This window comes from Mucilaginibacter sp. dw_454 (assembly GCF_018449775.1).
Lineage (GTDB): Bacteria > Bacteroidota > Bacteroidia > Sphingobacteriales > Sphingobacteriaceae > Mucilaginibacter.
In genome coordinates, this window is sequence record NZ_JAAVVB010000004.1 from 344,649 (window position 1) to 402,319 (window position 57,671).

At 42.9% G+C, this 57,671-nt stretch carries 44 protein-coding genes (2 of these 44 cut by a window edge); 20 read left to right on the forward strand and 24 right to left on the reverse strand.

Features of this window, described 5'->3' with window-relative positions; translation table 11 throughout:
* Together HB679_RS14895 and HB679_RS14900 are read right to left on the reverse strand one after the other, a co-directional pair.
* A protein-coding gene (locus HB679_RS14895; RefSeq protein WP_214072795.1) for a TonB-dependent receptor crosses the window boundary here: on the reverse strand, window positions 1-2,325 show its 5' portion. Its footprint begins 543 nt before the window's first position; the window shows 2,325 of its 2,868 coding nt (coding positions 1-2,325); its start codon is at window positions 2,323-2,325; the stop codon falls past the left edge of the window.
* Between the two features lie 61 nt (window positions 2,326-2,386).
* Window positions 2,387-3,712: a 6-bladed beta-propeller gene (locus tag HB679_RS14900; RefSeq protein WP_214072796.1), complete on the reverse strand. Its 1,326-nt coding sequence runs from the start codon at window positions 3,710-3,712 to the stop codon at window positions 2,387-2,389.
* A gap of 301 nt (window positions 3,713-4,013) precedes the next feature.
* On the opposite strand from HB679_RS14900, the gene ettA reads away from it, so the two are divergent.
* From ettA to hisS, 3 genes are all read left to right on the forward strand, one after another.
* Window positions 4,014-5,696 carry an energy-dependent translational throttle protein EttA gene (gene ettA, locus HB679_RS14905; protein WP_214072797.1) on the forward strand — a complete coding sequence of 561 codons (1,683 nt, stop codon included), beginning with the start codon at window positions 4,014-4,016 and terminating at the stop codon, window positions 5,694-5,696.
* 2 nt (window positions 5,697-5,698) lie between these two features.
* Entirely contained in the window at window positions 5,699-6,064 is a 366-nt protein-coding gene (locus HB679_RS14910; protein WP_214072798.1) for a VOC family protein, read from the forward strand.
* Between the two features lie 128 nt (window positions 6,065-6,192).
* Window positions 6,193-7,572, forward strand: a complete 1,380-nt coding sequence (hisS, locus tag HB679_RS14915; RefSeq protein ID WP_214072799.1) for a histidine--tRNA ligase — start codon at window positions 6,193-6,195, stop codon at window positions 7,570-7,572.
* Between the two features lie 266 nt (window positions 7,573-7,838).
* On the opposite strand, the gene pgl is transcribed toward hisS, so the two are convergent.
* From pgl to HB679_RS14960, 9 genes are all read right to left on the reverse strand, one after another.
* Window positions 7,839-8,576 carry a 6-phosphogluconolactonase gene (gene pgl, locus HB679_RS14920; RefSeq protein WP_214072800.1) on the reverse strand — a complete coding sequence of 246 codons (738 nt, stop codon included), beginning with the start codon at window positions 8,574-8,576 and terminating at the stop codon, window positions 7,839-7,841.
* Between the two features lie 114 nt (window positions 8,577-8,690).
* Window positions 8,691-10,205, reverse strand: a complete 1,515-nt coding sequence (zwf, locus tag HB679_RS14925; RefSeq protein ID WP_214072801.1) for a glucose-6-phosphate dehydrogenase — start codon at window positions 10,203-10,205, stop codon at window positions 8,691-8,693.
* 31 nt (window positions 10,206-10,236) lie between these two features.
* The gene (gene gndA, locus HB679_RS14930) at window positions 10,237-11,658 is read right to left on the reverse strand and encodes an NADP-dependent phosphogluconate dehydrogenase (protein WP_214072802.1); all 1,422 of its coding nucleotides are present in this window, start codon (window positions 11,656-11,658) and stop codon (window positions 10,237-10,239) included.
* A gap of 1 nt (window position 11,659) precedes the next feature.
* A complete protein-coding gene (locus HB679_RS14935) occupies window positions 11,660-12,283 on the reverse strand; it encodes an HAD-IA family hydrolase (protein ID WP_214072803.1) in 624 nt (207 codons plus the stop codon).
* A 12-nt stretch (window positions 12,284-12,295) separates the two neighbouring features.
* Complete coding sequence (gene tal, locus HB679_RS14940; protein ID WP_214072804.1) at window positions 12,296-13,387, reverse strand: transaldolase; 1,092 nt, start codon at window positions 13,385-13,387, stop codon at window positions 12,296-12,298.
* Between the two features lie 101 nt (window positions 13,388-13,488).
* Window positions 13,489-14,199 (reverse strand): ribose 5-phosphate isomerase A, encoded by a 711-nt coding sequence (gene rpiA, locus HB679_RS14945; RefSeq protein ID WP_214072805.1) that lies wholly within the window; start codon window positions 14,197-14,199, stop codon window positions 13,489-13,491.
* Window positions 14,200-14,219: 20 nt separating this feature from the next.
* Window positions 14,220-14,813 carry a DUF3828 domain-containing protein gene (locus HB679_RS14950; RefSeq protein ID WP_214072806.1) on the reverse strand — a complete coding sequence of 198 codons (594 nt, stop codon included), beginning with the start codon at window positions 14,811-14,813 and terminating at the stop codon, window positions 14,220-14,222.
* 80 nt (window positions 14,814-14,893) lie between these two features.
* Window positions 14,894-16,903: a transketolase gene (gene tkt / locus HB679_RS14955; protein WP_214072807.1), complete on the reverse strand. Its 2,010-nt coding sequence runs from the start codon at window positions 16,901-16,903 to the stop codon at window positions 14,894-14,896.
* A 32-nt stretch (window positions 16,904-16,935) separates the two neighbouring features.
* A complete protein-coding gene (locus HB679_RS14960; RefSeq protein WP_214072808.1) occupies window positions 16,936-17,691 on the reverse strand; it encodes an ROK family protein in 756 nt (251 codons plus the stop codon).
* Between the two features lie 534 nt (window positions 17,692-18,225).
* Between HB679_RS14960 and HB679_RS14965 the strand changes: the two genes are divergently transcribed.
* The 3 genes from HB679_RS14965 (at window position 18,226) to HB679_RS14975 (ending at window position 22,993) form a co-directional block, all read left to right on the forward strand.
* Entirely contained in the window at window positions 18,226-19,734 is a 1,509-nt protein-coding gene (locus tag HB679_RS14965) for a Gfo/Idh/MocA family oxidoreductase (protein WP_214072809.1), read from the forward strand.
* A gap of 212 nt (window positions 19,735-19,946) precedes the next feature.
* Window positions 19,947-22,502 carry a beta-galactosidase gene (locus HB679_RS14970; protein WP_214072810.1) on the forward strand — a complete coding sequence of 852 codons (2,556 nt, stop codon included), beginning with the start codon at window positions 19,947-19,949 and terminating at the stop codon, window positions 22,500-22,502.
* A gap of 80 nt (window positions 22,503-22,582) precedes the next feature.
* The gene (locus HB679_RS14975; RefSeq protein ID WP_214072811.1) at window positions 22,583-22,993 is read left to right on the forward strand and encodes a hypothetical protein; all 411 of its coding nucleotides are present in this window, start codon (window positions 22,583-22,585) and stop codon (window positions 22,991-22,993) included.
* 171 nt (window positions 22,994-23,164) lie between these two features.
* Here HB679_RS14975 and HB679_RS14980 read toward each other — a convergent pair whose 3' ends face one another.
* Window positions 23,165-24,064, reverse strand: a complete 900-nt coding sequence (locus HB679_RS14980; protein ID WP_214072812.1) for a TIM barrel protein — start codon at window positions 24,062-24,064, stop codon at window positions 23,165-23,167.
* A 106-nt stretch (window positions 24,065-24,170) separates the two neighbouring features.
* Here HB679_RS14980 and HB679_RS14985 point away from each other — a divergent pair, with 106 nt between their 5' ends.
* The gene (locus HB679_RS14985) at window positions 24,171-24,518 is read left to right on the forward strand and encodes a hypothetical protein (protein ID WP_214072813.1); all 348 of its coding nucleotides are present in this window, start codon (window positions 24,171-24,173) and stop codon (window positions 24,516-24,518) included.
* A 10-nt stretch (window positions 24,519-24,528) separates the two neighbouring features.
* On the opposite strand, the gene HB679_RS14990 is transcribed toward HB679_RS14985, so the two are convergent.
* The 3 genes from HB679_RS14990 to HB679_RS15000 form a co-directional block, all read right to left on the reverse strand.
* Window positions 24,529-25,260, reverse strand: a complete 732-nt coding sequence (locus tag HB679_RS14990; RefSeq protein WP_214072814.1) for an SIMPL domain-containing protein — start codon at window positions 25,258-25,260, stop codon at window positions 24,529-24,531.
* Between the two features lie 29 nt (window positions 25,261-25,289).
* Entirely contained in the window at window positions 25,290-26,162 is an 873-nt protein-coding gene (locus HB679_RS14995) for a glutamate--tRNA ligase family protein (protein ID WP_214072815.1), read from the reverse strand.
* Between the two features lie 82 nt (window positions 26,163-26,244).
* Window positions 26,245-27,090 carry a hypothetical protein gene (locus tag HB679_RS15000; protein ID WP_214072816.1) on the reverse strand — a complete coding sequence of 282 codons (846 nt, stop codon included), beginning with the start codon at window positions 27,088-27,090 and terminating at the stop codon, window positions 26,245-26,247.
* Between the two features lie 213 nt (window positions 27,091-27,303).
* Between HB679_RS15000 and HB679_RS15005 the strand changes: the two genes are divergently transcribed.
* A complete protein-coding gene (locus HB679_RS15005; RefSeq protein ID WP_214072817.1) occupies window positions 27,304-27,573 on the forward strand; it encodes a hypothetical protein in 270 nt (89 codons plus the stop codon).
* 17 nt (window positions 27,574-27,590) lie between these two features.
* On the opposite strand, the gene HB679_RS15010 is transcribed toward HB679_RS15005, so the two are convergent.
* Together HB679_RS15010 and HB679_RS15015 are read right to left on the reverse strand one after the other, a co-directional pair.
* The gene (locus HB679_RS15010; protein WP_214072818.1) at window positions 27,591-28,814 is read right to left on the reverse strand and encodes an aspartyl protease family protein; all 1,224 of its coding nucleotides are present in this window, start codon (window positions 28,812-28,814) and stop codon (window positions 27,591-27,593) included.
* A gap of 81 nt (window positions 28,815-28,895) precedes the next feature.
* Window positions 28,896-29,891, reverse strand: a complete 996-nt coding sequence (locus HB679_RS15015; RefSeq protein ID WP_214072819.1) for a YihY/virulence factor BrkB family protein — start codon at window positions 29,889-29,891, stop codon at window positions 28,896-28,898.
* Between the two features lie 54 nt (window positions 29,892-29,945).
* On the opposite strand from HB679_RS15015, the gene HB679_RS15020 reads away from it, so the two are divergent.
* A complete protein-coding gene (locus HB679_RS15020; protein ID WP_214072820.1) occupies window positions 29,946-30,557 on the forward strand; it encodes a hypothetical protein in 612 nt (203 codons plus the stop codon).
* Here HB679_RS15020 and HB679_RS15025 read toward each other — a convergent pair.
* The 4 genes from HB679_RS15025 to HB679_RS15040 form a co-directional block, all read right to left on the reverse strand.
* Complete coding sequence (locus HB679_RS15025; protein WP_214072821.1) at window positions 30,554-31,780, reverse strand: alanine dehydrogenase; 1,227 nt, start codon at window positions 31,778-31,780, stop codon at window positions 30,554-30,556. The genes HB679_RS15020 and HB679_RS15025 overlap by 4 nt on opposite strands.
* Before the next feature lie 38 nt (window positions 31,781-31,818).
* Complete coding sequence (tsaE, locus tag HB679_RS15030; protein ID WP_214072822.1) at window positions 31,819-32,235, reverse strand: tRNA (adenosine(37)-N6)-threonylcarbamoyltransferase complex ATPase subunit type 1 TsaE; 417 nt, start codon at window positions 32,233-32,235, stop codon at window positions 31,819-31,821.
* A 231-nt stretch (window positions 32,236-32,466) separates the two neighbouring features.
* Window positions 32,467-33,681: a PQQ-dependent sugar dehydrogenase gene (locus tag HB679_RS15035; RefSeq protein ID WP_255547622.1), complete on the reverse strand. Its 1,215-nt coding sequence runs from the start codon at window positions 33,679-33,681 to the stop codon at window positions 32,467-32,469.
* A gap of 146 nt (window positions 33,682-33,827) precedes the next feature.
* Window positions 33,828-37,127: a carboxypeptidase regulatory-like domain-containing protein gene (locus HB679_RS15040; protein ID WP_214072823.1), complete on the reverse strand. Its 3,300-nt coding sequence runs from the start codon at window positions 37,125-37,127 to the stop codon at window positions 33,828-33,830.
* An 894-nt stretch (window positions 37,128-38,021) separates the two neighbouring features.
* Between HB679_RS15040 and HB679_RS15045 the strand changes: the two genes are divergently transcribed.
* On the forward strand, window positions 38,022-39,422 hold the full coding sequence (locus HB679_RS15045) for a glycoside hydrolase family 76 protein (protein ID WP_214072824.1): 1,401 nt from the start codon (window positions 38,022-38,024) through the stop codon (window positions 39,420-39,422).
* Window positions 39,423-39,699: 277 nt separating this feature from the next.
* Here the strand turns inward: HB679_RS15045 and HB679_RS15050 are convergent, their stop codons facing one another.
* Complete coding sequence (locus HB679_RS15050; protein WP_214072825.1) at window positions 39,700-41,142, reverse strand: LamG domain-containing protein; 1,443 nt, start codon at window positions 41,140-41,142, stop codon at window positions 39,700-39,702.
* A gap of 1,036 nt (window positions 41,143-42,178) precedes the next feature.
* On the opposite strand from HB679_RS15050, the gene HB679_RS15055 reads away from it, so the two are divergent.
* From HB679_RS15055 to HB679_RS15070, 4 genes are all read left to right on the forward strand, one after another.
* Complete coding sequence (locus HB679_RS15055; protein ID WP_214072826.1) at window positions 42,179-43,498, forward strand: hypothetical protein; 1,320 nt, start codon at window positions 42,179-42,181, stop codon at window positions 43,496-43,498.
* 262 nt (window positions 43,499-43,760) lie between these two features.
* Window positions 43,761-46,580: a TonB-dependent receptor gene (locus HB679_RS15060; RefSeq protein ID WP_214072827.1), complete on the forward strand. Its 2,820-nt coding sequence runs from the start codon at window positions 43,761-43,763 to the stop codon at window positions 46,578-46,580.
* A gap of 5 nt (window positions 46,581-46,585) precedes the next feature.
* Window positions 46,586-47,986, forward strand: a complete 1,401-nt coding sequence (locus HB679_RS15065; RefSeq protein ID WP_214072828.1) for a hypothetical protein — start codon at window positions 46,586-46,588, stop codon at window positions 47,984-47,986.
* A gap of 81 nt (window positions 47,987-48,067) precedes the next feature.
* Window positions 48,068-49,396 (forward strand): histidine-type phosphatase, encoded by a 1,329-nt coding sequence (locus HB679_RS15070; RefSeq protein WP_214072829.1) that lies wholly within the window; start codon window positions 48,068-48,070, stop codon window positions 49,394-49,396.
* Window positions 49,397-49,464: 68 nt separating this feature from the next.
* Here the strand turns inward: HB679_RS15070 and HB679_RS15075 are convergent, their stop codons facing one another.
* Entirely contained in the window at window positions 49,465-49,704 is a 240-nt protein-coding gene (locus HB679_RS15075) for a helix-turn-helix transcriptional regulator (protein ID WP_214072830.1), read from the reverse strand.
* Window positions 49,705-49,921: 217 nt separating this feature from the next.
* On the opposite strand from HB679_RS15075, the gene HB679_RS15080 reads away from it, so the two are divergent.
* The 4 genes from HB679_RS15080 to HB679_RS15095 all read left to right on the forward strand — a co-directional run bounded on the left by HB679_RS15080 (window position 49,922) and on the right by HB679_RS15095 (window position 54,822).
* Window positions 49,922-52,129: a putative Ig domain-containing protein gene (locus tag HB679_RS15080; RefSeq protein ID WP_214072831.1), complete on the forward strand. Its 2,208-nt coding sequence runs from the start codon at window positions 49,922-49,924 to the stop codon at window positions 52,127-52,129.
* Between the two features lie 195 nt (window positions 52,130-52,324).
* Entirely contained in the window at window positions 52,325-53,761 is a 1,437-nt protein-coding gene (gene rlmD / locus HB679_RS15085) for a 23S rRNA (uracil(1939)-C(5))-methyltransferase RlmD (RefSeq protein ID WP_214072832.1), read from the forward strand.
* Window positions 53,762-53,825: 64 nt separating this feature from the next.
* Window positions 53,826-54,224 (forward strand): hypothetical protein, encoded by a 399-nt coding sequence (locus tag HB679_RS15090; RefSeq protein WP_214072833.1) that lies wholly within the window; start codon window positions 53,826-53,828, stop codon window positions 54,222-54,224.
* Between the two features lie 88 nt (window positions 54,225-54,312).
* Complete coding sequence (locus HB679_RS15095) at window positions 54,313-54,822, forward strand: phosphoribosyltransferase family protein (RefSeq protein WP_214072857.1); 510 nt, start codon at window positions 54,313-54,315, stop codon at window positions 54,820-54,822.
* 3 nt (window positions 54,823-54,825) lie between these two features.
* On the opposite strand, the gene HB679_RS15100 is transcribed toward HB679_RS15095, so the two are convergent.
* The gene (locus HB679_RS15100; RefSeq protein WP_214072834.1) at window positions 54,826-55,209 is read right to left on the reverse strand and encodes a VOC family protein; all 384 of its coding nucleotides are present in this window, start codon (window positions 55,207-55,209) and stop codon (window positions 54,826-54,828) included.
* A 79-nt stretch (window positions 55,210-55,288) separates the two neighbouring features.
* On the opposite strand from HB679_RS15100, the gene HB679_RS15105 reads away from it, so the two are divergent.
* Both HB679_RS15105 and polA read left to right on the forward strand, forming a co-directional pair.
* Complete coding sequence (locus HB679_RS15105; RefSeq protein WP_214072835.1) at window positions 55,289-55,837, forward strand: DNA-3-methyladenine glycosylase I; 549 nt, start codon at window positions 55,289-55,291, stop codon at window positions 55,835-55,837.
* Window positions 55,838-56,088: 251 nt separating this feature from the next.
* Window positions 56,089-57,671 carry the 5' portion of a DNA polymerase I gene (gene polA / locus HB679_RS15110; RefSeq protein WP_214072836.1) on the forward strand. It continues 1,234 nt past the right edge of the window, so 1,583 of the gene's 2,817 nt are visible here — the first part of the coding sequence; its start codon is at window positions 56,089-56,091; the stop codon falls past the right edge of the window.

Sequence of the window (57,671 nt, forward strand, 5' to 3'; positions counted from 1 at the left end):
GTCTTTAAAATTAAAGGCTTTGTTTAACCAGTTGTAATAGCTGGCTGTTCTGCTGGTACCCATGTTAACCGAGCGGTGTACCGAGCGGCCAAGCGCGTCATACATTACGCTATCGGCTATGTTATCTTTAATGAGGTTGGCAGATAACGAAACACCAAAATTCAATGGATTTTTCCTTTTCTGATCGTAGAAAGAAAAGTTGGCATATACATCATTTTTATAAGCAGGCTTTAAATGCATATTACCTAAGTAAACATTATAAACGTCGGCATTATCTGTCAACGGGGCTATCTGGTTAACCGATGGGTAAATTACAGAACTGTAGTAACCAAAGCTATAGTTTTTCGAATATTCGCCATATTGGTAATTGTACGATGTAAAGTCTATCGCCGGTATGAAATAGCTGTATGACTTGTCGATATTTTGAATGGTTTGCAAAGCATCATTTTTCTGATCAAATATCTGCCCCTGTGCATTTAAGGTAATACGCCATGATTTATTATAACGATTATCTAAATATTTCGAAAAACTTTTAACAAACTGCACAGACGGCTTTTCATCAACAGTGGTATAATGGCTAATGTTGGTCAAGCTGGTGTTGGGCGTGTAAGTTGTAGCGCCCACTGCTAAATCGCCAACATTATCATTTTCATTCTGATGATTCAGGCTGATGGTGTTGTCAATATCAATCTGTACAAATTTGTTCCCCCTATTGTGTCTAAACAGCTCCGTAATATCTTTTAAATTACTCACAAAGGTATGGGTACCGCCATCAAAACTCTTTAAATATTGACGATTATAGTGCTGATCTTGCGTAGGGTCTGAGGCGGTAAAGTCTGTAGTATTAATACTATTGTCGGTACCGCGATTAACATTGAAGGTGTATTTAAATTCGGTCTCTATAGATTTGTATCTGAATTTAACAAAGTCATAATATCTATTGGTGTTAAAGCCGACAGAGCCACTGGCGTTAGTTGAATTCCGATTACTGTTTGATTCTGCAATTTTTTGACTTTGATCTCCGGTCACGTCATTAACAGACTCGTCTTTCTGCGTAGACGACGAAGTATTTTGCGAGTTAGTAATATTATAATCTGCGGTGATATAATTATGCTCTGTTCTTTTTTCATAACTGCCATTTGAGCGCAGGCTAAAATCATTGCTATGGCCGGTATGAGCTGATGTTTGATTTAAATGCGAATCGTCGCTTAGCGAAACCACCGTTGTACTGTTGGTAAGGGTTTTATTATCCAGGTCATTACTGAATACCTCGCCTTTAAGTTGATTAGTTTTATAGTACGATTGCCGCGGATCTGAGTCTTTACTAAAGTCTTGCGAGAACGTGGCTCCGCCACCTCTAAAAACATTCACACCGGTTTTGGTAAAATCACTATGATAATCGTCATTAATGCCCTCGCCTTTAAATGAGTTAAAGCGCATCAGCGTATTTACATCATAAGCAGTTTTATTTACGTCATTAAAAGCACCCACCAGGCTCACCTGGGTTTTAGGCGAAAAATAGGTGAACATACCGTCGCCGGCATAATGCCCGTTGCTGCCATAACCGGCGCCAAATTTACCGAACATGCCGTCCTGCTTATCTTTTTTGGTTACAATGTTCATATCGGTTTTAGGGTTCACGGGGTCTTTATCGTCTTTATTTTGGTAAACCTGTATTTTTTGCACCGAATTTTTCGGCAGGTTATCCAGCGCAATTTTGTTATCGCCCCCAAAAAATTGCTTACCATTAACCAGTAACTGATTAATCTTTTTGCCATTTACGGTAATCACACCATCGGCCCAAACAGTTATGCCGGGTAGTTTGCGCAACAAATCGCCTACTACGGCATCGCTGTCCAGCTTAAAAGCGCTGGCGTTAAACTCCAGGGTATCGCCGCGCATTTGCATGGGGGCCTGCTCGCCTTTTATTACCACCTCTTTTAAAGACATATCTACACGTTCCATGTTTAAAGTCTTTAGGTCGATACTTTTTGTCTTGGGCGATATAATAAACTCCTTCCTGGTAGACTGGTAACCAACGTGTGTTGCCAATACATACAAAGGCGTACCTACCGGTACGTTTTTAAATTGATACCGCCCGAAATTATTGGTTAGCTGATAGCTCACCAACTCATTGTCTTTCTGTTTGTAAATAGCCATAGTGGCGGCGGCCATAACGTAATTATGTACACTATCGCGTACCAGTCCAATAACGGCACCCACATTTATGGTGTCTTTTTGAACGGCTTGAGTTTGAGCCTCGGCTTTGTTAAATAGCAACGTACAAATAAAGCAAGCTACGGCAAGTTTCAGGTATTTATTCACGTGGTGATGAGGGTTTGTGATAAGATTTAGGTGGATTAAGAATATGGTTTAGCGCGTACTGCTACAAGTCGTCTTTAAGTTTAAGCTGCATAATTACCGGGTTATCCCGGCGCGAACCTTTTTTGAAATAAGTTTCAAGCGCCGGTGGATATTTTGATTTCTTGGTTTCATTACCAAATGTCGGTGTGCTTTTTGTTATTGGGTCGCCATATTTTTCCTGGTAACTAAACATAGCCAAAGACGATGCTGATGTATACAAATATCCACCCTGGCAGGCCAGAATACCGCTCTGATCAAAAGAACCGCCGCCGTTCAAGTCGTCATACAGCGGCAAAAAATAAGATTTTTCGTCCTGTAGGATATGCTTGTAAGCAATCAGGGTCCCGGTCTTTAAATTGTATATCAGGTTATCTTCTTTATTGCCCCAACCCCAGGTTTGCGCTCTAAAAATCAGATTGTTATTGATCTGATAAAAATTAGTTATGTTAAAAATCTCTTTAGGGTGTTTGCTTACATATTCTACCTGTTTTTGCTTGTAGATGGGGTTTACCGCAAAATCGGCGGGGATGCTGGAGTAAAACGGGAAAATAAATTTGTAAGTGAGCTGAATAGCATTAGGTGTTATAGTATATATTTTACCGGAATATACTTTAGAATAAAAAAATGCAGTGTCTACACCAAAACTACTAAGCGGGCCAACACCGCCGCCAATATGTTGCATATCCGCTTCTCGTGGGTCAAATGGCAAGCCATGCGCGTATACTTTATTTTTATCATTGTAAAATACAATCAATGATTTTGAATAGGTCTTATAATATTTATCATTCGTGTCAAGTCGGTTTGCGTAGCTATAGGTTAATGCTTTGTCGGCCGAGAAATAGAATGAATTTGATCCGCTTACCTCATCCTTTGCTAAATCCGACTTGAGAAATTTTTCAGTTTTAATGGTTTTAGCATCATAATCTGCATAGATTATGGTTTTATAATTGTCCCTGCTATAAACTATTTGTTTGGCAAACCGGTTAAGCGTGAAACCCCAGATTGGCGTGGTTTCATTACTTTTAATTTTGGCATGAAACTTTCCGTTCTTGTTAAAGATCAGGATAGCGTGGGTATTATAATCAAATATAATAAAGTAGTCATCGGTTATCTCTAGTTTAGAGATGCTGCCAAATATGCATTCATCGGTAGTTTCAAGGGGTATGTAGTTAACCTCTGTAAAAAAGTCGGAAACATTACCTCCCATAGCGTTAGAAGGATCAATGCGCAGTGTTTGCATTTTGCTTGAATCAACAGGAATAACTCTTTGTGCCGACGTAGAAAAAGCAGCACCAAAAAGCAGGCAAGAGCAGGCAATTAGCTTTTTAACTATTGATGTGAGGTTCATTGTGTTGGTTTGGCCTAGATTGGGGTATCTGACATCAATAATAGATAAAAAATTGATAATTAATACCCCTGAGGGCGTTTTTTGCGTGTTAAAAAAAGTTAAATCGTATTTTATGGCTAAAATTATTTAACCGGGATGATGGCATGTAAAGTACCGCGTAACCTTGATTGAGCGTATGGCGCTACCAGCTAGAATTTGGTTTTTTAAGCTTGCACTTGGCTGGGCTAATGCTCATATTTGTGCCGATGTTTCTATCGTAGAAATTCATCCATTCAAAAATCACTCATTTACTCATTAATATATGGCAGACGAAAAAATAATTTTTTCAATGGCCGGGGTCAGTAAGGTATATCCCCCGCAAAAAACTGTATTAAAAAACATTTACCTGTCGTTTTTCTATGGCGCTAAAATTGGCGTTATCGGCTTAAATGGCTCTGGTAAATCATCGCTGTTAAAAATCATTGCAGGCATAGATAAAACCAACATTGGCGAGGTTGTATTTTCGCCGGGCTATACCGTAGGCTATTTAAGCCAGGAGCCCGAACTTGATCCTAACAAAACCGTACTTGAAATTGTGCAGGAGGGCGTTGCCGCAACTACCGCCCTGCTTAAAGAATACGAAGAGATTAACGAAAAATTTGGCCTGGAAGAATATTACAGCGATGCCGATAAAATGGATAAGCTGATGACCCGCCAGGGCGAATTGCAGGACCAGATAGACGCAACAAACGCCTGGGAGTTGGACACCAAACTGGAGCGCGCCATGGATGCCTTGCGTTGCCCGGAGCCTGATGCCAAGATCTCGGTATTATCGGGTGGCGAGCGCCGCCGGGTGGCGCTATGCCGCTTGTTATTGCAGGAGCCTGATGTTCTTTTACTGGATGAGCCTACCAACCACTTAGATGCCGAGTCGATCGACTGGCTGGAGCAACACCTTAAACAATATAAAGGAACCGTAATCGCCGTAACCCACGACCGTTATTTCCTTGACAACGTTGCCGGCTGGATTTTAGAACTTGACCGGGGCGAAGGTTTACCATGGAAAGGCAATTACTCTTCCTGGTTAGATCAAAAATCGAAACGTTTAGCGCAGGAAGACAAAACCGAGGGCAAGCGCCAAAAAGCTTTAGAGCGCGAGCTGGAGTGGGTACGCATGGGGGCTAAAGGCCGCCACACCAAATCGAAAGCGCGTTTATCAAACTATGAAAAATTGGCGTCCGAAGAAACTAAGGAACGCGAAGAAAAGCTGGAGCTGTTTATTCCGCCCGGGCCGCGTTTGGGTAATGTGGTTATCGAGGCTAATGGCGTAAGCAAAAGCTATGGCGATAAGTTATTGTTTGATAATCTGAGTTTCTCCTTACCGCCTGCAGGCATTGTAGGCATCATTGGCCCGAACGGTGCGGGTAAGACTACTTTGTTCCGTCTGATCACTGGTCAGGATCAGCCCGACGCCGGTACTTTCCGCGTAGGCGAAACCGTAGCTTTAGGCTATGTAGACCAGATGCATGATGACCTTGACCCCAACAAATCTGTTTGGGAAAACGTAACCGGCGGACTGGAAACTATTATGGTGGGTAATCGCCCGCTAAACTCGCGTGCTTATGTATCGCGCTTTAACTTTAACGGTGCCGATCAGCAAAAGAAAGTCGGCGTACTGTCGGGCGGCGAGCGTAATCGCGTACACTTGTCTATCACCCTAAAAAAAGGAAGTAACGTACTGCTACTGGATGAGCCTACCAACGATATTGACGTAAATACTTTACGCGCTTTAGAAGAAGCCTTAGAAAACTTTGGCGGCTGCGCGGTGATCATCAGTCACGACCGCTGGTTCCTTGACCGCGTTTGTACGCATATATTGGCGTTTGAAGGTAACTCGCAGGTTTATTTCTTCGAGGGTAACTATAGCGACTACGAAGAGAACCGCAAAAAACGTTTAGGCGATATCGGCCCGAAACGGATTAAGTATAAAAAACTAACTGTATAAGGTTGATCAACTTTAAACGTACCGACCACATTAATGTATGCGTAGCCACCGAAGATTTGGAGGCTGCGCGTGCTTTTTATACCAATGTGCTGGGCCTCAAATCCATCCAACGCCCCGATCATATTTTTGACACACCAGGCTATTGGTTTTTAATTGGCGATATTGAATTACATATCGGCGTTGAAACACCTGTGGGTTTTACTTTCAGGCATACTGCTTTTGAGGTTGATGATCTAGCCACTGTACGCAACCACCTGGAAGCTAGTGGCATAACCATTTGCGAAGAGCCGGTTATTGCAGGACGCGATCGGTTTACTTTTTTAGATCCGTTTGGGAATAGGATGGAGTTGTTGGAGTATAAAACCTAATGTCATCCTGAACTTGTTTCAGGATCTCCAGCGATAGGTCTACGCTTGCTTAGCATGTGGGATGCCGAAACAAGTTCGGCATGACATTGGGGTAAGGCAAATTCCTCGTTTTTTGTACCTTTGCCGCTATGGCCGCAATTAAACCATCTACACCAAAAGGCACGCGCGATTTTTCGCCTGCTGAAATGGTAAAACGCAATTTTATTTTTGATACCATTAAGGCCGTTTTTCGCAAATATGGCTATCAGCAGATAGAGACTCCCTCGATGGAAAACCTGTCGACGCTAATGGGCAAATATGGTGATGAAGGCGATAAACTGATCTTTAAAGTACTAAACAGCGGCGATTATTTGTCAAAAGTTAACCCAGAGAAATTGGTTACTTTAAACTCAAATGCAATCACTCCGGATATCTCCGAAAAAGCATTACGTTATGACCTAACGGTGCCTTTTGCCCGCTACGTGGTGATGCACCAAAATGAAATCACCTTCCCTTTTAAACGCTTCCAGGTGCAGCCGGTGTGGCGTGCTGATAGGCCACAAAAGGGCCGCTACCGCGAGTTCTTTCAGTGCGATGCTGATGTGGTTGGGTCTGATTCTTTATTAAACGAGGCTGAGTTTATTTTGATTTATGATGAAGCCTTGAGCGCTTTGGGCTTGAAAGATTTTACCATCAAGATCAACAACCGCAAGATCTTATCCGGCATTGCCGAAGTAATTGGCAAAGCCGATAGTATTATCGATCTAACTGTCGCCATTGATAAATTAGACAAGATCGGGTTGGATGGCGTAATCAAAGAATTATTAGAAAAAGGATTTACCGAGGCTGACATCGAAAAACTAAAACCGGTTATTTTACTGGAAGGTAGTAATGAAGATAAACTGGCCAGCCTGCGTTCGGCTTTAGAAAAGTCTGAAATTGGCTTGAAAGGTTGCGACGAGATTGAGACCGTTTTCAATTACATCAGTAAATTCAAAATACAACGCGCGACTGTGGAGTTGGATATCACCCTGGCTCGCGGACTAAATTACTATACCGGCGCTATCTTCGAGGTAAAAACTAATGAAGTAGCTATGGGCAGCATAGGCGGCGGTGGTCGTTATGACGACCTGACCGGCATGTTCGGCTTGAAAGGTCTAACAGGTGCCGGCATCTCTTTCGGTGCCGACAGGATCTACGACGTAATGGGAGAGCTAAACCTTTTCCCGGCGGATGCCAATCAAACTACCCGTGTCCTGATCTGCTGCTTTGATAAAGAAGGCGAGATCTACGCCTTACCACTGCTGCAAAAGCTGCGTGCAGAAAGCATCAACGCAGAGCTTTATCCGGCTGGTGCCAAAATCAAAAAGCAGATGGAGTATGCCAATAACAAGAACATTCCTTACACCGTACTTATCGGCAGCGAAGAAATGCAAAGCGGGCTGCTGGCCTTTAAAGACATGGCTTCCGGCGAGCAGGAAAAAATTAGCGCTGCGCAGATTGTTACCAGGTTAAAGGCTGGGGTTTAGCCTAGATCCTTCTCCTCCACGTCATCGTGAGCGAGGTACGAGCGTGACGATCTCTCTAACACCACGTCATTGCGAGGAACGAAGCAATCTCTACACTTGCTAATCAATGTGCAGGGTTTTGCTGGCTAACGCCAAATAAGCTTTGTGCTTTTGACTGTCTGTTATAGAGATTGCTTCGTTCCTCGCAATGACGTATTGGTTATAAACGCGAAAGGCTTTCCATTAGGAAAGCCTTTCGCGTTTATAAATCCTGAATAATCTTAAAATTATTCAATCGTGTCAATGTCTAAATTAGCGGCGGCGGCTTCGTCTAAAAACCAAACGGTTTCACCTGTTATGGAATCTATCAATTGCGAAGGATACATCTCAATATTTTCTTCATCCTCTAAACAATGATGTACGGCTTCGGCTTTACCCTCGCCATAAACCAGGAAGGCAATGTTTTTAGCATCATTGATCATAGGTGCGCTCATAGTAATGCGCCAGATCTGTTTTTCGGGCAGGAAGTTGGCTAATACCGTTGAGGTAACCTCATTCAGCGCTTCGGTATGCGGGAATAACGATGCAGTATGTGCGTCATCGCCAAGACCTAATAATACCAGGTCGAAGCTCATTTCGTCCTCATCAAAAAACTCGGCTATTTGCTCGGCATATTTTTGTGCGGCTTCATTTGGAGTAAGCGAAGTATCTACCGCAAAAATATTAGCAGCATCAATATAAAGCGGGATGAACAGCGCATTCTTAGCCATCAGGTAGTTACTTTCCGGGTCGGTTTGCGGCACATTGCGCTCATCGCCAAAAAAGAAATAAACTTTAGTCCAGTCTATACTATCTGCATACGTGGTGGAAGCCAGCAACTCATACAATTTTTTAGGCGAGCTGCCACCCGATAACGCTACCGAAAATTTACCACGGGCAGTTATTGCATTATTAGCTGTTTCAACAAAGTATTGAGCAATGGCGTCAATTACTTCGTCTGGGGTTTGGAAGATGTTTAGTGTCATGGGTAAACTTTATGAAACTGTCATTGCGAGGAACGAAGCAATCGCAAGGATGCAAATCAATATTACATATTCGCGATTGCTTCGTTCCTCGTAATGACAGGTTAAATGTTGTTTTTACTTCTTCGTATTCTTCAATGGCAACGAGAACCAGGTGAAACCGTCGCGGGCTATTAATGCCTCGGCGCTTTCAGGGCCCCATGAACCTGCAGAATAGTTAGGGAAGTTTAAGCTTTTCTTATTGGTCCACGTGCTTAGTATCGGCATGATCAATTCCCAGGCCGCCTCTATCTGGTCGCCACGCATAAATAACGTTTGGTCGCCCAGCATGGTGTCTAGCAATAGGGTTTCATAAGCCTCTGGTGCCTGGTTAGTGTAGGTACCTTTATAATCAAACACCATATCAACCGTGTTCAAGACCATATCCAGGCCCGGGCGTTTTGCCTGCACCTGTAAACGGATACTCATCTCAGGTTGTATGCTGATGATCAGTCTGTTTTGCGTCCAGCTTTCGGCAGCCTCAGAAGGGAAGATTTTATGCGGTACGTCTTTAAACTGTATGGTAATTACTGATGATGATTGGTGCAGCCTTTTACCGGTACGTACGTAAAAAGGAACCCCTTGCCAGCGCCAGTTGTCTACAAAGAATTTAATAGCCGCAAATGTCTCGGTATTTGAATTCGGATCAACCTTTGGTTCCTCGCGGTAGCCCGGTACTTCTTTGCCTTCCATCCAGCCTTTTGCATACTGGCCGCGTACCGCAGACATACGCACATCTTCCGGAGAGAAACGACGCATAGCATGCAATACGTCAACCTTACGGTTGCGCACTTCATCCGCAGTAAAATTAACCGGGGTTTCCATAGATATTAAGCAAAGTAATTGCAGCAGGTGATTCTGGATCATGTCGCGCATTGCGCCAGAACCATCGTAATAATCACCACGATCTTCAACACCTAACGACTCGGTAACCGAGATCTGTACGTGCTCAATATAATTACGGTTCCAGATTGGCTCAAACAATGAATTGGCAAAACGGAACGCCATGATATTTTGTACCGTTTCTTTACCCAAATAGTGGTCAATATGATAAATCTGTTTCTCAGCGAAAAGACCGGCCAATAATTTGTTCAGCTCTTTAGCTGATTCCAGATCATGACCAAATGGTTTTTCAATAACAATACGGGTGCGCTCTACATCAGTAGTCAATTTAGCTTTAGCCAGGTTTGCTGTGATAATAGGAAAAAATGTAGGTGATACCGCCAGGTAATAAATAACGTTGGCTTTGGTATTCCACTCCGCATTGTGTGCTTCTACGCGTTTACCAAACTCTTTATAGGTCTCCGCGTCTTTAGCGTCTGATACCTGGTAGAAAATATTTTTTTCAAACTCGGCCCATTTCTCTTTGTCGGCTTTGCCACTGCGCGAGAAGTTGTTGATGTCCTCGTTCAGATTTTTTCTGAATTGCTCGTCTGATAATTTGGTACGACCGGTACCAATAATAGAGAATTGTTTGGGCAGATATCCGTCCAAAAACAAATTGTATAACGCCGGCGCCAGTTTGCGCGCGTTCAAGTCACCGGTGCCACCGAAAATAATAAATACGGTAGGCTCTGATTTTATTGTTGCCATTTTTTTATGTGCTAACGTTCAGTTGTTGTGATTAATTTTTAGCTACCCATTGGGTGTGGAAGGTGCCTTCTTTACCAATCAGCTCGTAAGTATGTGCGCCAAAATAGTCGCGTTGTGCCTGGATTAAGTTTGATGGCATGCGCGCACTGCGGAACGCATCGAAATAACTTAATGCCGATGCATAGCATGGTGCAGCAATACCTTTGGCAGTAACTGTTGAAACCACTTTACGTGCGCCTGCAACAGAACCCTGTATTTCTTTTTGTACGCCTGCATCAAGCAACAGGTGCTCTAAGCCTGGGTTAGCCTGGTAAGCTTCGTAGATATTGTTCAGGAACAATGAGCGGATGATACAGCCACCTCTCCAGATCTTAGCGATCTCATCCAGTTTCAAATCGTATTTATACTCGGCAGATGCTCTTAACAGCATGTGCATACCTTGCGAGTAAGTAATGATCAGGTTAAAGTAGAAAGCCTGTTCTAAGGTTTTCAAAAACTCGTCTTTATCTACGTCTAAAGCCAGATCGCCTTCGTCATATAATTTTGATGCCTCAACACGCAGTTCTTTGTATTTCGACAAGTCGCGCATGGCTACTGACGAATCTACCGTAGGGATTGGAGCCTGAAGATCCATAGCCACTTGCGAGGTCCATTTACCGGTACCTTTTGCGCGGGCTTCGTCTTTAATATCGTCTAACAATAAATGATCTGTACCCGGCGCTTTGTATTGAAATACATCACGTGTAACTTCAACCAGGAATGATTTTAAACGGCCTTCGTTCCACTCGGTAAATACTTTACCAATGGCTTCGTTATCCATTTTTAAACCTTTTTTCATGATATCGTAGGTCTCTGCCAATAGTTGCATAATACCATACTCAATACCGTTATGCACCATTTTAACAAAGTGTCCAGAAGCACCAGGGCCAATGTAGGTAACGCAGGGAGCGCCATCAACCTTAGCGGCAATAGACTCCAGGATAGGTTTCATTACGGCGTAAGCTTCTTTGTCGCCACCCGGCATCATGCTTGGGCCACGGCGCGCACCTTCTTCGCCACCGGAAACACCCATGCCAAAGAAGTGAATGCCTTTACCTTCCAGGTAATCAACCCGGCGATTGGTATCGGCAAAGTAAGAGTTACCACCGTCAATGATCAGGTCGCCCTTATCAATTATCGGCAATAACTCTTCAATAACGTCATCAACAATTTTACCTGCAGGCACCAACATCATAATCGCTCTCGGCTTGTTCAGGCTCGATACAAATTCCTTTACATCGCTAAAGCCTTTCAGGTTACCATTTGTGCTCTCTTGCTCTAATAATGCGCCTTTGCTGGCGTCTTTATCAAATCCGGCACCTTTTACACCATGGTCGCCCATGTTTAGCAAAAGGTTGCGGCCCATGGTACCCAGGCCTATCATACCGAAATCATATTTGGTTGGTGTGCTCATATTATTTGTTGTGGTTTTCCTCTTTTAATTGTTGTAATATTTTTTTGGTCGATTCCAGGTCGGTATGCTGATAAGCACGGATACCCAGTTTCTGCGCGGCATTGACAAACATCATACGGTCGTCAAAATAAACGCACTGGTTGGGCTGCGCCTGCGCTATACCCATGGCTAGTTGCCAAATGCTTGGATCGGGTTTGCGTAATTTAACCTCGCATGATGATACAAACGCATCAAAAAACTCATGCAGCTTAAATTTCTTCACCCGGTAATCATTCAGCTCCTTACCCTCGTTATTGATGGAAATAATGCGGAAACCGCAATCTTTTTTCCACTCTTTTAACCACTTTAAAGTGGGTAGCTCGACCGACTGCTGGTAAACAAACTCTTTAAAATCCTCGCGGGTAAAATCGCGCGGATGATTAAAGATAACGGTATCCAGGTATTCGTCAAGCGTTACGCTGCCAATTTCATATACGTTAAATATGAAAGTGTGCAGGGCATTTACTTCGGCATAATCCAGCCCGAATTTCTCGGCGGCCAGTTTACGCGACTCATGCCCCCAGCCATTGCTGAGCAAAATACCGCCAATATCAAAGAAAAGGATCTTAAGATTACTTGCTTCCATGAATGGCCGAGATTATTTGCCTTTGTTTTCTTCGATTGACGCCAATAGTTTTTCAAAAGGTTGATTGAATTTCTCAATACCTTCGTCTTCTAACTGCTGGGTTAATTTATCGATATCGATACCGGCAGCTTTGATACGTTCTAATGCTTCAGTAGCTTTATCTAAGTCTAATTCTAAAGTATTGGCAGCAACACCATGATCGCGGAAAGCTACGATAGTTTCCAAAGGAACGGTATCAACAGTATCCGCACCTATTAAAGCCTCAACATATTTAGTGTCTTTAAATGCCGGATTTTTGCTGCTGGTACTTGCCCATAACAAACGTTGTGGTTTAGCGCCTTTGGCAGCTAATTTTTCCCAACGCTCGCCGCTGAATACACGTTTGTAAATTTCGTATGCTTTTTTGGCAGATGCGATAGCGATCTCGCCTTTCAAGTCTGATAAACCTTTTTCGTCCAAAATCGGATCGATCAACACATCAATACGGCTCAGGAAGAAACTAGCTACTGAAGAGATATGTGCAATTTCATGACCTGCAGCTAAGTGATCTTCCAAACCGGCAATGTAAGCCAAAGCAACTTCTTCGTAACGTGGCAAGCCGAACAATAAAGTAACATTGATATTGATACCTTGAGCGATTGATTTGCGGATAGCATCTAAACCGGGTTGTGTACCAGGGATTTTGATCATTACGTTTTCGCGGTCAACTTGTTTCCAAAGCAATTTTGCTTGTTCGAAAGTTTCTGCACCTTTTAATGCCAAAAATGGAGATACTTCTAAACTTACATAACCATCGCCTTTAGCGCTTTCGTTATATAAGCCTTTAAACAGATCGCAAGCATCCTGAATATCTTTAATAGCTAAACCAAAGAAAATCTCTTCGTTAGTCTTATCGCCCTTTGAAAGTGATTTGATGTCAGCATCATACATGTCGCTGCTGCTGATAGCTTTTTCAAAAATTGCTGGGTTTGAGGTAACACCTCTGATACCGTCATCGTCAATCAAAGCTTTAAGCCTGCCATCGCCAATAAACTTGCGATCAATAAAATCAAGCCAAATGCTCTGACCAAAGCTGTGTATCTGTTTTACTTTATTAGTTTCCATTATACTTTGTTTTTAATATCTATTTATTAATTGTGAGTGGTTGTCTTTCTTTCGTCAATAAGTGTACCATCAATAATCTATAATGTCATGCAACATTCCTATTAAGAATTATTTGACGCTACTAAAACTTCTATATTATAATTTATAAACAGGCCGCTTTCAATCACGCCTGTAATACTTTTAATTTTGCGTTCCATGTCCGTGTCGATCTCATCGAAATGGACATCAAGCAACAAGTTGTTATTTTCGGTAATTACCGGGCCATCTTTGCCACCGGCTAACCGTAATATGATATTGGTCGCACCTAAGGCTTTAAGCTCTTTTTCTACGTGCAATAGCGCCTGTGGAAAAACCTCAACCGGCACCGGAAATTTTGAACCCAGCTTATCTACAAGCTTAGTGTCGTCAACAATAATATAATTTACCGGGCTGCTGCTTATCAGTAATTTCTCTTTAAACAAAGCGCCACCGCGGCCTTTGATCAGGCTTTTGTTGGGGTCAACCTCGTCGGCGCCGTCAAAGCACCAATCGGGCTTATGCTCAAATAAACTGGTCAAAGGGATGCCCAGTTTGTCACAGAATAGCGAAATCTCTATCGAGGTAGGTATTGCTTTAATGTTCAGCTTTTCAGCTTTTATTTTTTCGGCTATAGCAAACAAGGTCAGATAAACGGTACTGCCAGAGCCAACACCAATTACATCACCATCCTTTATTTTACTGACGATCTGATCAGCCACCTTTTGCTTGCCGGCAATATTCGAGATAGCGCCTGCCCAGCTTAGATTTGTGATGATGTCGCTATTCCAGTTCATTTCGTGATAGATGTGAGCAATTAATGTTTTTTTGCAACTTCAGCCTTAACATCTTTATTGTAGGATGCGATCATACTTAAAAGATTACTTTTTTTATCGTACCAAAAATTAAGAAATTTCCATTGTCCGTTCACTTTTGCAAGTTCCACAACTATTGCCAATTGTCCTTTTAATACTTCTGATCTTGGCTTGTTTTCCAAGTCGCCATGAACATCTACAAAAAAGTCACCAGCTGATTGCGTTGTTTTCCCCGCCACGTATTGAAAACCATTGTCCTGAGCTGCTAAAAATGGGTCCATATCAATTCCCATAACATCTTCCGCTCCTTTAGGAGCGGGCTTATTATAATAGTCAAACAGAACGCTATAAAGCTTTGCGTCAAAACAATCTTTTTGTTTCACCAATGCGACTTTTTCCGATGGCACTTGGTTCCTTTTTCCGGGCACATATTGGTTGTAAAGCGGAACATACCAATCATAAAATTTCTGAACAAACGCTTTAGCCTCAGCTTTATCACTAGGTTGAGCCTGCGCCTTCAAACCCGAAAGCGTAACCATACCAAGTATGATCACGCTAAGGATTGGAAAGTATATGTTCTTAATTTTAAGATCCATTGATATAGGTTGTGATAAGAGGTTATTTTAAGATGTGAGACAGAAAAAAGTTCTCCAATCTCACATCTCAATACTCAAATCTATTTCAAAAGCGCTTTCGCTTTTTTAACTACGTTGTCAACCGTAAAGCCGAAGTATTTGTACAATTCTTCTGCCGGTGCCGATTCGCCAAATGTGGTCATACATAAAGTATCACCTTCGTCGGTAACATATTTATGCCAACCCAGCGGAGAAGCCATTTCAACAGCTAAACGTTTTTTAATTGCTTTAGGCAATACTTTCTCTTTGTAAGCTTCGTCTTGTTTTTCAAACAATTCCCAAGATGGCATACTTACCACACGTGCAGCAATACCTTCTTCTTTCAATTTAGCCTGGGCATCCATGATCAAAGCAACTTCAGACCCTGTCGCTATCAAGATAACTTCGGGAGTTTTGTCAGAGTCTGACAAAATGTAAGCGCCTTGCTCTAACTGGCTTGCTTTACCATATTTATCCTGATCAAGGATAGGTAAACCCTGACGGGTAAATATTAATACGGTTGGGCCACCTTTTTTCTCGATAGCTACGCGCCATGCATGTGCAGTTTCGTTTGCATCAGCCGGGCGGATAACGGTGATATTAGGGATAGAGCGTAAAGAAATTAATTGCTCAACCGGTTGGTGAGTTGTACCATCCTCGCCTAAACCAATACTATCGTGCGTATAAACAAAGATCGGGCTTATTTTCATAATCGCCGCCAAACGGATCGGCGGGCGCATGTATTCTGAGAACATCAGGAACGTTGCGCCAAAAGGTTTGATACCCTTTGTTAAAGCCATACCGTTTAAGGCAGAACCCATTGCATGCTCACGAATACCGAAGTGGAAGTTACGTCCATTACGGTTTTCTGAAGTAAATGAATCGTACTCTTTCAGGTTAGTTTCTGTTGATGGAGCCAAATCCGCAGCGCCGCCAATTAAATGTGGGAAGCTGCTTGCAATTGCGTTCAACACTTTACCAGATGCCTGGCGCGTTGCCATTTTAGGGTCAGAACCTTTAAAAGTTGGAATTTTATCTAACCAGCCTTTTGGTAATTCGTCTGCAACTGCAGCTTTATATTCGGCAGCCAGTTCAGGGAATTTCTCTGCGTATTGCGCAAATAGCTCATTCCATTTTTTCTCGTAGTCAATACCTCGTGCACCAATTTCATGGTAGTATTTCTCTACTTTTTCAGGGATATAGAATGATTTATCCTCATCAAAGCCAAAGAATTTTTTAACCAGTTTAATTTCATCAGCACCAAGTGGAGATCCGTGCGAACCTGCAGTACCTGATTTATTAGGGCTACCGTAAGCGATTAATGAACGCACACGGATCAACGATGGTTTTTGAGTTTCAGACTTAGCATTAACTAAAGCTTGATGTAAAGCATGGATATCGTTAGCATCGTCTACAGATTGCACGTGCCAGCCATAAGCTCTAAAACGCTCGTCAACATTCTCGTTGAAGGCTATATCAGTACTACCTTCAATAGAGATCTTGTTGTCATCATATACATAAATGATGTTGCCTAACTCCAGGTGACCCGCTAATGAAGCAGCCTCAGAAGTTACGCCTTCCATCATATCACCATCGCTACAAATAGCGTAGATGTGATAGTTAAATAAATCGAAACCTGGTTTATTATAATAACCGGCTAAGTGTTTTTGTGCAATGGCAAAACCAACACCATTAGCGAAACCCTGGCCCAGAGGACCAGTAGTAACATCAACACCCGGAGCCAAACCGTACTCAGGGTGACCTGCGGTTTTGCTGTGCAGCTGGCGAAAGTTTTTGATATCCTCTAAAGAAAGATCATAACCTAAAAGGTGTAAGAAACTGTATTGTAAAATACAAGCGTGACCTGCAGACAAGATAAATCTGTCGCGGTTAGCCCAGCTAGGGTTCTTTGGGTTAAAGTTGATAAAATCCTTCCAAAGCACGTGGCCTACCGGTGCAAGAGCCATAGCGGTACCCGGGTGGCCCGAGTTAGCTTTTTGTACAGCATCTGCCGACAAAATTCTTACCGTGTCAATTGCTAATTCTTCAATGTTTTTACTATTTGAATCCATTTTCCTCTTTTTTTATGAATGTTTAGATGATATTACTTTTTTATTGTTGATGACGGCATAACCGGAGTAGGTTCAAGCTCTGTAGACCATAGCCTTGCCCCACCTTTTATACCATCTTGATTAGTTACTATTTTTACGTTTTTATCCAGTTTAAAAGTCAGTTCGCGTGCGTTGCCGCCACCTATATACAAATAGTCGTAATTGAATAGTGTTTTTAAAACTTTCAAAACTTTCTCCATTCGTTCGTTCCATTTCTTTTTACCTTCCAGATCAAAGGCTTTATCACCAATATAAGCGTCGTAGCTATTATGGCGGGTAATTGGGCTTTGGCCAATCTCAAGATGTGGCAATAGTTTACCGTCTAATAATACGGCGGTTCCAAACCCGGTGCCTAAGGTAAGCACCAATTCAAGGCCCTTGCCGCTTACAACGCCCAGACCTTGCATGTCTGCGTCGTTTACCACACGTGCGGGGCAGCCTAATTCTTCTTCCAGTTTTTTACCCAGGTTAAAGTTGGCCCAGGCGGCATTATCTAAATTAGGCGCTGTTTTAACAATACTGTCGCGTACGTAACCCGGAAACCCAACAGAAATTTTGTTGTAGTCTTTAAGCCCTTTAACCAGTTTTTTTATAGCCTTAACTATGTTATCAGGGTTAGCGGGTTGTGGGGTCTCCACTTTGCTGTATTCTACTAATAGTGCGCCATCCTTATCCAGGATAGTAGCCTTGATGTGTGATCCGCCTATGTCGATAGAAAGAACTTTTAGCTGTGGAGTTGTATTGCTCATGATAGTTGTGGTGGGCAAAAGTAATATGTATTTTGAAATATATAACAATCTTTTGGTCAATATATAAGGCTATCAAACAGATAATCGGCAGAAATAGTAGAGTAAGCCATGTTTCTGCACTAAAATTGAGCCTTTTATAGTGTTAAACGGACACTAAAAACGTAAACATTTGTTTAAAACATGTTAAATCAGAGAGAAATTTACAAATATCTGCCAATTATAACTGAAATGTTAATAACCAGACAGGTGATCTCGCCGCCCCCAATAATGCAATCTATGACAGAATAGTTTCTTGTATATACCAGTTGCTATTTTCTATGATAAAATTGTTACGTTCTATTACTGTATTTTTTTTAGTTATTCGTATTTAATTTATAATTTCAACTTTTGTATGGTTGTTATTAATAAACACCGAACAAAAACCAAATTGAGCGCCGCAACCCATCTTAAATATTTTTCTTGAACAAAGCCCGGTTGCCTAAGATTTTGAACAACATTTAACAAACAATACATTCCAACATTAAAACTAATAACATGAAAGAAAAGGAAGAAAAGGGAAGCGGTACTTCACGTAGAGATTTCGTGAAACAAAGCTCTCTTGCTGCTGCCGGCTTTACTATTGTGCCTCGCTTTGTGCTGGGTAAAGGCTTCAGGGCACCGAGTGATACCTTGTATTACGCCAGCGTAGGTTTGGGCGGTAAAGGTACCAGCGATAATGATGCATTTGTAGCAAGCGGTAAAGCTAAACCTGCATTTTTATGCGACGTTGACCAGGATTATGCGGCACACGTATTTAATAAATATCCTGACGCTAAGAAATATGTGGATTGGAGAGAAATGTTTGACAAAGAACATAAAAACTTTGACGCAGTGCATTGCGCTACGCCGGATCATACCCACGCTGTAGTTGCTACAGCTGCCATGTCATTAAAAAAACACGTTTATGTACAAAAACCTATGGCTCACGACGTGTACGAAGCACGTATGATGGCTAACATGGGTAAAAAATATAAAGTACAAACCCAAATGGGTAACCAGGGTTCATCATCAGATGGTGTACGCCAGATGATGGAATGGTACGATGCAGGCCTGATTGGCGATGTTACTGAAGTTTGGTGCTGGACAGACCGCCCTGTATGGCCTCAAGGTGCCCATGGTGCTAACACACCGGGCGGCTTGCGTTGGCCAAAAGAAACAAGTACCCCGCCAAGCACCCTTAACTGGGATTTATGGCAAGGCACTGCTAAAGCCAGACCATATCCAATTGGAACAGACCAACCAGGTGGCGTAAAAGTACTGCCATTTAACTGGAGAGGCTGGTGGGATTTTGGTACTGGTGTATTGGGCGATATGGGTGCACACATTCTGCACGGCCCAATGAAAGTATTAGGTCTTAAATATGTTGAGAAAGTATCAACCAGTATTGGTCAGGGCGGATCATTAGAAACCGGCCCGGCTTCCAGCTTTACTACCATGACTTTCCCTAAAACTGACAAAACCAGTGGACCGGTTAAAGTACATTGGTTAGATGGCGGCATGATCCCTCCTCGTCCTGAAGAATTAGATCCGTCTGAGCATTGGGGTGAAGGTGACGGCGGTATGCTGTTTATTGGTACCAAAGGTAAAATGACTGCAGGTTGCTACGCATCGCGCGCTCGTTTATTACCGGTATCAAGAATGGACGATCTGAACGTTCCTGAGAAATTTGCCCGTGTTAAAAACGGCACCGAAGGTCACTACGCTCAGTGGGTTGAGTCTTGCTTGGCAGGTTACGGTAATATGCAAACCAGCTCTCCGTTTGAAGAAGCTGCTTTATTAACCGAAGCTATGTTAATGTGTAATTTAGCTATCAGAGGTGTAAACTTAACCACCAGCAAAGAAGTAACAGGCAGAGATGGCAACAAACACATGCGTAACTCAAACCCTGCGGCTTATATTGATCTGATTTACGATGCAGCTAACCTTAAAATTACTAACGTTGACGAGGTTAACCAATTTGTAAAACGCGATTACAGAGATCCATGGAAATTGAGCGGTATTTAATATAACCGTATAACCATATTAAAAGGAGGCGCCCTAAAGGTTGCCTCCTTTTTTGTTTTATACTAAATTGCGCCATGATACCAAGTACTAAAAAGACACTACTGTCATTGCGAGCGAAGCGCGGCAATCGCGAACTTTGCGTCCTTGCGATTGCTTCGTTGTCCCTCCTCGCAATGACAACAAAATCAAGACTTCAGTGTAGTTTGTTAATTATGTTTTTATTGGTAATGTACTCCGCTGTCTGCGCTCAACCAAACACCGGCACCCCAACCCGCAACGACCACCTGTTTCCATCAGCGCCAATTGCCAAACCATTTATTGACTATGACGCCCGCGGATTTTTGATCAATGGCAAACGCACCTTCATCGTCTCGGCAAGCATGGAATATTCGCGTGTGCCGCGTGCTTTATGGCATGACCGTCTGTTGCGCTTAAAACGCGCGGGCTTTAATGCTATTGAGATGTATACTTTCTGGAACTATCATGAACCCAAAGAGGGGCAGTTCAACTTTACCGGTGACCATGACCTGGACGCTTACTTAAAGCTAATCAAAAGCATGGGCATGTATGCTATTGTCCGCGTAGGACCATACTATTGCGGCGAATGGGATATGGGCGGTTACCCCATTTGGTTAAGATTTAAAAAAGACTTGCGCGTACGCGAGAATAATCCGCAATTTTTGACGGCTGTCGATCATTATTTTGAAAGGCTGATGCCGATCGTATCGCAAAACCAAATTAACCATGGCGGTGCGGTAATCATGGTGCAGTTAGAAAATGAACATCGCGCCGGCTGGGGCACCGTAATGCCCGATAACTACTTTAAACATTTAAGAGCAAAATCTTTATCGTTGGGTTTACAGGTGCCGTACTTTTTCAGCGGATTGCATTCCGGCAATGATCCTGCAAGCGACTATGCCAGCCTGGACGATCCTGATCGGCCCAATCCCTGGTTTAGTGCCGAATATTGGGGCGTGTGGTTCTTAAATTACGGCCCACAGGAGACAGATTCAACCCTGTACGACCGCCGCACCTGGAAGATCATTGCTCATGGTGGTAATGGGTACAATATTTACATGGCGCATGGCGGCTCAAACTTCGATTATAATAACGACCGTGATAATGCGGCCTCTTACGATTACGGCGCGGCCATTGGCCAAACCGGCGATCTGCGTCCTATTTACTATAGCTTTAAACGTGCCAACTGGTTTGCGCGCAGTTTTCAATCTGTTTTAGAGAATAGTTTAGATGAGCAACAAGACAAACCTACGGTGTCTGACACCATTATTAAAGTAACCGCCCGCAAAAGCCCGGCGGGGACAATTGCTTTTTTAGATAACCCGGATTCGGTTGCAGTAAAGTTTGAGGTAAGACCTCCGGCGAGTGTACCGGTAAAAACGTCAATTCAAATAAAACTGGCTGCAGGCGAGATCATGCCCTTGGTGCAGAATTACGTTATCGCCCCAAACATAAAACTGGTTTGGGCGCCTACCCGCATATATAGCGTTATCCCGCAAGGTAAAACTACCACCCTATTGGTTTATGGCGATGTGGGATCAAAGGCGCAACTGTATTTTACAGCTGATAAAGAGGAGGCTCTAACAGCCGATTCTGTAGCGTTTGGAATAGATAATGGCTTGATCGAATTTAATACAGTTATTGGTGCAAAGCCATCATCTTATAGCTTCATAGCAGGAAAACAAACCATAAAAATTATTACTGCAGACAATGATTTGGCTACCCATAGTTGGTTTGACGACGCAAATAGCAACATCATCATAGGACCGGATTACCTGGCAGATGCTACAGCCAGCAGCGTTACAATAGAACGCCCGTGGCAAATTAAAAAAGATTATCACCTGTGGATTTATAAGCCTGACGATCCGATAGTAGAGCTTTATCATTTTATAACAGATCCTCATCCGCAGCAATTAAAATCAGGGGCCTGGCAAGTAATGGATGCGTCATCGCCGGCATCGCCAAATTATAATGACAAAGCTTGGTTGCATACTACAAATCCGCAGCAAATGGGTGCAGATGGCGATGTCACAGCTTATGCATGGTATCGCACCAAAATAAAAGTAAATAGTACTGGACAGTATTTACTGCAATTAAAAAAAGCTCCCGAAGGCGGGGCGATATTTTTGGATGGTAAGCGGGTAGATACTTCGGCTTTTTTCCCGGACACAGTATACTTAACCATAAGCGCGGGAAAAATGCATACACTGGCAATTTTCACTTCGCATATTGGGCGTAATAAACTCATCTTTAAAATAGGTGAGATAGATACGCTGGATAGAAAAGGCATTTGGGGAAAGGTTACCTTGCAAAAAGCAGATGGCAAAACACCGCCTATAATAGTAAATAACTGGCGCATGAAGGGCGGCCCCTGTAACGACGCAAAAGGAGACGGCTGTATTATCGGCTTTGATAATGAAAAACAACAGTGGCCTAAATTACCCGCAACAACAAGCCGCAAACCTCAATTTTACCGGTCGACGTTAAACCTTACCGGGCAAAAATACTCAAATGCTATATGGCGCGTTAATACTACCAGCTTAAGTTCGGGTTCGGTATGGGTTAACGGGCATAACCTGGGGCGATACCCGGAAAAAATAAAAGTAAGCGGAATGTACCTGCCCAATTGCTGGTTAAAACCCGGAAAAAATACGGTAGTAATTTTTGATGAAAATGGCGTTCTCCCTAACAAAGTAGCCATTGAAGCAGAGGAAGCCGCCGGCAGGGATACACAAACGTTACAGTTTTAAACGAAACTGTTACAGTAGTTCTGCGTTATTTTAATAATATTTGTAACCGAATAACAACAATAAAAACTAAAATAAAAAAAATGAAAAAGGTATTATTAGCAGCCGTTGTGGTACTTACTGCAGTTACCGTATGTTTAGCAGCCAGTGTTGACGGTGTTTGGAAAGGCTTAGTTGAAGGACAGTATAATTTATCGTTAACTTTGAAAACTGATGGCACTGCATTAACAGGTGTTTTCAATTTAGTAGATAACAACCCAAAATCAGAAAATCCTGATGAAGCTGGTTACACACCGTTTGTTGCTGCCCAAATGGGTAAAAACACCATCACTGACGGTAAAGTTGACGGCGATAACATTCAATTTACTACAACTTTTAACGGTAAACCAATTGTTTACAAAGGCACCATTACTGAAGGTAAATTGGTTTTAACCACTACCTTTAACAATGCACCTGTTAAGTTGACTTTAAAGCAACCTGCTGTTGCTAAGTAATAAATCCTGATAACGGATATAAAGAAAAAGCCCTTCTGAATATTCAGAAGGGCTTTTTCTTTAATCTTATTTTGTCATCCTGAGCGGAGCGAAGGATCTTATCAAACTTTTAATTCAAGCGTATAAGATTCTTCACTATGCTCAGAATGACAAGCATGTTTTTATTTGTTCTTACACATCGCAAATCATCATTGATGCTTGCAGCGAGGCTATCATTTTATCCTGATCATTAGTTATTGGCAGGTACTCTTGCGCTACATAGCCTTTAAAGCCCAGGTCTTTGATGGCTTTGATGACAGCCGGATAGTATAGCTCCTGCGTATCATTTGGCTCATTACGGCCGGGTACACCTGCCACGTGGAAATGCGCCAGATAATGTTGGTTTGCTCTGATAGTAGCAATTACGTCGCCTTCATCAATTTGCATGTGGTATATATCGTACAGTAATTTAAAATTTTCTGATCCCAGAGCTTTACATAATTTCACGCCCCAGTCTGTACGGTCGCATTGGTAATCGTGGTGGTTAACCTTGCTGTTTAATAACTCCATGCAAAGTACCACACCATGTTTTTCGGCAAGTGGCAGGATCTTTTTAAGACCTTCTACGCAATTGTTTAGTCCGGTTACATCGTCTTTACCTTCTCGGTTTCCGCTAAAGCAAATCAGGTTTTTATAACCTGCAGCAGCAACTTTCACAATCAGGTCGCTGTAGTCTTTGATCAGCTTTTCGTGTTTTGCAGGGTCGTTCCAACCAAAAGTTATAGCCACGCCCGGTCCGTTGCACATTGATGAATATAAACCATGTTTTTGAGCTATCGGCCATTCCTCAGGACCTATCAGGTCAATGGCTTTCATACCCATCCCCTTGGCAGCGCCGCAAAGCGTGTCGAGGTCTATATTTTGAAAGCACCAGCGGCATACTGAGTGGTTGATATTACCTTTTAATTTAGCAGGTTCGTCCTTGGTCACAGGCGAGGTTTTAAATGCAGATAATGCACCGGCGGCAGCTATGGCCCCGGTTCCGGCAACAATGTTTTTAATGGCCGATCTGCGGTTTTGGGATGATCTCATAATAATTAAAATTACGCTTTTTTAAATTAGCTTGTATAAAAATTTAAATACATTAAACTGCAAACCTTTAAATTTGTCTATAATTACAAAAAGCATAAATAACGAGATGAAGAAGTACCTTTTTATATCATTACTGGCGGTGTTAATTGCTACCGCAGTTTGTTATGCCGAAGGCGCAGCAGGGAAATGGTCTGGTACTATTGCTTTACTGTATGATGTTACCGTAAACATGAAAGAAGACAAAGGCGTAGTTAACGGCACCGTTACCACCGAGATTGGCGACATCCCCCTAAAAAATGGCGTAATAACCGGTAACGATATTGTGTTTAAACCTTTTACTTATAATGGTTTTGCCGTGCAGTACGTGAAGGGTAAAATTGACGGCGATAAAATGAACGTTGTCATAGGCTTTCAAGGCACTACGTTTACAGGTGTGCTTAAACGGGTAAAATAAATCATCGGGCTTAATTAGCCTGAAACTCCATTTTTATAGTTATAGACCCGGTTTTTAGACGGCTTGAGGTATTGAAAGCGCCACCGTAGCTGTAATTTTCATTGCTGTTTTTTCCTGTAATCTGGAACACCCCCATAGTAGCTTTTTTGAGTTTCCCTAGTGAGCCGCCTGCGTTATTGGCAATAGTCTCGGCTCGGGCCTTTGCATCAGCACTAGCACGCCCCAGAAGGTCCATTTTTACTTCGGTTAGCTTGGTGTTATAAAATTGAGGTGGGGCTGAATTAAGCTCTACACCATTTTCAATAAGTTCTGTCGCTTCGCGTGATATCTTATCTATTTTATCAACTGCGTTTGACTGCACGGTAACAGTTTGCATCAAGTTATATCCCGAGAATTTCTGGCCAAAATTACGCCCATTGTCATCTGTTACAGGTTCAAATTCTTTATTGATTGTTACAGACGAAAATATAATTTCGGTACTGTTAACTCCTTTTTTTAGCAAATAATCGCGAATAGTATTTTCATCAGCCTTCAGTGACGTGTAGGCGCTCCTTAAATCAGCAGATTTGCGAGAATAAGTGCCATTCCAAACAATCAGATCACTATTGAAATCTTTTTCGGCAAGGCCGGTAACTACAATAGTTTCCATATCGGTTGATCTCGATCTGTAGGCATGGCCAATAACAGCAAAAGCAATAATAACAGATATGCCAATTATCGCGGCGGTGATATAAGGTTTCATGGCGGAACGTTTTAATAAATTTACAGCTTTTAAAGCAATTGTTCAAGTTCTTTAAAACTTCTAACCGGAGTTAATATGCCAAGCATCGAAACTATATTTTGATAAACCTCTGCCGCCGTTCTCCCCTGCTCTCTTAAATATTTGATTGAAGTGGAACCAGCAGATTTAGACAGCTTTTTATCATCATCTTCCATCAATAAAGGGTGATGATGAAAAGTTGTATTAGCAAAAGCTGTTACGCCCAATACATCCGCCAAAAAAAGCTGCGCGAGCGTTGAGGGGAAAAGATCCTCGCCGCGTATCACCAGGTCAACACCGAAATGCAGATCGTCAACTATTGAGGCTAACTGGTAAGCCGGAAAATTATCTTTCTTTTTTACCACAAAGTTTTTCATAGTTTCCGGCAGGCGGATTGTAGTAATGCCATCGGTTAAGGTTTTCAGATCGATGGGCCTGTCGTCGGTATAAAGTCGCCAGGCAGTTTCGGGCGTATCCAGAGGGAGGGATTTATTGATACAATTGCCCGGATAACTGTCACCTTGTAACTGGGAGCGCGAACATTTGCAGGCAAATACCCCACGTTGTTCTGCCAGTTGTTGCAGCGCATCATCATACATATCCATCCGGTGTAATTGCGACCACTCATCATGATATTCAATTACATTCCGTGGACCCTCATCCCAGGGTATCTCCAGGAAATTTAGGGTGTCAAAAATATCCTGAACGTATAAATGATTTACCCGCTGCTGATCGAGATCATCAATACGCAGCAAAATTTTCGCGCCGGTTTTGCGGGCTATGGCCGCAGTAAGCGCGAATGACAAAGCATTACCTAAATGCAGATAGCCGCTGGGCGTAGGGGCTATTCGGGTGCGGGTAAACTTTGTCTCGTTATTTAGCATGGGCGCCAAATTAGGTTAAATCAGCTTAAATAAAAAAGGGCCCTGAAATTATCAGGGCCCTTTGTACGTTATCTATGATTTTTTAGTTAATGCCTAAGGCGTGAGCCACCTGGTTATAGTTATTCAGGCTAATACCCGGATTATGCAGCATCATATTAGTTAGTGCTGTTCCCGGAATTACTACAACCCTGAAATCCAGACTTCCTGATGTAAAACTTGATTTAATATCCAGGAAACCAACACCAAAGTCTTGCAGACTTAAAGTATTTCCTGAATCAGAAAATGGCAACGGGTTCCATGTCGCTGATGTGCCGGTAGTACGGCAATACACCAATACAATACCTTTATCAACAACATCCTGCGTAATAGCAGGCACCGAAAGGCGGGTGGCACTTAACAAAGAGACGCTCTGATTGGTGAACAAATAGCTATTTATTTCTGCTGCGCCGGTTGCACCAGTAGCGCCCGTTGCACCATTTGCACCTGTGGCCCCGGTTGCGCCATTTGCGCCGGTAGCACCATTTGCGCCTGTCGCGCCATTAGCACCAGTTGCCCCGTTGGCGCCATTTGCACCTGTAGCGCCCGTTGCACCTTTAGCGCCTGTTGCTCCAACTGCACCATTTGCTCCGGTAGCGCCCGTTGCTCCATTTGCTCCCGCGCCTGTAGCACCCGTGGCACCTGTCGCACCGGTAGCGCCTGTAGTACCATTAACTCCGTTTGCGCCATTGCTGCCGTTTGCGCCGGTTACACCAGCCACCCCTTGCGGGCCGCCTGCACCAGCAGCTCCATCGGCACCGGTTGCTCCAGTGGCGCCGGTTGCACCTGTAGAGCCGGTTGCCCCCGTTGGGCCCGGGTTAGTGGTGCTTTTGCAAGCGCCCAGGCTAAGTATAGTTATTAACGATATTGATAGTAAATGTTTAATCTTCATAGTAATGAATGTAATTACGCTAAAATACAGGGTTTTTACGAAACATTATTCATTTTGGTTTCAATTATTTGTTAGGCGCGCAAATTAATTTCTTTTGATTATAGTTATTTAACACAGCTAATTTTACCAACGGTTAACATCTGTTTATAAAATAAAACGAATCAGTTAAAACTTATATTTTTTCTTTTCGTTAAAACACTAAATACTTAACCTATGAGTAACATACGCACCCTGCACGCAAAAGTGCACAAATGGATTGATTCCATCGGATTTAGGCTAAATGCCTCGCAAACTGACAAGAGAAATAAGGTAACTACCAACCATTATTTCTTTGAGACTTTTAATTTTATCGAAAGAAATAAGGATGGCGATATTGGTAATTCAAAATTTTTATGTTTTGATATGTACGGCGAAAAAATAAACGTGCGTTCACTACTTGATTTGCAAACTGCCTTTTTTGAGAATATCAGCCAGCTTAAGTAATTTGAGTATTACTGCTGTTAAACCCTGCGTTTTAGGGTTAAGTGCATGGGTATATACTTTTTATCCCTAAATACTAATAAAAAAAATGGTCGACCGTCTCTTGATTTAAAGAGATCATCGATCTCTTGCAATGACATATTTGATACCGAGTTGACGTTGATCATCTCAATCTCATCGCCTTTTTGTAAACCAGCTTCGCTACCCGCCGATCCGGGTTCAACCTTCTCAATTACTACATGTACATAATCGTCCTTAAATGTGTAGTAGGTTAAGCCCGTCATGTCGTGCTCATCATGCCTTTTAAACTCCGCTCCCGGCTTTAGATAAAGTGTGTTGTTAGGATAATCAAATATTACATTAAATTTTTTAAGCAGGCCAATACCCAGGTTGCCATCGCGCGATATTGCTTTCGGAATCTTATCATCATCAGGAAATGCTGCTATAACGTTCTTTACCTTATATTTATCCAGTTGCACTTCTTTAATACGACTTAACTCGCCGCTGATCAACCCATTAATCCCTACCCCTAAATTAGCATCAATAAACTTCTTTTGAAGCTTTTCTTTATCCTTCAAATTTTCCAATGAAATAAAATGGCCCGCGCCCAGATCAACAATCAGTTTAGTTTGTTTTTCAGTACCGTCGGCAAAGGTAACTTTCGAGGTTAGGTAAGGTTTACGATCTTCAATACTAATAGGGATTTTGGCCCCGCGTTTATAGTATCTCATATCCTCGGGGGCCGATACCACCAGCGTTGTATCTATAAAATCAATTTTTACAGCAAGCCGGTTAAAAAATTCATACCCTAATAAACCATGTATCGTTTCGCCTGCATAAGCCGAAAGGCCAAAATTATCCTGCTTGAAAATAGCCGCGCTTACGTTATTACTTACCACACCATGAATATCAATTTTAAGTGGATTGGTAATGTAGGCTTCAAAATCATTGCCCACGCCAAAGCCATGTATTTTAAATGTGCGTTTGCTTTCAACGCCTATAGAATCAATTAATGAGGGTTCTGTAATCAGCATATAACCCACGCCGGTGTCTAACACAAAATTATAGGGGCCGTGGTTATTGATCTTTAGTTTAACCACAATCAGGTTGCGTACCAATTGAAATGGAATAGTTTCTACCTGCCCCTTGTACTCCATGGAGAAAGACTGCGCATTAGCCGGTAACCAAAAGCAGCAGAGTGCAATTGCCAGAATAACAAATCGATAACGCTTTAAGTAAAACATTGCCCGAAACCGGATTTTCTAATTGGATATTAAAATTAACAAAATATTACATCATAACAGGGAATATTTGTTAACTAATATTCAACTACTTTTTGTCGACTCCTTGGGCGGGTCCTTCAGTTCTCCTTTTAATTCCGGGTTTTGCGCGGGGAGCGTTTTAACCTCATGCTCAACCTCGGTTTGTATTACTGCTACTGCGTACTCCGCAGGTTCAATTTTACAGCCGGTTGCTTCGGCATAAACCTGGGTAAACTCGGCGCCTATATAAAGTATGGCGGCGGTATAATAAATCCACAGTAAAATCAGGATGATAGAACCAGCGGCGCCATACGCCGAGCTTTGAGCAGAATACTGCAAGTAAATGCCGATAAGATACTGCCCCAGCATAAACAGCAGCGCTGTAAAAATAGCCCCCGAGCGTACATCCTTCCAGCGGATCTTAACATCAGGCAGTACCTTAAATATAATGCCGAATAACGTTGAGATAACAATTAAAGTAATACCCAGGTTAATGCCTTTGATAAGCAGATTAGTAACGTATGGCAGAAAGTGCTCCAGTTTTTTACTCAAGGCATCCATCAGGAAATTAACAATAAGCGAGGCCAATAATAAAAAACCAAGACTCACAATCAGTGAAAATGACAAGAAACGATTTTGAAGCAGTTTAAGCCAACCTTTTTTAGGCTTAGCCTTAACCCGCCATATCATATTTAAAGAATCCTGGATCTCTATAAAAATACTGCTGGCACCCAGCATCAAAGTAACTATGCCAATAACCACTGCGATACCGGTTTTGCCTGACAGCGCCAGGCTCTTTAACATATCTTGTATTTGCACTGCAGCTTTGGGGCCTACATACTGGGCAATTTCCGGGTATAGCCTGTTTGCTGCAGCATCATTACCCAAAAACAAACCTGCTAATGATATCACTAAAATTAAAAGTGGCGCCAAAGAAAACACCGTGTAGTAAGCCAATGAGGCACTTAGCTTGAGGCCGTTATCATTAATAAAACCGCTAAACGTAGCTACTAAAACTTTCCAGAGTTTTTTGAGGTGTATTTTGTTAAATAATCTCATTGTAAATCAAATATATTTGTGTTGCACGACGATTAAAATCTGTGCAGCATGGCCATGAAAAAAACAAATTCTTTTAACGGCTTTTTGATACTAACATTTATTTGCTGTAATCTAAGCAATTTTAATGCCTTTGCTCAAAAAACCAACATTTGGATAGTTAGAGTGGCCGAAACAAATCCGGTGGTACCAGGAGCTGCTAACGTATCACCGGGCCTGTCTGCCGATGGCCAGGAACGCGCAACCGCCCTGCTAAAAGCGCTAAAACACGAAAAACTGCAGGCTATTTACATACCTTCAGGCACCCCCGCCCAACAAACTGTTTATCCCTTATCAGCCAAAGTAAAACTGCTGCCCAGGGTTTATACGGATAGTGTTGGCGCATTTGTAAAAACCCTTAATCGCAATTTTCAAGGCACTAATGTATTGATTGCAGCACAGTTGAAAGATATTTTGCCGTTAATAAGCCAGCTTGGCGCAGAGCCGCCTTTTGATGCCTTAAATGATGAGGATTATGATCTGCTTTTTTCTATCACTATTGATAATAATGACAAAAAGGATATGATGGTTAGCTATTACGGTAAAGCCCACCATGTATCAGAGATCCCGCAGCAGTATCTGATAGAAAAATATTATCCATCATATATTGCGCCCATTAATAACCATTAATGCTGCGACACAATCAGTAAATCAAGATCCTTGCTTGGAATATTGAAACGCTCGGCAATATGTTTATTGGTTAAATGGCCCTGGTAAATATATACCGCTTCGCGGATACCTTGTTTTTGCCAGATCACATTCTTGATCCCCCCCTGTTCGCCAACCTCTAATAAAATAGGTGCGAAAATATTAGTTAAAGCGTAAGTAGCAGTACGTGCTACACGCGACGCTATATTAGGTACGCAATAATGAATTACATCATATTTACGGAATACCGGGTGGGTATGGTTAGTGATCTCTGACGTTTCAAAACAACCGCCCTGGTCAATACTTACATCAATAATCACCGAGTTAGGTTTCATCTTGCTAACCGTCGACTCGGACACGATGCAAGGGCTTCGGCCATCTTCGGCGCGCATAGCGCCAATAGCAACATCGCAGGTAGTGATGGCTTTCTCTAAAACTATAGGCTGTACCACCGATGTAAATACCCTTGCGCCAATGTTATTTTGCAGGCGGCGCAGCTTGTAAATTGACGGATCGAATACTTTTACCTCGGCCCCCAATGATATGGCTGTACGGGCAGCATATTCACCTACGGTGCCGGCACCTAAAATAACAATCTCTGTTGGTGGCACGCCGGTAATGCCGCCTAGCATAAGTCCCTTACCATCAAAAATATTGCTCAGATATTCGGCAGCTATTAAGATAGATGTAGCACCCACAATCTCGCTCATGGCACGTACTACGCTCAATGAGTTGCCTTCGTCGCGCAGGTGTTCAAAACATAACGCTGTCACCTGTTTTTTAAGCAAAGCCTTTAAAAGCTCTGGCTTAAGCGATGACAATTGCAGCGTTGATATCAGGATCTGGCCGGGTTTCATCATCGCTATCTCTTCCATGGTAGGCGGAGCTATTTTAATGATGATATCGGCTTCGTAAACTTTTTTGGTATCGAAAACTATTTGGGCGCCTTGTTCTGCATAATCTTTATCCAGAAACTTAGCGGCCTTGCCCGCGTTGCTTTCCAGCATAACCTCGTGGCCATTGTTTACCAATAAAGCTACAGAAAGCGGGGTAAGCGGGATACGGTTTTCCTGGAAGGAAATCTCTTTGGGTATGCCGATGTAAAGTTTGTTTTTTTTATTCTTGACCTCAAGCATCGATTCCTGGGGCTGCATCATGGCCTGCTTCGCGACGTCTGAAAAACCGCTGTATTTCCCTGAACTCATATTCTATATTTAGGAATGATGAAGATAATAAAAATCCGTCAGATTTTTTCAACAGATATTTGCCTGCTGCCGTTAGCTAAAGCCTGAATATTAACGCCGATATAATTGAGCGGCAACATATCCGGAATTTTCTCGGGCCACTCAATAAAGCAATAATCGCCAGAGTAAAAATACTCCTCTGCGCCCATATCCAAAGCTTCGGTTTGGGTTTTAAGCCGATAAAAATCAAAGTGATAGATTTTGTTGCCCGGCCCGTTATATTCATTTACAATAGCAAACGTAGGGCTGGTAACCGCTTCCGAAACTCCAAGTACTTCGCAAATAGTTTTAATAAACGTGGTTTTACCTGCGCCCATATCCCCCTGAAAAATAAATACCTTTTGATTGCCGGCAAACTCCATAAGCCGCTTAGCCGCGGCCGGTAGTTCTGAAATTGAAGAAGCAGTAATGATCATAGCTGAAGGCAAAAATAACCAAACGTCCGTTTCTTAGCGAACAAATCTTATGGGCTGATTAAATTTGGCTAAAGCCAAAGCAAATTTAATAATTACCCGTCCCATAAATGGGACGGCAATGAATATAAAACTTCATTAATTTATTTAATATTCATTGCCGCCGGCTTTAGCCGACGGAACTTAAATAAATTAAATTCTGGCTTTAGCCTAATCTTGCGAAGATGTTCTAAACTACTGTTTCGCAATCCTATAAAAATTACCATTATCGGTCAGTCCGTATAGGGCGCCATCTCTACCGGTAACCAACGCGCGCCAGCGTTCGTTCAACTCTTTAAACAAGCGTTCCTCGCCTACCACTTTGTTATTTTTAATTATCAGCCGCGCAATATGCGATCCGCTCAGGCCACCAACAAACAAATTATTCTTCCACTCCGGAATCATATCGCCGGTGTAAAAAGTGATGCCCGACGGCGAGATGCTCGGATCCCAATAATAAACGGGTTGCGTGATGCCATCTTTTTGCTGTATCCCATCGTAAACCTGTTTTCCACTGTATTCAATACCATAAGTTACATAGGGCCAGCCATAATTATTACCTGCACGAACAATGTTGATCTCGTCGCCGCCGCGCGGGCCAAACTCGTCCTCCCAAAGCTCACCGGTTACGGGGTTCCAGGCCATACCCTCCGGGTTTCTGAAACCGTAGGCATATATCTCGGGCCTGGCACCCGCAGTATGGGCAAACGGGCCATTAGGCACTGGTTGTCCGTCTTTGGTTATGTGTATTACTTTACCTATTGTAGCACCTAAATCCTGCGCTTTAACACGGATGTCATTGGCCCCCCGCTCACCGGTGCTCACAAATAGGTCGCCTTTTTTATCAAACAAAATGCGCGATCCGTATTGCAGATCGCCTTTGTAATTTGGTGTAGCACGATAAATCACCGTTACGTTTTCCAGTTTGGTTTCATCGGCAGATAATTTGCCTTTGGCTACAGCCAGCGTCGAGCCATCAGCACCCGGTTCGGCGTAGTCCCAATATACTATGCGGTTGTGGGCGTAATCGGGGTCTATATTTACATCCAACATACCGCCTTGTCCCTGTGCCAATACAGCCGGGAAACCGGTAATCTGCTTATCCAATGTACCATCTATTTTTAAGATCTGCATGGTGCCGGTTTTGCCGGTTATTAAAAACCGGCCGCCGGGTAACACATGTATCCCCCATGGGTTTTTTAAGCTGCTGTTAATTACTGTAGCTTTTACGGGCACACTGGTTTGAACACCATGTATGCGCGTTTGGCCAACAAATGCCGGCTTATAGTTACTGTTAGGCGCCTTTGTTTCTACATGGTTTGTAGTATCTGCTGTTTGACCCATAGCCACTGCCGATGCGCCGAGAAATATCGCACTTAAAGTAAATTTCTTGATTTGAATTGCTTTCATAGCTGTATGAATGTTTGCTTATTGCTTAGTTAATACAATATACGGGCAGATATGTTTAGGCGTTGGCTTGCATTAAACCTGTTACAAAGGCATAAAAAAAGCCCCGCTCCAAATGGAGCGGGGCTTTTGCTTTAGTTTATTTCAAATTAGTTGAAGATATATCTTAAACCAACTTGTGCTTGCCAACGAGAGAAGATACTCAAGTCGGTTTTGAATGAACTAGTTAACGGAACCTGGTTAGCATTGTCCAGGTAAGGGAAAGTATAGTTCAATTTACCATTAGCATCTTTGGTGCCCATGTATTTCAACACAGTTGAAGAACCGTTGTTGAAACCGGTAAATGAAGTATAGTATTGACCCCAATCTCTGTTTAACATGTTACCAAAGTTAATTATGTCAAAAGTAACTTCGATAGTGTTGCGTTTGCCATCACCTGATTTCACGAAGAAATCTTGAGCAAGGTGCAAGTCAACACGTTTAAAGTAAGGCAGGATCACGCCGTTACGTTGAGCATACTCGCCTTTGTGTTTGCTCAGGTATGGATCCTGGTTAATGAAGTTGTTTAATTGAGTCCAGATCTGATCTGGTGTACGTGGGTCGTTTGCATCAGCTTTAACCAAATTGATTTGACCTTTGTAAGAAGGGATAAACATCAGGTCGTTGGTTGCGCCGTCATTGTTAGGGTCGCCAGAGGTGATGTAAGATACAGCACCGCTGTTAGCGGCCTCAAACTCTAAACCGATAGTTGATGCATAGTTTTTAGCATACTCTTTTTTGTAAGCTAAAGTAGCAATAACACGGTTAGGCATTACAAATGAGCTATTTGACAAGTTATCTAAATTTGGATTACCTGCTACATAACGGGTGCTCCAGATTGTAGATGCTGTTGAACCACCATCGTTAACATCTTTTGATACGGTGTGCGTATAAGCTGCGCTGGCAAATAAACCATTGCTGAATGATTTTTGTAACTGCGCAGTTGTAAACCATGAGTAACCCTGGTTAGTATTACGCATGTAATATAAACCACTGATAGACGGGTTTGCTAAAGTTGCTGCAGAAGCGGCCGGCGTAGTGTTTTTTGACGTATAGATCAACTGGTGCTCATCACCAGGAGCTGTAGTAGTGGTGTTAGACAATACTAAGTTTTGGTGATAGATAGCGTTGATATCTTTGGTATAAGCACCCTCGATTGTACCAATAACGCCGCCAGGTAACTTTTGGTCAATAGCAACGTTGGTACGCCAGATTTTTGGATATTTTAAGTTCGGGTCTGCAACATCTAACTCATATGAAGTGTTAGCCGCTGCAACAGCCGGACGATTAGCATTTACGTTTGGATTGTAAATTAACTGCGCATTTTGAGCTGGTGTATTGCCGGCAGCACCTTTGGTGATGGTGTATGAACCAAACAATAAACCGTTGTTTGACGCCTGGTTAGAGATCCATACAAATGGAACCTGGCCGGTGAATAAACCTGAACCACCACGCACCTGGGTAGTTTGATCGCCATTAACATCCCAGTTGAAACCTACACGCGGAGAAATTTGCAAGCGGTTCTTTGGAAGTTTTGAAGGATCAACATGGGTACCACCCTGGAAAGTTAATGCAGGTACGTTTGCGTTATAACCTAATTGCGTAGGGAATACATTATAATCAGCTCTTACACCGTAAGTTAATCTGAATTGATCTGTCAAATGCACTTTATCTTCTGCATATACAGCATAAGTATTGGCTTTGATTTTTGCATAAGGGAACTGACCGCCAGGCAAAGCAGAGAAACGGGTAGTATAAGCAGTAGCTGCAGCACCCGAAGTAAAGTCGGCTGCCGAGTTAAAGGTATATAAACCGTTATAATCTGGCGCAAAACCATTCAGGTAGCTTTGACCTTGATCACTTGTACCAAAAGTAAACTCATGTTTACCGGCAAATATGGTAAAGTCATCATTAAACTGCCAGATATTGGTGTTTAACAAGTTACCTGCAGTATATAGTTCATAACCAACGCTGGTTTCAACTGCAGAAGCAGTAGTAGTAGCGCTACCGTTACCAATATCGGCCATCGGGATGGTTGCACCTAATGACGCACGGTAATCGCGCAGAGCCTGGTAACCAACAGTCAGTTTGTTTGACATGGTGTTGCTGATACGGCTATCCCACTCTACAATACCAATGTTAAAGTTGTTATTAATGCGGTAACCTGAACCGTAGAATGGCAAGGTAGTAGTACCCGGCGCACGTGTAGTGTTGCTGATACCTACGATACCAGAGTTACTTGCAGGCTGGTCTTTAAATGATTTTAAGTAGAAATATTTAGCACTGATGGTGTTGTTTTTATCAACGTTCCAGTCTAATTTAACAGTCATCTTATCACTTGAGGTTTTATAAGCATAACCCTGATAAGCACCTTCGTCATAACCTAAACCTTTTAAGTAAGTAGAGATAGCATCCAAATCAGAAGCTTTTGCTTGCGATACCTGCGAACCGCTAACGCCAGGAGCTGTAGCTACATAAGCTGTAGCCGGTGCGCTGATACGCTCTTGCTCGCCGGATACGAATAAGAATAATTTATTTTTGATGATAGGACCGCCAACACTTAAACCGGTTTGACGATAAGTGAACGGCGTTTTAGCAACACCCGCAGTACCGGTTTGGTAACCTTGCAGACCTTTGCTACGGATATAATCATAAACAGTTCCTTTAACTTCATTGGTACCAGATTTTACCGCGGTGTTAATACCTGCGCCGGTAAAGTTACCCTGACGTACGTCATAAGGAGCTAAGTCAACCTGGATCTGTTCGATAGCGTCCAAAGAGATAGGTTGTGAGCTTGTTTGACCACCCAAAGTACCAGACAAACCAAACGAGTTGTTAAATAAGGCACCGTCAACAGTTACGTTATTGTAAGTGCTGCTACGGCCACCAAAGTTCAAACCATTAGGCGTAGCTGATGGAGTAAGTTTGGTAAAATCTTGTAATGAACGGTTAATGGTTGGCAGGTTATCAATTTGCGTACGGCTGATGGTTTCGCGGGCACCGGTACGTGATGAATTGATTACTTTGTTGCCGGTGCCGGTAACGGTAACCTCATTTAAGGTAGCCGTGCTGGTTTCTAGTTTAACCTTAATGTTTTGATCCTGGCCAATAGTTAAGCTGATGCCTTCTACGGTAAAATCTTTATAACCTATAAAGCTTACTTTAAAAATGTAGGGGCCACCTACTCTTAAGTTATTCAAGTTAAATCTACCATCGGCACGGGTAGAGGTTGAGTAGACAGTACCGGTTGGTACGTGGGTAATGGTTACTGTTGCACCTGGAACGGTTTCCTTTTCGTCAGTTACTGTACCATTGATGCTGGCGGTGGTTACACCTTGGGCATTTACCTTGTTAGCGATGGTAAACAATGCACCCGTGACCAGCAGAATAAAAAGTAAAACTTTTTTCATACTTGTTTTTTAAGAGTTAATAGTGAAATCAATTAATTGCTACAAATATAGCCGGCTTACCAACCGCTAGTGTTAAATTATTATTAACAATTTGTGTATTAAATACTCACACATAACCAGACTTTTAGCCTTTATGTAAAATATCACAATAAATAATTAATATTTTCTTAGAAATTAAGCTACGAACCTAACATTACGAAAAACTGAGCGCCCAATTAACTCACAAATGTTGATATTTTACAACAACCGACAAGAAAATCACCAGTTAATAGAAATTCTTCAATATATAACCGAATTGGTTGCCAAAACTTAAACGTTAATTAATACTATTGTCTTGGATATGAATTTCTTAAATAGATACTAATTGACGTTGAAGGAAAAGCAAGAGCCGTTATTATGTATTTTTTGGTTTATAATATTATTTACACCTATCAGGAATAATATAAAATACAATCGATTTCATCAGGCAAAATACTTTCTCGGTTAATCTTAAATTAACATTGATTTACTGCTCTATTCAATCATACGGCAGGGTCGTTCCGACCTAAAAAACTGTTAAACAAACATTAAATTTTATTTCCTGTTAAATGTTTTATCCCTGCTTTATTGCACAGGCCAGGTTTATAAGTATTAGTTACAATATTTTAATTAATTAATATTTAGCTATAACCTTTTATTGTAAGCCCAACGTATAACAGAACAAATTATAACCTAGGTCTATCGCCCCTCGCAGACCCATACTAAATGTTGTTGAATAAGTTGTTTTAAGCAGGCTTTCGCTGTGCGCGATATTTTGCCTTGTGTTAGAATTACTTGTGGTAGTGGAACTACAATTTATTGTTTTTTAAAAAGCTTACAATTAATCAAAACAACAATAAACCACTAATTCCTACAATGATGAAGAGAACAATTATCCTGACGCTGGGCGCCTGCCTGGCCATGTTAAGCTGCACAAAAAGGGACGAAACAAAAGGGGCCATGTCCCTGGGTTCTGCACCGCCCATTAATTCTAAACAGGCTTTCAATTCCTGGGACCCGGTAGATGCGACCACTGCCTACACCGCTTTTAACAATGCCTGTTACAATCCAACAACCAAACTTTATTACAGTACCACATTAAAAGATGCCGATGCTGCCATCTGGACCAACGCTATATTTTGGGATATGGCCATGGACAATTACCTGCGCACCCGCACTTCGGCAGCGCTTACGCGCGTTACCGACATGTACACCGGCGGCTTTAATAAATACGATAGCTATAACTGGAACAACACCACCGTATGGTTTATTTATGACGATATGATGTGGTGGGTAATGGCCCTGGCCCGTGCCAACCAGATCACGGGTAACGCGGCTTATTTAACTAATGCCGAGGCTGGTTTCGACCATGTCTGGGCTGGCTCTTACGACCCTACCGGCGGTGGTATGTTCTGGGATTTTAACCATACGGGTAAAAACTCATGCATTAACTTTCCTACCGTTATTGCTGCCATGCGTTTATATACTATAACCGGCAACACCGCTTATCTAACCAAAGCGCAGACCATTTATACCTGGGCCAAAGCCAATTTAACCAACACCAGCACCGGCGAGGTTTACGATAATAAGATAGGCACCAATCCTCCGGGCGGCCAAGCCTACACTTATAACGCGGGTACGGCCATAGGCGCGGCTTATGCCTTATATAAACAAAGCGGTAACAGCGCTTACCTGTCAGACGCCCAGCGTTATGCCGACTATGTGAAAAACAACCTTTGTGATGTGAACGGCATCTTGCCTGCCGAAGGCGACTTTAACGAACAGGGTACCATGAAAGCTATTTTTGCCGATTACATTATGCAGTTGATCAACGACGGCGGCCAAACTCAATACTTAAGCTGGATTCAAACCAATATTGATACCGGCTGGGCCAACCGCGATCCGTCTCGAAACCTTACTTACCGTAATTATGCCGTGGCCTGCCCTACCGGTTACATTCAAACTTACGAGGCTTGCAGCCTGGTGGCGTTTATGCAGCTGTATCCCGGCGTAACATTTTACCAGGACACCATGTTTGGCGGCACCGTGACCGGCATTATCCCGAAAGGCACCTACACATTATCGCAACTAACGCCTTATGGTTTTGTGAACGATTGGGCCTCGTCGGCCAAGGTACCGGCCGGCTGGACCGTTACTATGTACAAAGATGATAACTTTACCGGCCAGGTGTGGACCCTGCCAAGCGGCGAAACCCCACACTTCCCTAACCTGACGCCAAACGCCAACGACGTGGTAACATCGGTTAAAATACAATAGATACTTTTACCCTAAACCTGCAAAAGCACAACGGCGTAAGCTGTTGTGCTTTTTTGTTAATTTTAAGCGATGGAGGAGCATTACTTCTCCGTCACGTCATTGCGAGGAACGAAGCAATCTCTACACTTGCTAATCAATATGCAGATTTTCCACAAGCGAGACGCTTGCGGCAGCGAGGGTTGAAAAATTCGGCAGTAAAAGCATCTGGCACTGAGGAGCGTCTCACAAAAAAGGCCACTCTTAATAAGCGGCCTTTTTATAAATTTCAATAACAATATTAGTTTAACGCATTGTATAAATTACTAACATCTGAAGCCTGGAACGCGAAGTTGTAGATTCGCAGATCGCTCATGGCGCCGTTAAAAAAGTAGGTGCCGGCCGGATTGTCTTGCCCTATATATAAACTGGCAAAAACCAGCGCGGCTGGAGCTGCAACATTAATAACAGAATTAGACAATACATTATCTATATAAACGCTCAAGCGGCGGCTAACAGCAGAATCGTACGTAATGGTAACCATGTGCCAGGCATTGGTAGATATTGCCGTCGAACTTGAGGTATTAGCTACGCCATTTGAAAAGTTTACCAGACCGGTTGAGGTAATGCCCCAGCTCCAGCCGCTATTACCAATTCCGAAATTTCTTTTACCCATAATAATGGAAGCCGAAGTACTAAGCGCGTGTAAATTTATCCAGGCATTTAGCGTAAATGAGCTGTTAGCCAGGCGAAGATCAGTGGCATCGGGCACAACAATAGAGCTGGTAGTACCATTGAATGCATAAGCGCCTACGGGGTTGCCAAAACGGTCTGTTGTTGTGGTAATCGCTGTAGCGGTGCCATTATTACCATTTCCCGAAAAATCATTGGTAGATTGAGTTAACGGCCAATAGGCTACCACGTCGTTTGTAGGTGGCGTGGTCGAAGCGTAAAGCGCAGAAACCTCAGTAGCACTTACGGTACGATTATACAAGCGCACATTGTCCAGAGCGCCATTCAGGAAAGATCCGCCCAAAGTAGGATCGTCTTTTCCCAGGTAAAATGTATTGGCATTAGTAGCAACCGGCGTATTCACACTGGGTGTGGTAGGGATATAATGAACGCCGTCTACATAGGTATCTGTTGTATGCGCCGTATTGCTATATACACTGGTTACCATGTGCCAGCCACCGGTATTTACATGGGTAAATCCTTCTCCGTAGGGCGTGGTGCCGGGGTTAAAGTTAACAAAACCCGAACCTCCCGGCGACGCAAGGGCTCCTGTTATACCAAAGCTCCAGCCGTCGTTAGGCGTGCTGCTGCGTTTACCGGCAATCACCGAACCAAAGCCTGCATTATAACTTGTTAAATTTACCCAGGCATTGATGGTGTAATCTGTTCCACTTAGCCGGAAAGGCACATTATCTGGCACAGACATAAAGCTGCTGGTGCCGTTAAAGCCCGATGCACCATTGGTGTGGCCCGAGTGGTCGACAGCCGGGCTGATAGTACTTAAGGTAGCGGTATGACCATTCCCCGAAAAATCGTAGCCGGTGTTACTTACACCGGGCCAATAAGCTAATAAACCATTTGAAAGCGTTGCCAGCGGCGCAAAGCTTGTCGATACAGTGTTAGGTGTTACGATACCTGACGCTGTACCCGGTGCGCTATTTTTTTTACAAGCGATGAAAGAAATTGAGGCAGCTGCAAATAAGGCAACGCCCATTACGGATTTTTTTTTCATGATGATAAAATTTAGAGTAAGCGTTATTGCTTATTATAAATCTATAGTTAAAATTTAACACACTCTGGTTGTGAATAAAATGAATAAAGGTTAATATTTTAACAATAGTTAATATTTTTGATGTCACTAACGCCTTTTCGGAAAACGTATTTATCGGCCTATATAGCGCTTAATTCCTGACATAACAGGGCTGCGTTCCTTACAGCTATAGCGTGGTGGCCAGCAAACGGGGTGGATCCAAACCCACTTAAAGTCAGAAAAAGTGATCCAATTATTAAAATAGTTTCAATGCAACTATTTCATTTTCAATTATTTGTATTTTCCAGGTGATCCAACTGATTCAATTGATCCACATTCTCGCGTGGATCAATTCGGCCTTGCACGGGGCGGAAAGAGGATAAGAATATCGAACACCGAATGTTAAATAGTGAATGATGAAGTACTTCTTAATTTGAAATTCAGAATTCACTATTCGATATTAAAATAGCGAAGCAAAGACCGGGTGCCCCGTCACTGGTCGAAGTTTTCAACTTCGAACCAAAATGCAGCAAGTTTTCAACTTGCTTTGCGAGATGATTGTTTAACTGTTTTTAAATGCTTCAATGAGCTTTTTTCTGCTCGATTACCGTTGTTTCGCAAGTGATAATTGCTTTTATAAGCTAATCTCTTAAACAACAGAATGAAACAAAAAAAGACTTAAAAGTCATAAATACTGTTTCATTTTGTTTCATTTTGTTTTCTCAATATATTCATTACCAGAGTTTTACATTAAAATAGTGTTTCACTTGTTTCACCTGACACATACACACGTGAAACAAAACAAACGTCGCTACTGGCGGGAGAGTCCCCCCGCGTTAGTGACAGCAGCGGATACCGGCCCCGCGCTAAGGCCTTGCGCAGTATGAGCGAATGGCGCGGTCCGCCCCAAGGCGGAAACGCCCAATCACACCATAACATTTTTACAATCTAAAATAAACCCGCCAGCTTTACCTAAACTGCTTTTCCTTATCTTTCGCACAGCCAAAAATCTACGTTTATGAAATTCATTAGCCTGTCTGCTGCCTTAGTTACAGCGTTCTGTTTATGCGCCAATAAACCCGACCCGATAAAACCTGTCGCGGCGGTTAGTACTGCTGACTTTTTAAATAGCATCGGCGTAAATTCGGCCATATCAACGCGCGGTGAGAAACTGGAGAAGACGATTGAGGCCATCAAATACACCGGCATCCGTTGGATCCGTGCTGGCTATGAGGGCGATGTGGCTTCGCCCGATCTTTTAGCCTTGCACCAGGCAACCGGCTTAAAATATAGTTATGGGCTGATGAGTGGCGGCACGGATATCCCGCGTTTATTAAGCGGTGCACGTGTGCTGGCTGATGCAGGTGCGCTGCTGGCTTTCGAAGGCAATAATGAACCTAACAACTGGGCCATTACTTACAATGGCCAAAAAAGTGGCAAGAACGAAAGTTGGATCGGCGTAGCCAAGCTGCAAAACGAACTATACAAAGCCGTAAAAGCCGATAAAGCACTAAAGAAATATCCCGTTTGGAGCCTCACCGAAAGCGGCGCGCAGAAAGATAATGCCGGCCTGCAATACCTAACCATCCCGGCTGGTGCTAACACTGTCATGCCCGCCGGTACTCAATATGCCGATTACGCTACTTGCCATAACTATTTCTCGCACCCAAGCCATCCTGGCGTATACGATAATCAAACCTGGAACGCTGCTGATCCGGGTCATTTGTGTAAAGTAGATGGATTGTATGGCAATTACGGTAAAACCTGGGCCAACAAATTCATGGGCTATACAGAAGAACAATTGGTTAATCTGCCCAAAGTGACTACCGAAACCGGCGTAACCATTCAAGGCGATTTTACCGAGGAAAAACAGGCTCGCCTATACCTTAATCTTTATCTGGCGCAGTTTAAACGCAAATGGAGCTATACTTCGGTTTATTTGCTGCGCGATCGATCTGACGAGGATGGCAACCAAACGTTCGGCTTTTATCAAAAGGATTATACGCCGCGTAAAGCTGCCGTCTACTTACATAACCTCACCACTATTTTGACGGATACGGGCCGGGCAAAGCAACCCGGCAAACTGGCTTATACTATTGCCAACCAACCCGAAACTGTGCATGACCTGCTTCTAAAAAACAGCAATGGCAAATTTCAACTGGTGATCTGGGATGAAAAAGCCAGCGGAACAGATAACCTGATCATAAACTTGAGTAAAAAATACAGCACTGTTAACGTTTATGATCCGACTATCAGTGAAATGGCACAAACCACTTTAAGAAATGCCAACAGTGTTGTATTAACTTTAAGTGACCACCCAATAGTGATTGAGCTTTAACCGTTAAATGAAACTTGTAAATACATCCAATTACAAAGTACTGCTTGTCATACTTTTATGACATATTAACTTTTAAGCTATTCTATTGCTCCTTAATGCAATCTTAACATTTAGTTTAAGTTTGGCTTATACTGTACGTGTTCTTTTGCGCAATATCTAAAGCGGATATTAGTGTAAAAAGTTCAGCTACTACAATTATTCCCCCTGACTCATTTTGCCGCTTTAGTTATCATTCAAATTCATTAATGGTAATTAAAAATTCATGAAGCAACTTTTACAATTTAAACGGCACCTGTTGTTGCTGTTATTATTTGCAGGAACTTATGTTACTGCTTCGGCACAAGGCATAAAAGGCACCGTGGCCGACAAAGCAACCGGCGAACCACTTATTGGCGCTACGGTTACTATTAAAAACAGCGCAGGCGCTAAACAATCTGTAAGCGTGGGCCTTGACGGCAGTTTCGTTTTCAGAAACGTTATGCCCGGTAAATATGAAGTAGAGGCCAAATACGTTTCTTATAAAGATGACGAGGCAAACGCAAACGTTCAGGATGGCGTAACCGAAAACGTAAAACTATTGTTAACCAGCAAGTCGACCGACTTGAATGAGGTAAAAATAGGCGGAACAGCAGATCGTACCAGCGACCAAAGCGCACGTATGCTGGAGCAGCGCTCAAGCCAGGTCCTTAATGCGGTATCTGCCCACGCTATCGAGATTTCGCCGGATATTACCGTAGCCAACATTACGCAACGTGTATCTGGTGTAACAATCCAACGTAGCAACAACGGCGAGGGCCAGTATGCCATTATCCGCGGTATGGAGAAGCGCTATACTTACACGCTGATCAACGGGTTTAAAATTCCAAGCCCTGATAACAAAAACCGTTATATCCCATTGGATATTTTCCCTGCGGATATTATTGACCGTCTGGAGGTTTATAAATCATTAACCCCGTCAATGGAAGGCGATGCGATAGCAGGTGGTATTAACCTCGTGCTGAAACAAGCACCAGATGATTTTACAGTTAGCGCTAACGTAGGTGTTGGTATGTCGCAAAGCGTTATGGATCATGGCTTCACTAACTTTGGCGCCAACAACCAAACGCTACGCTCGCCACGCATTACTAACGGAGCTGCCTACAATGCTACTATTTCAGATTTCACTAATGATGGGCAGCACTTCAGCAATTCGAAGTTGCCCGTGGGTACAATTGCTAACCTGAGTGTTGGCGGCCGTACTGCTGATAAAAGATTTGGCGCCCTGGTTTCATTAAGCTACCAGGATATCTCTAAAGACACTAAAGGGGTTTTCTTTGCGTCGGATGTTGACGTAAATAACCAACCGGTAGTTACAGATATCCAGGCCCGTACTTATAATATAGAGCAACAACGTGCCAGCGCTATCGGCCGTTTTGATTATAAATTCAACTCGCGTAACAAGTTAAATTTCGATGCTTCTTATATCAACCTGTCACAAAATCAATATCGTTTTGTATCTGATACCTCGCTTACATTAGCGCGCACCGGTGCCGGCCAGGGCCGTGTAACGCAAGACCCACGCAGCCAGCGAGACGTGCAAAAGGTATATGACTTTACCTTACATGGCGACAATCGCTTAGCCGATAATTTCAGCATTAACTATACCGGTAAATACTCAAAAGCTACCGCTAACGAAAACCGTTACGACCTGGCATTATTAACCAGCAGGACTTTGCAATCTGACGGATCTGTTACCCAGGCTCCGGTTAGCTTAGATGCTTTAAAGGGCCAGACACAAACTTTCTCTTACAACTCTGATCAAGATAAAAGCGGCTATCTGAATTTAGTTTATACACCAAAATTTGGCGACACCAAAGTAGAGTTTACAGTAGGCGGCATGTATCGTAACAAAACCCGTAACAGCACTTTTGACCAATATACACTGGGCCTGCCGTTAACCGCATCAACCCAAACTTACGATGGAAACATCGACCATAATAGCTTTGTGGTTTCTACCTTACAAGGCACCGCTTCTGACCCACTGAACTACCAGTTCACTGAGAATATTGGTGCAGGTTTTGGTCAGTTTAAATTTAATATCGACAAATTAGAATTATTAGGCGGCGCTCGCTATGAGCACACCGATCAAAGCTATTTTGACGCTCTGCCTGCCACGCAAGCCGGTAAAACCGGATCAATCAAATATTTTGATATATTGCCAAGCTTAAACTTAAAATATGCTTTAAGCGACAAAGAAAATCTGCGTGCCTCTTATTACTCTGCTATCAGCCGTCCAAACTTTTATGAGATTGTTCCGCATACCAGTGGCGACCCGGATGCAGATTACCAGGAAATTGGCAACCCCAACCTAAAACGCGCTACTGCCGATAACTACGATCTGCGTTACGAGTTTTTCCCTAAACCGTTAGACCAGTTATTGGTGGGTGTTTTCTACAAAAGAATAGTTAACCCAATTGAATACGCTTTAGTTAACTTACAGGCTGCCGGCTCAAGCGGCTATGCTTTGCAGGCCGCTAACTTTGGTACGGCCAACAACTATGGTTTTGAGGCAGATTATACCAAATACATTCGCAATTTTGGTTTCCGTGCCAACTACTCTTATACCAATTCACAGATCACTACTGCAAAGGCAGAGCGTTTCCGCGATGGCAGTGGCAACATTACCAGCCGCCAGGTTGAGCAAACCCGCCCGCTGCAGGGCCAGTCTAAAAACGTTGGTAATGCTTCATTCCTCTACAAAGACACCAAGAATGGTATAGACGCGCAGATCTCTGCAGTTTACACCGGCGAGCGTATTAACTCGGTATCTGATTTTTATGATAATGATGTTTGGCAAAAGGGTTTCGTAACGCTTGACGTATCTGCCGAGAAGAGATTATTCAAGAACCTGTACGTATATGCTAAAGCCACTAACTTAACCAACACGCCTTACGAGCTGTTTATCAAGTTACCTTACCCTCAAACCGGTTTACCTGGCGCTACCGGCCAACCCATTGAATACCAAAAAGCGGGCGAGAATACCTTTATCCGTAAAGACTCTTACCAGCAATACTACATCCTTGGCTTACATTATAAATTTTAATAACGATGAAAAAGATATTTAATCAATTACTGGTGATATTGGGCCTGTCGATGGCCCTAAGTGCCTGCCACAAAGCAGAGGACGCCAGGATATCGCCTGCATTAATTGTTACCGCCAATGGCATCAAATCTGATACGCTATCGGGCACAGTTAAAGGCACTATGTTAGCGGGTAAAACTTATTACTTTAACAAAGACATCACCGTAAATGATGGCGACACGCTGTTGATGCAAGCAGGTGTAAAACTACTTGCTATTGGTGACGGCTTGACTCCTGAAACATCACCGGAGATTTTTATGCACGGCACATTTATTAGCTTGGGTACCCCGGCCAACCCTAACTATATCACTGTACCAAACGCAGCCGATTTACATACCCAGGCTACCCAGCAAAAATACACCAACGTATTCCTGGGCTGGTGGGGTGGTATTACCTGCACACCTGCTGCCGCTACATCATCAAACCCAAGCCCTAAAGGCGGCGATTTGATTTTGAAATGGACACACGTTGAGTTTAGTGGTGGCCCTGCCGGCGCAAGCGACAACCAGGCTTTCTATACAACAGGCAGCCCGCGTTATAACGTTTATTTTGCCAACATTACCAAAAACATGATCATTGAAGATTGCTGGTTCTTTGGTTCAAAAGACGATAACATTCGCACAGATGGCGGCAAGATCAGCGTAATGCGTAATACCTTCGAGCTTTGCGGCGGTGTAGGCGGCGAGTTTCTGAACATGAAGAGCGGTACCGTGGGCGATGTTGCCTACAACATGTGTATTGGCTCTGCAACCAATTCATTAAAAGTGAGCGACGCGGGCAGCACCGGCACACAGGCTTATGTAAACCTGTATAACAATACTATGGTTAACGGTGGTTACCGTCAAACAAAAGCGGGCCGTGGCGGCGCCGTGGATTTTGAAAAACTAGGTAAAGGTAATTGCTATAACAACCTGTTTATTAACTGCCGTTTCAGCCTGCGCGTAACCAGTGATGCTGACGATCCGAACGTGAAGTATAATAACAATCTTTTCTATGGTCAAAACTCCAGCATAGTAGGCCAGTTTTACAGCACTGATAGCTATACCGGCATTAAACAAGGCGCTAACGATATTATATCAACAACTCCTAAATCTAATGCTCCATTATTTTACGGCTACGACATTGACCAGTTTACCTATGCTAATCCAACTGCCCCAATGACAGCCAGCTTACAGCCATATGCTGTTATTGCTATAGGTAACGGCAATTTTAAAATACAAGGCACATCGCCCGCTGTGGGTAAAGGCAAAGTTGATTTTTCACCTTTGGGTACCGTAACCTCTACCGGGGTATATGGAACCACCATCACACTACCAGGTAAGGACCTTGGTGCTTACCAAACAGATGGTACCGGTAACCAACACTAATAAAACATTTACAATAAAGGAAGATTTAGGGTCGGCTTTTGCCGATCCTTTCCTATTTTTAAACCAGATGACTTTGATGTAATGATAAAGAAGCTATTTTACCTGTTAACTTTGTTTGCAAGTGTACTGGCCGGCACGGTCCAGGCTCAGGAGTTCTTAGGAACCAAGTCGCTGTACCAGGCTCCTGCCCAAACACAAACACCTGTCCCGGCCGGATACAAAGCCGTATTTATTAATCATGTAGGCCGCCACGGGGCAAGGCATTTAACCAAAGAGGTTAATACTTCATATGCTTATAATTTATTGATTAAAGCCGATAGCGCCAAAGCGCTAACACCTAAAGGCGAAGCCTTGCTAAAAATGGTCAAAGCATTGGATGTAGTTGAGCGGGGAAAGGTCAAATCTATATCGGCCGAAGGTATACAGGAGCTTCAGGATATTGGCGAACGCATGTATATGCAAAACCCTACTGTGTTTGCCGGCGCACCTAAACTAAATATTACCGAAACCAAAGAGATCCGCACCAAACAAAGTGCCGATGCCTTCCTCACTGGCCTGAGGAAAGGCTTCACTGCCGAGCCTGTTATCAAAGAATATATAGATGATACCGACCTTCGTTTTTACGATTTCTCGCCAACATATACGCAGTATGAAGATGACGGCCCCTGGGTTAAATATCGCGAAGCCATCGCAAAACAAAACCATTTAACCGATGTGTATAACGCCACGACTCAGCGTTTTTTTAAGCCAAAATTTTTAAAAACTTTAAGCGCCGCTAATCGCGAAAAATTGGTGAGTGATGTTTATGGATTTTATGCTATCACCTTTTCACTAAAACACGAGATCTCAAAAATTGGTTTAAAACAGGCCGACGTGGCTTTCAATATGTTATTTATCCCTTCAGAGATGAAGGCACTTTCAAAAATTGAGGAAGCCGACGATTTTTATGCAAAAGGCCCGGGTATAGACCCTAATGGAATACAGGTGCGCATTGCCGCACCATTACTGGTTGATTTCATTAACACATCAGACGAATTTGTAAAAAACGGCACCTATAACGCCAATCTGCGTTTTGCGCATGCCGAGACGGTGTCGCCAATAGCTACTTTGATGGATATTGATATAGCCTCGCGCTATGCTTTTATAACGGATGTTCACGGGGTATGGCAGGCTGCCAATGTTATTCCGTTAAGTGCAAATATCCAATGGATATTTTATAAAAACAACGCAGGCAATTATTTGGTAAAAGTTTTATTGAATGAAAAAGAAGTGCACATTCTCAGCGTTAAAACCACTACCTACCCATACTACAACTGGGGCGATCTGCGTAAATTTTACACAGCCAAATTAAAAAGCCTGAATGTAGGATTGACAGACGATATGAGCGCCTATTTGAAAAATGTAAAATAGCTAAAGCGTAAACCGCAAAGCCTCAATGCCGGTAACGACGTTGGGGCTTTTGCTGTTTATAGAACAATCTAATTATTGTTGATTTTTTGTGCGAGCGGTTTTTGGGTATCAATCAAATCGCACACTTCAAACTCAAACACCTCGGCAATTTCAAAGATCCTTTGCAGGCTGATGCTTGATTGCCCAATCTCAATTTTGCTATAAGCATTTTGAGATATATTTAGCCGCAAACCCAAATATTCCTGCGAGTAGTTTCTATACAATCTGGCAGTTTTAATATTCGCAGCTATGACACTCTTATTATACATAACGTTTTCTTATAGTTTATTATAGATGTACAATAAGATACGAAGCTTACAGGCGCATAGTTTTTTTAAATTTAACATTGTGTTTATAGAATTTAAAAGGATGTGCCAGGCCCATTACTTAAATAAAAATTTATCCCTACATTTATTGCCGGGCGGGCTGCCCTTAAGCCATGTTCAAAACCGATTTGTATTAACCTTAGTAAAGCAATAAAATCTGATGAAGAAAAATTTGATTCTTTTACTGCTGCTTGTACCGTTTTTAAACGTAAACGCGCAGCGTATCTCTATTAAAAAAGGCTGGAAATTAATGATTGGCGATAACCCGGAATGGTCTGCACCCGGCTTTAATGATTCGGGCTGGCAAACTGCCGATCTGAACCGCCCCTGGGAACAACAAGGCCATCAAAACTACGATGGTTTTGGATGGTACCGCACGCATGTAGTTATACCCTCATCCTTAAAAGAAAAAGCTTTTTTAAAAGACAGCTTATTGTTAAACCTGGCCAGCGTTGATGACAATGATGAGGTTTTTTTAAACGGCACACTTATAGGTAAATATGGCGGCCACAGAGGCAACATTAAAGAAGGTCATTATGGACCCCGTTCTTATAAAATTGCAAGCAACAACCCTGCACTTTTGTGGGATAAAGACAACGTAATAGCCGTTCGTATTTATGATACCGGTGGCGACGGCGGTATTTACGGTGAAAAATTCGAGATCCACATGGCCGACATTATGGAAGGCGTGGAATATAACACCAGCGCCGATTTTAGTTATGGCGACAAAAACATGCTGGGCAAAACCATCAAGTTAGAAACTAAAAATGTTTACAAATATGCGGGCACACTTTCACTAAAAGTAACAGATCCAGAAACCGGTGCGGTGATATTAAGCAAAACAACAGACAATGCTAATTTCACTAAAGGCAGCCCGTTTTCATGGTGGTTTACCTTTAACACATCGCAAAAAAAATCATATAATATCATTTATACCTTTCACGATAAAAAAACAGGTACAGAGATCTCAGAAACCGAAACTACTCCTTATATCCTTACGCCTGCTGTTGGCTTAGCGCCACGCATCAACGGAGCGTCGACATTTGGTGTGCGCCCCGGCCACGAGGTATTGTTTTTGATACCGGCCACTGGTTTAACACCGCTAACTTATAAAGTAGCAGGTTTACCTGCCGGTTTAAAGGTTGATAAATCAAAAGGGATCATTACCGGTGTGGTTAATAAAGCCGGCAATTATCCGTTGACTTTTACAGTAACTAACCGTAAAGGTACTGCCACCAAAAAGTTCGTTTTAGCTATTGGCGACAAAATTGGCTTAACCCCTGCATTGGGATGGAACAGCTGGAACGCCTGGGGCCTTAGTGTGAACGACGAAAAAGTACGCACCGCTGCGCGCGAAATGTCTGAACGCTTAGCTTCGCACGGCTGGTCATACATCAACATTGACGATGGCTGGGAAGCAGACAGCCGTGATGCCAATGGCAAGATCGTTACTAACAACAAATTCCCTGATATGAAGGGTTTGACCGATTATGTGCACAGCCTTGGCTTGCGTATGGGTATCTACTCGTCGCCCGGCCCGCGCACTTGCGGTGGGTACCTAGGCAGCTATCAGCATGATGATGATGATGCCATAACTTATGGCGATTGGGGTATTGACTATTTGAAATACGACTGGTGCTCGTATGGCGAAATTGCGCCAAACCATCCTGATTTGGATGATATGAAAAAGCCTTACCTGGTAATGCGTAAATCATTAGATAAAGCTAGCCGTGATATATTATTTAGCTATTGCCAATATGGTATGGGCGATGTTTGGAAGTGGGGCGCAGAAGCCGGCGGTAACAGCTGGAGAACTACAGGCGATATCACCGATACCTGGAGCAGCATGTCTGGCATTGGTTTTAACCAGGACAAAGCCGCACCTTATGCAGGCCCGGGCCATTTTAATGACCCTGATATGCTGGTAGTTGGTAAAGTAGGCTGGGGACCAACCATACACAATACCCGCCTTACTTTTGACGAGCAATACACCCACATCAGTTTGTGGAGTCTGTTGGCATCGCCATTATTAATTGGCTGCGATATGGGCCACGTAGATAGGTTTACACTAAACCTGTTAACTAATGACGAGGTGATTGCCATTAGCCAGGATGCTTTGGGTAAAGAAGCCCGCCAATACGTTAAAAAAGACGACTACCAGATCTGGGTTAAACAACTGAGCAATGGCCGCAAAGCAATTGGCTTGTTTAATACTTCTGACAAATATCAAACCATCAGCCTGCCAAAAAGCGATGCTGCTTTGAAAGGTTTCACCAAATACAGAGACGCATGGCGTCAGCAAAACTTAACTGCGGTTAGTGGTAAAGTTGCGCCGCATGGCGTATTGCTGGTTACGGTGTCTAAGTAGAGGAGTTAGTTATTAATTAAGCCGGCATCAGGCAACAGTAATGTTATTTGATGCCGGCTTTGTCTTTTACAGATCTGTCATTGCGAGCGAAGCGTGGCAATCGCAAGGATGCAATGTTCGCGATTGCCGCGCTTCGCTCGCAATGACAGATATCTTGTATTCAACCAATCACTAAAAGCCTTACCTTTGCGCGCAATGAGCAGAAAAGGACCCAAGAACCAGGTTTTCGAGAACGTAAGCATAATTGACATTGCCGAAGAAGGCAAAGGTGTAGGCAAGGCAGATGATTTTGTATTATTTGTAGAAAAAGCCATACCCGGCGATGTGGTGGATGTGATGGTATATCGCGCCAAAAAGAATTTCGGCGAAGCCAGGATCGTCGATCTGAAAAAAGCCAGCGAACATCGCGTTAAACCATTCTGCGAACATTTTGGCACCTGCGGCGGCTGCAAATGGCAGCACATGACTTATGATGCGCAGCTGCAGTTTAAACAGAAATCTGTATCAGACGCATTAAGCCGTTTGGCTAAAATAGAAGTTGGCGACATGTTGCCTATCATAGCCTCGCCTGCCGACAGGTACTACCGCAATAAACTTGAATTTACCTTCAGCAATAAACGCTGGCTATACGACGGCGAAAATCGTGAAGACGAAACCTTGAATATGAACGCACTTGGTTTTCATATCCCCGGTCGTTTTGATAAAATATTGGATGTACATCATTGCTATTTACAGGCAGAGCCAAGTAACGACATTCGTAACAAGATAGATGAATTTGCCAAGCAAAACGGTTATACCTATTACGATTTGCGCAGCCATGAGGGCAACTTGCGTAATCTGATCATCCGCACCTCATCAACCGGCGAGCTGATGGTGATAGTTGTTTTTGCTTACGCGGATGAAGAAGCGGTAAACAAACTGATGAACTTTGTTGAGGCTGAATTCCCGGAGATCACTTCACTATTATACATCCTCAACGAAAAGAAAAACGACACGATATTTGACCAGGATGTTGTAGCCTGGAAAGGCCCGGAATATATCCATGAAGAAATGCTGGGCATTCAGTTCCGTATTGGCCCGAAATCATTTTACCAAACCAACAGCATACAGGCTTTACGTTTGTACGAAATAACCCGCGACTTTGCCGGCTTTAAGGGTGATGAGTTGGTTTATGATCTATATACCGGCGCGGGCACTATCGCCAACTTTGTGGCAGGAAATGTTAAAGAAGTGGTTGGTGTTGAATATGTGCCAAGTGCTATTGAAGACGCCAAAATTAACAGCGCAATTAATAATATTACCAACACTAAGTTTTACGCTGGTGATATGAAAGATGTCCTGTCGGCCGAGTTTGTAGTTGAGCATGGCAAACCCCATGTGATCATTACCGACCCGCCGCGTGCCGGCATGCACCCCGATGTGGTGGCACGTTTAATGGAGATTGAAGCAGAAAAGATTGTGTACGTAAGTTGTAACGCTGCTACGCAGGCCCGTGACCTGCTGGTGCTGAAAGAAAAATACGACACGGTTAAAATACAGCCGGTAGATATGTTCCCGCATACACAACATGTGGAGAACGTGGTTTTATTGAAATTACGACCTCTCCCAGCCTCTCCAAAGGAGAAGAGCTAAAGAGGATTAAAAACTATTTAACAAAAAAGTCTCTCCTTTGGGGAGATTTAGAGGGGTGAGACTTATGAATCCTGAAGAATTATTTAATGAAGGCCGGGGTCAGCAGCAACAGCAGCCCGCGGCTGATAGTCCGTTAGTTGGCTTACAGCGCGAGCTGAAAATGTTTAGCGAATCTATACGCGAGGTAGCTGTAGAGATTATGGTGGAGGGCCTATCCAAATACCCCATTTTTGTAGCGCATCAGCATGAATTGAAACTCGGCGAGGTGATACTAGATCGTAACGATTTGAACACCGACTGGAGCATCCACGCCTCTACATTGGAGGAATTTGTAGAAAGAGGTGTGATCAAAAAAGAATTGAAGGATCGCTTCATCTCCAGCTATAAAAATCCTAACGACTTTATGTGTGTATTTGTAGTGGTTCCTGAAGGGGCAAACTTTGTGTTTGTACCTTATCAGTAACGCACAAAACGTCTTGTCATCTCGAAATGGCATAATTCTTTCTTAGAAATATTTAACTTTACTCCGGATGACGAACATCGGCGAAGCCATGGAAGACAAAAAAATACTCGTACTAAACAAACAGCAGATACAGCAAAAAATTGACAGGATTGCCTACCAGATACTGGAAGACAATTTTGAAGAGAAAGAGCTGATCATTGCCGGCATGTTGCCGCGTGGCGGTTTCCTGGCTGCCCGATTGAAAAAAGTATTGGATGAAATTGCTCCTTTTACCAGCACGCTATTAACTATAGATCTGGACCGTTTTAGCACCAGCCTAAACGCCAAAGTTGATTTTGACATTGAAATCTGCAACAACAAGGTAGTTATCCTGGTAGATGATGTGCTAAATAGCGGCAAGTCATTAGCCTACGGCTTTGGCATTTTCCTTGATGTACCGCTAAAGAAATTGCGTACTGTGGTATTGGTTGATCGTAATCACAAAAACTTTCCCATTAATACCGATTATTCGGGCATCGCGCTATCCACCATCATCAAAGAACATATTGATGTGGTTTTAAGCGAAACCGGCCAGGAAGATGCAGTTTATCTGAGATAAAAATTAGGCTTGCGCGTGCTCGGCGAAAGTTAATACGTAGCCGTTATTATCTTTTATCGAAAATTCGGTAGCGCCATAAAAAGTCTTTTCCAAACCTTTTAATACGGTAACTTTATCTTTAATACGCTCATAAAAGGCTTTGATGTTTTTAACGTCGATATAAAGCAATAAAGAGCCTCCATTGGTTCTTGATATTTCCGGCAGGTCATCCGCCAGGCTTTCAAAAGATTGAAGCATCATGGTTACGGCGCCGTTAACCATCATTGCCCAAACAAGGTCATCACCCTCTTCGGGTACAGACATCGTAACTTTAAAACCAAGCAGCTCATAAAAAGCTACCGTTGCTTTCATATCATAAGTAAAAATATTGGGTGATATTGCTTCCATTTTGTGAGGTTTGTTGCGGTTTAATGACCAGATAAAGATATCGAATTTCATAACTTTACCCAAGTAAAATCATATCACAATGACCAAAGAACTCACCCGCTGCGCCTGGTGCGGCAACGATGCGCTATACATGGAATACCACGACAAAGAGTGGGGCAAAACAACGCATGATGATAAGGTACTATTCGAATTTCTGATTCTGGAAGCAGCACAAGCCGGGTTGAGTTGGATAACCATCCTACGTCGCCGTGAAAACTATAAAAAGGCTTTTGCTGATTTTGATGTACATAAAGTGGCGGCTTTTGATAATGAGGACGTGGAACGATTGATGCAGGATGCAGGCATTATCCGCAATCGTTTAAAGATCATCTCGGCAATCAAAAATGCACAGTTGTTTTTGGAGCTGCAAAAGGAGTTTGGCTCGTTTGATCAATACCTGTATAGCTTTATGCCCGATGGTAAAACTATCGTCAATACATCTTCTTTGATTACATCGTCCGAATCGGACGCGATTAGCAAGGATATGAAAAAGCGTGGCTTTAAGTTTTTTGGCAGTACGATTTGCTACGCTTATATGCAGGCGGTTGGCATGGTGAATGATCATATACCGAGCTGTTCGTTTAAATAGCAAGCAGGGACTCACCCGACCATCGCTTCGCTTGGTCACCCTCTCTTCCGCAAGCGGGAAAGAGGGTTGTTAATTGTTAAAGCAGTTTCATGAACCCTCTTTCCACCGAAGGTGAAGAGAGGGTGGTCGAGCGAAGCAAAGACCGGGTGAGTCCCCCGTAATCCTCAAACAATCTATTCGCTTAACCAACATAAATTGTATTTTTGAGAAATCGGTGAAATCATAAATCAATCGGTGAAATCATAAAAACAATGAAGAAGCTTTTCCTTTTAGATGGTATGGCCCTGATATACCGGGCTCATTTTGCTTTGAGTAAAACCCCGCGCTTTACTTCGGGCGGTTTAAATACCTCGGCGGTGATGGGTTTTACCAATACCCTGTTGGATGTACTAAAAAAGGAAAAACCAACCCACATGGCCGTGGTGTTTGACACCGAAGCGCCAACCGAACGCCATACCGATTTTGCTGCGTACAAAGCACATCGCGAGCAAATGCCCGAAGATCTTTCTTCGGCATTACCCTATATTGTTAAGTTGATTTTAGGTTTCAATATCCCGGTAATTACCGCAGATGGTTATGAAGCCGATGACATTATTGGCACCCTGGCAAAAAAAGCGGAGAAAAAAGGCTACAAAGTTTATTGCATGACGCCTGATAAGGATTTCGCGCAGCTGGTGTCAGAGAATATCTTTATGTACAAACCCGCACGTATGGGTAATGACATGGAGATCTTGGGCGTGCCCGAGGTGTTAGCCAAATGGGAAATTGAACGCCCCGAGCAGGTAATTGATATTTTAGGTTTATGGGGCGACGCTGTCGACGGCATTCCCGGCATTCCGGGTGTGGGTGAAAAGACCGCCAAAGCCCTGATCAAACAATACGACTCGGTCGAAGGCATCATTGCACACAGCCATGAACTAAAAGGAAAGTTAAAAGAAAACGTAGAGGCTTTTGCCGAGCAAGGCCTGATGTCCAAGAAACTGGCGACCATCAACCTGAGCTCGCCCGTTGAACTGGATGAAGCTGGACTGGAAATGTGCGATCCTAGCAGAGAGTTGTTAGAACCTTTGTTTGCTGAACTGGAATTCAGAACACTGGGCCGCCGTGTTTTTGGTGACGACTTTAGCATAACTGAAATAAAAGCAGTATCGGCAGGCACACAAATAGATATGTTTGGCGCCCCTGTTGCCGAGGGCCGTACAACTTTAACAGTAGATATCCAGGATATTAAAGAACCTGCTTTTGAAACCGCCGCTAAAAATATCAATAACGTAGCACATACGTATTACCTGGCAGATACCAAAGAGAAACGCGTCGAATTGATCGGTATCCTGAAACAACAAAAAAGCTTTTGCTTTGATACGGAGACCACGGGTACCGACGCAAATAACTGCGAGCTGGTTGGCCTTTCATTCTCCATTAAAGCTACCGAGGGTTGGTACGTACCTGTACCTGTCGATCAGCAGGAAGTACAAGCCATTGTGGATGAATTTAAAAGCGTAATGGAAGATCCTGCAATCGGCAAGATCGGCCAAAATCTAAAGTTCGACATCCTGATGCTGAAATGGTACAACGTTGCCATTTGTGGCGATTTGTTTGATACCATGATGGCACATTATATCATCGACCCTGACACCCGCCACGGCATGGATGTTTTGAGTGAAAACTATTTAGGCTATAAACCGGTGTCAATCACTGAACTTATCGGACCAAAAGGCAAAAATCAAGGCAGCATGCGCGATGTAGAGATCGAAAAGATCAAAGAATACGCCGCCGAGGATGCCGACATCACCCTGCAATTAAAAGAAGTTTTCGAGCCAAAAATTAAACAGGT

Excerpts from the sequence above, each read along its gene's own strand:
- HB679_RS14990 (WP_214072814.1), bottom strand. The coding sequence starts at position 25,260 with ATGAAACCTTATATCACCGCCGCGATAATTGGCATATCTGTTATTATT.
- rlmD (WP_214072832.1), top strand. The coding sequence starts at position 52,325 with ATGAGCAGAAAAGGACCCAAGAACCAGGTTTTCGAGAACGTAAGCATA.
- HB679_RS14935 (WP_214072803.1), bottom strand. The coding sequence starts at position 12,283 with ATGGAAGCAAGTAATCTTAAGATCCTTTTCTTTGATATTGGCGGTATT.
- HB679_RS14950 (WP_214072806.1), bottom strand. The coding sequence starts at position 14,813 with ATGGATCTTAAAATTAAGAACATATACTTTCCAATCCTTAGCGTGATC.
- HB679_RS15055 (WP_214072826.1), top strand. The coding sequence starts at position 42,179 with ATGAAATTCATTAGCCTGTCTGCTGCCTTAGTTACAGCGTTCTGTTTA.
- HB679_RS14995 (WP_214072815.1), bottom strand. The coding sequence starts at position 26,162 with ATGCTAAATAACGAGACAAAGTTTACCCGCACCCGAATAGCCCCTACG.
- tsaE (WP_214072822.1), bottom strand. The coding sequence starts at position 32,235 with ATGATCATTACTGCTTCTTCAATTTCAGAACTACCGGCCGCGGCTAAG.
- HB679_RS15045 (WP_214072824.1), top strand. The coding sequence starts at position 38,022 with ATGATGAAGAGAACAATTATCCTGACGCTGGGCGCCTGCCTGGCCATG.
- HB679_RS15070 (WP_214072829.1), top strand. The coding sequence starts at position 48,068 with ATGATAAAGAAGCTATTTTACCTGTTAACTTTGTTTGCAAGTGTACTG.
- HB679_RS15050 (WP_214072825.1), bottom strand. The coding sequence starts at position 41,142 with ATGAAAAAAAAATCCGTAATGGGCGTTGCCTTATTTGCAGCTGCCTCA.
- gndA (WP_214072802.1), bottom strand. The coding sequence starts at position 11,658 with ATGAGCACACCAACCAAATATGATTTCGGTATGATAGGCCTGGGTACC.
- HB679_RS14970 (WP_214072810.1), top strand. The coding sequence starts at position 19,947 with ATGTTTTTATTGGTAATGTACTCCGCTGTCTGCGCTCAACCAAACACC.
- HB679_RS15005 (WP_214072817.1), top strand. The coding sequence starts at position 27,304 with ATGAGTAACATACGCACCCTGCACGCAAAAGTGCACAAATGGATTGAT.
- HB679_RS14900 (WP_214072796.1), bottom strand. The coding sequence starts at position 3,712 with ATGAACCTCACATCAATAGTTAAAAAGCTAATTGCCTGCTCTTGCCTG.
- tkt (WP_214072807.1), bottom strand. The coding sequence starts at position 16,903 with ATGGATTCAAATAGTAAAAACATTGAAGAATTAGCAATTGACACGGTA.
- HB679_RS15100 (WP_214072834.1), bottom strand. The coding sequence starts at position 55,209 with ATGGAAGCAATATCACCCAATATTTTTACTTATGATATGAAAGCAACG.
- HB679_RS15035 (WP_255547622.1), bottom strand. The coding sequence starts at position 33,681 with ATGAAAGCAATTCAAATCAAGAAATTTACTTTAAGTGCGATATTTCTC.
- tal (WP_214072804.1), bottom strand. The coding sequence starts at position 13,387 with ATGGAAACTAATAAAGTAAAACAGATACACAGCTTTGGTCAGAGCATT.
- HB679_RS15075 (WP_214072830.1), bottom strand. The coding sequence starts at position 49,704 with ATGTATAATAAGAGTGTCATAGCTGCGAATATTAAAACTGCCAGATTG.
- HB679_RS14960 (WP_214072808.1), bottom strand. The coding sequence starts at position 17,691 with ATGAGCAATACAACTCCACAGCTAAAAGTTCTTTCTATCGACATAGGC.
- HB679_RS15010 (WP_214072818.1), bottom strand. The coding sequence starts at position 28,814 with ATGTTTTACTTAAAGCGTTATCGATTTGTTATTCTGGCAATTGCACTC.
- HB679_RS14980 (WP_214072812.1), bottom strand. The coding sequence starts at position 24,064 with ATGAGATCATCCCAAAACCGCAGATCGGCCATTAAAAACATTGTTGCC.
- HB679_RS15080 (WP_214072831.1), top strand. The coding sequence starts at position 49,922 with ATGAAGAAAAATTTGATTCTTTTACTGCTGCTTGTACCGTTTTTAAAC.
- HB679_RS14965 (WP_214072809.1), top strand. The coding sequence starts at position 18,226 with ATGAAAGAAAAGGAAGAAAAGGGAAGCGGTACTTCACGTAGAGATTTC.
- HB679_RS15025 (WP_214072821.1), bottom strand. The coding sequence starts at position 31,780 with ATGAGTTCAGGGAAATACAGCGGTTTTTCAGACGTCGCGAAGCAGGCC.
- rpiA (WP_214072805.1), bottom strand. The coding sequence starts at position 14,199 with ATGAACTGGAATAGCGACATCATCACAAATCTAAGCTGGGCAGGCGCT.
- hisS (WP_214072799.1), top strand. The coding sequence starts at position 6,193 with ATGGCCGCAATTAAACCATCTACACCAAAAGGCACGCGCGATTTTTCG.
- HB679_RS15090 (WP_214072833.1), top strand. The coding sequence starts at position 53,826 with ATGAATCCTGAAGAATTATTTAATGAAGGCCGGGGTCAGCAGCAACAG.
- HB679_RS14975 (WP_214072811.1), top strand. The coding sequence starts at position 22,583 with ATGAAAAAGGTATTATTAGCAGCCGTTGTGGTACTTACTGCAGTTACC.
- HB679_RS15040 (WP_214072823.1), bottom strand. The coding sequence starts at position 37,127 with ATGAAAAAAGTTTTACTTTTTATTCTGCTGGTCACGGGTGCATTGTTT.
- zwf (WP_214072801.1), bottom strand. The coding sequence starts at position 10,205 with ATGGCAACAATAAAATCAGAGCCTACCGTATTTATTATTTTCGGTGGC.
- HB679_RS14985 (WP_214072813.1), top strand. The coding sequence starts at position 24,171 with ATGAAGAAGTACCTTTTTATATCATTACTGGCGGTGTTAATTGCTACC.
- HB679_RS15095 (WP_214072857.1), top strand. The coding sequence starts at position 54,313 with ATGGAAGACAAAAAAATACTCGTACTAAACAAACAGCAGATACAGCAA.
- HB679_RS15020 (WP_214072820.1), top strand. The coding sequence starts at position 29,946 with ATGAAAAAAACAAATTCTTTTAACGGCTTTTTGATACTAACATTTATT.
- HB679_RS15105 (WP_214072835.1), top strand. The coding sequence starts at position 55,289 with ATGACCAAAGAACTCACCCGCTGCGCCTGGTGCGGCAACGATGCGCTA.
- ettA (WP_214072797.1), top strand. The coding sequence starts at position 4,014 with ATGGCAGACGAAAAAATAATTTTTTCAATGGCCGGGGTCAGTAAGGTA.
- HB679_RS15060 (WP_214072827.1), top strand. The coding sequence starts at position 43,761 with ATGAAGCAACTTTTACAATTTAAACGGCACCTGTTGTTGCTGTTATTA.
- HB679_RS15015 (WP_214072819.1), bottom strand. The coding sequence starts at position 29,891 with ATGAGATTATTTAACAAAATACACCTCAAAAAACTCTGGAAAGTTTTA.
- HB679_RS15000 (WP_214072816.1), bottom strand. The coding sequence starts at position 27,090 with ATGAAGATTAAACATTTACTATCAATATCGTTAATAACTATACTTAGC.
- HB679_RS15065 (WP_214072828.1), top strand. The coding sequence starts at position 46,586 with ATGAAAAAGATATTTAATCAATTACTGGTGATATTGGGCCTGTCGATG.
- pgl (WP_214072800.1), bottom strand. The coding sequence starts at position 8,576 with ATGACACTAAACATCTTCCAAACCCCAGACGAAGTAATTGACGCCATT.